Genomic DNA, 56,658 nt, shown 5'->3' on the forward strand with positions numbered 1-56,658 from the left:
AGTCCCGCGACCGGCTGTATGTCGCGTACTGGGATGTCGCGCTCAAGCGCGAGCCGGACTGGAACAAGTGGTTGCGCCCGATGGCGTACTGCTCGACGTGCGAGCAGTGGATCTCGGCAATTCAGGTGTTCAAGACCGAAGGTCAGGACATGGGCCGCTACCGCCAGCAGTACGTCTACCGCTGCCCGCGTGTGTCGTGCCGTAACTCGGTGGTGGAGCCGCCCGCGCTTCCGGCAGCCGCCGCGATCGACTGGACGCTGGAGGGGGAGCGGATCGGTGATCGGGCCCGACCGCTGGCGGAGAAGACGATGCAGCGGATCCGGGTCGGGTTGACCCGCTACGCGGCGTCGGTGCCGATGATGGTTCCCGCTGGCGGTACCTGGCGTGATCAGGCCGCGCCGGTCACGGTGCCGTTGTCGGCCCGCACCACCCGCGAGAACGACGGCCTTATGATCCCGCAGCCGTTCCTCGCGCTGCTGCGGTCGGACCGCCCACGCACGATCGGAGTTCACGAGCAGCTGGCGACGATCGTCGCCGACGGCTCGAACCACGCGCTGGTCGTGCCGATGGAGGGCCGCGAGGGCAAGGAGGCGCAACCGGCGACGGTGCCGCTGCGCACCCAGACCACCCGCGCGGAGACCGCCGTTGCGTTCCTGCCGTTTGTCGCCGAGCTGCGCGGCGGCGGCAGCGACGCCCGCCCGGTCAGCGACGCGCTGGCCACGGTCACCGCGAGCGGCAACCATCACGGCCTGGTCGTCCCGCACGGTGTGCCGCAGCAGGTCTGGGAGTCGATGCTGCTGCCCTACTACGGAAACGGCGCGGCGCGGCCGGTCGACCGGCCGATGGGCGCGCAGTCGACCCGTGACCGGTTCGCGCTGGTCGAGGCGATCCGTCAGCCCGCGATCGAGGATGTTCGGTTTCGCATGTTGCAGCCGCACGAGATCGGCCGCGCGATGGCCTTCACCACCGGCTACGCGGTGCTGGGCAACAAACGCGAGCAGGTACGCCAGTACGGCAACGCCGTCACCCCGCCGGTCGCCGAGATCCTGATTTCGGCACTGGTCGAGGCGATCACGGGAGAGGACATCGACCGCTGGACCGCGTGAGATGAGCTGAAGGGCGGCCGGTAAACCATGACCCATGGGTCACGGCCGGACATACCGGCCGCCCGAAGGCGCCCCACCCACGAAGGAAAGGGCACAGGCCAGAGTAACGCCGCCCCGGCCGGAGCAGGAAGGAGACACGGCTGCCATGAGCAGCTGGGTACGCTGCCGCGGCGCCGCAGGCTCGCACGGCGACAATGGGTACATGGGAACGTTGGTCACGCTCGCGGAATGGGCGGAGCGGCACGACTTGAGCCCGGTCAGCGTGCGCAATCACTGGGCCACTCGCGATGACTTCCCTGCACACAAGCAGTACCGACCACGCGTGGGTTCCGGCCGTCGTCACGAGGAGTACGACGCCGACGAGCTGGATGCCTGGCTGGATCAGTGGCAGACCGAGCACCGACCAGCCAAGTACGCCATGCCCACGGATCCCGACGAGTTCCGCACGCTAGGAGCGATAGCGCGCCTGCTCGGCGTGGACGGCAAGACCATCACCCAGTACCGGACGGTCCTGGATCAGCACGCCGATCATGAGGACCGCGGCAAACGCCGGATGTACCGAACACGCGATGTTGTGGACGTCTTGAACCGCCGGCGCGGCGTCGGCCGGGCGATGGACCCGAGCACAGATGGCCGGCGCCGTGCGGAGCCTTCAGCGACTGCGGGCCGAACCTTGCCAACGGGCGAGAGTTGATGCGTAAGCGTCGAATCCGGTAAAGCGCGAGCACCGACGCCCTGGTGCGGCGCTCGCACTTATGGATGCGCCGCTTGGTTGGCGCACCCCAAGTAGGTTGACGGCTTTAATTAGAGCCGGAATTCTACTGTTTGCCACCTAGGGCAGACACTGACGTGACTTTCGCATAGCCAAGAGCTGAGGCGCAGAGTTCGGCGAAGCCAAAGTACAGATGGCTCAATTGAGTCATGGAATGGAGGCAACATACCTTGTGAAACTTTTCTTTGGTGGGATCGTCTTCCAATTTCTCCAAAGCTTCGCGCCTATTTCCCCAATGCAGAGTCTCTCCGTAGTTATAGGTTTGTATTATATAGTCTGGATCTATTCCTTGGAGGCTGCGCGGAGTACTGTCCGGCGCGCCAGACATAAGGCGGTCACATATCAATGTCTCGATCATTTTTCCGGAAAGGGCTTCCCTTGCTTTCGACCACGCCTTGATCGTCGTGCGAGCCTTCTGCCTGGTTGCCTCAGTCTCAAGCCTGAGGATTGCATTCTTAATCGCTCGTCGGGCTGCGATGAAGCTGGCATTCTCTTTGTCATTATGGATTTGTCGAAAGGTCGCAGAGATCCCGGTGAACTCCTGGTGCGTAGGAAGCTCTGCTACTAGCGTCCATTCGCCATCTTTGCTGGTGATATTCATGCCGCCGGTGCTGTCATTTATCACAGTGTAACCTGCCAGATTCTGGCAGGTAGTAACGAAGCGAGCTACTACTCGCTTTTCAAGCTCGTCGAACGGAAGGGCGTCAAATTCTTCAGGATTCGGGAGCTTGAATGTGTACGTCAGCCTCTCCCAATGGTAGATAAATGCTGCCGGATTGGTTCCGAAACGCTGGAGTGGAGGCGGAAATGTGAGACTGACCGGCCTGATGGTATCCTCAAGTGGAGTGGACCTCACGTCTATCGTATTCGCGGTGAAGTTCTGCCGCACCTTCGTTATTTTGAACATGAATGTCATCGGCCCCCAGTCGATAGACTGGTATTTGTCCTCGGTCAAGATTCTCCATGGCCCATAGTTATCTGTATGTGCACGACTGAGCGTATTGGCCCTGCGGCGCTGGCTGCGACGTACTTTTTTCGACACGTATCACTCATCCCTCGATCGAGTGGAACCAAAGCTTGAATGATAGCTGGGACGGTGGTGTCCTCGTGGAGCATTGAAAAGTGTTAGTTGATACGGATGTCCCACTTACTGTCCACGAATAGCCACCCAGTGCGCGACGTTACCGAGGGTGTTCGCCGCGCTCAGAATCGCGACAACCTCAATGCTGGAACCTGCCGGTCTGGGGACCTGGGCAAGGGCATGCGCGACGGCCGGGAGGACCGCATGATCTCACCAACCCCACCACGACCCTCCGGCGCGTGGGTGTTCGCCTGTCAGGGGGTCCCAATCGAACGGGTCGAACGAGCATGATGCAGCCCCGCACGGCCGTGTTCGAAAGCGTCGGCCTGCTGTTGCGGTACTCCCATGGGTTGACCTGGAGGTGACTGGCCTTCGAAGTTGAGAGAGCGGCTGATCGGCTCCAGGCCGGGTCGGCAGCAAGCAACGTGTCAACGTATGGCTCAACGAACATTGCCCCAGGGGCGTGTCGTCGCGGACGAGTCCGGACGATAGAGGCCAACCTGGGGCATGTTCACTATAGCATCGCAGGTGTGTCAGCAACGTCTCCTTCACTCTTCAAGCCCGCGTGGGTCTCCTCTGAACGGTTTGCAGATTTTTTGGAAGCCGCAGATGAAGATATGGATGGAGCAAGAGCACTATACGAGTGGAATGCAAGTATATCGTCGGCGTTATTTGAAGTAATTCATCACGTAGAGGTTTTGATTCGAAATGCGATCATCGAAAGTCTTAACGCGGTACCGTTGAGTGATGTTGAAGTTCCCGGTACCCCCTGGGTTCAACAAGCGGCTTTAATTGAAGAGGTAAAGGGGCGTCTGAAGAAGTCCAGAAAAGAATTGTCCGTACATCGGATAGTGGCGGGCGTGACTTTCGGATTCTGGGCTACGATGTTCGACACCGAGTTCGAATCTCTTTGGCGTTCCTCATTAAGGATGGCGTTCAAGAATTCTCCCGGTGACAGGAAGTCCGTAGGCGGTGTCATGCAGAATGTGAACGTTTTAAGAAACTTGATTGCGCACCATGGAAGCCTATTGAAGCTTGATCCGGAAATCGAGTTTGAGAAATTGGCACAATTGGCAGGCTGGGTCGACCCGGAAGCTGAAATTTGGATCCGAGGATTAGAGCGCGTATCGGCCATCGCTAAGCGCCGACCACTGCCGCCCAAGCGTAATGTCGTGATTGTAGCGGCGGATAAAGCGTGGCCCCTCTATGAGAAGGTGAATGCATACATCTGCCCGCATGAACGCACCTTTCAATCTATTGAGTACCTAGGGTTCTATGCGGACTATGAGGTCAAACCGGTATTTGCGAAGGTTGTCCGACGCCTTCCTATCGTGACATTCAGTAAGGCAGAAAGTAAGATTCTCGCGCAGTCTTTACATGCTGACGACAAGGAGCTTGCAACCATAATCGGTACTTCGTTGAAAAGTGGTTGGTCGCCTGGCACATATCAGGTGTTTGTGCTGAGTTCGCAAAGAGATGGCGCTTCGAAAGTGCTGACCCAGCCGATTGTTCATCAAAAGAGGGGGAGAGGCAGCGCTTTCGTTCAGAACAAGCGATATTTCAGCCTGGGCTCTCTGCTAAGTGCCACGAATACGGACCATCTGTAGATCGCAAGGGCAGTTGTTGACGAGTCCGATCCGCCTGAGTCGAATCGCAGATTCTTCTCCCGGCACAAGAGTTCTCCCTAGTCCAGCGCAGCCCGGACGCTGTCCCATCGCGACTTCGCACGGTGGGCATACCGCATAGTGGTGGTGACCGAGGCGTGTCCAAGTAAGCGCGACACGTCTTCGATCGGGATGCCGCGTTCGAGTAGTCGACTGGCGTAGGTATGGCGGAGGTCGTGCAGCCGGACATGTCCGATCTGGTGACGGGTCCGCGCCTTGCCGACGTACGCGATCCGCACCGACGCCTCGAAGCGGTCGCGTAGGTTGCTCGAATCAAATGGCCGACCTTGCGTGTGCGCGAGGACGAGACCTGAATGCACCCGTGCATTCCGCGGGTACTTCACGGGAGCCGGAGCAGGGCTACCCATGCCGACACGATCGAGGCGAGACTTCAACAGCTTTGTTAGCTTGTCACCAATCGGGATAGTTCGACGTTCGTAGTCCTTCGGTGGATTCATCTCGTGCTCTACCGGGTCGTACGCCCACTCCACGACGATCTCGCGACGCTTGAGGTTAACGCTCTCCCAGTGAAGGCCCATCGCTTCACCTAGACGGACGCCGGTGCCGAGCAGTAGCTCGACCACAACGAGGTCGAACGGATCGAGGGAAGCCTCGATGGCTGCTATCTCGTCATCGTCGAGGTAGCGCTCGGGCATCGGTCCTGGCTTCGGGAGGGTGATGCCTTTGCACGGGTTCACGTCTATGCGGCGTGCAAGGTGAGCAGCCTTCATGGATGAACTCAGAAGGTAGTAGCACTTGGCGACCGTGGAGGGCGCCATGCCGCTGTTGGAGAGGTCGGTCACCCACTTCTGTACGTCGTCGGTCGTGATCGAGCGCAGCGGTTCCTTCTGCCACCGCGGGCGGACATGATCGCGCAGCCGGGCTACGTCGGAACGGTTTGTGCTCTTTCTCACAATCCGTGCGGCCATCCATGTCGGCTCCCACTCGCCCCATGTCATCTTGTCGGCTCCGTCGGGAGTGGGGGAGCGGCGCTCGGCGACTTCCTTGTTTCCGGCCTGCCGCTCGGCCTCCGCCTTCCGTGTGAAGGTGCCGGCGCTCCGCTTCTTCCCGTTTGCGTCCCTGTAGACGCCCCTGTACTTGCCGCTGGGGAGCTTCTCCGCCCACGCCATCGACTGGTCCACCCTTCAATCGGTTCGTGCCCCACAGCCGCTGTCAGCTATGCTGTCCAGCCGAGCCCCTTTAGCTCAGTTGGTAGAGCTGGTGACTTTTAATCACTAGGTCGTAGGTTCGAGTCCTACAGGGGGCACCATCACGACGGCGGGGCGTGGGGATCTGAGAGCCCCACGTTTGCCCCACGATTCTAGCGTTTCCGCTGGTAGAAGCGCCCCAACCTGCGGATTAAAAGTCCGTAGCTCTACCAACTGAGCTATAGGGGCGCGGAGCAACAGTGTAGTGCGGGCAGGGGCGTATGCCCCAATCGGGGGAGTTCGTGTCGGCGGGCGGGCTGGATGGGTGGGGCGGCGTGGCGGACCCGCTGGGGCGGGCGGACGCGGGGGGATGGGTAACGCGGCGTGCGCGGTGGGCGATGCAGGCGGTAAACACTTGGCACCCAGCTTTGTTCATCTTAGCTGGATCTGGATATCATTCAAACATGTTGGCTGGCAATCTCTTTGGATTTGCAGGGGTGAACGGCTGTGGCCGGGGAAGGCGTGGAGGACGGGTTGGCGGGCGAAACGTGGGCGGCGGCCGGTCGTCCGGGTTGTCGGTCGGCGCGCGTGAACAACCTTGAACCGCTGGCGAATTCGCGCACCACCCGGATGGGCGGTTCAGGTTGCCGAACATTTGCCGTAACAGAAAACCGAATCGGATGGCTACCTGACTCCTCGGTTTGCCGCGTGTCGGATCGGGATTCCGGGTACGGTGACGCCTTGGTGAATTCCGAAAGAATCGTCGACTCGGTCGGCGTCACGGAATTCGGATTGTCGTTGCTGTGTCCGAAGGTGCCGCGGTCGGCCCGGCCGGCCAGGGCTCGACGGAACTCGATGCCGCAGGAGGAGGCACGTTCGAAACGAAGAAATGCCCGGATGCGCACCCCCTGCGGCGCACCCGGGCAGGCAAACTATACCAGCTGGTGTGTTTCAGGTTTTTAGGGCGTTTTCGTACCGAAAGTCTGCAATCGGTCGAAAACCGGGTTCCACGTATTGATAAAACTCATGAATTCGCGCCGAGGGTCCGTTCCTTCGGGGGTGGCTGATTGGCGGCGAGTAAGGCTTCGGAGGCGTTTCGAGCATGGCACGGCAGCAAGAGCGGGCGCGCCGGACACGGGCGGCGATTATCAGGTCCGCCGCCGTTGAGTTCGGGAAGAGCGGCTATGCCGCTGCATCGCTCAACCGCATATTGGAAGGATCGCGTGCCACCAAGGGCGCCATGTACTTCCATTTCGATTCGAAGGAAGACCTGGCACGCGCGGTGCTGGAGACCGCGGTGGAACGCTACCGCGCCTCCGCCGAGCGCTGGCTGGCGCGAACCGATCTCAGCCCGCTGGACATCCTGCACGGGGTGGTCGACGAGATCGCGCTGCGACTCGAGCACGACATCATCGTGCAGGCCGAGTACCGCCTGATCATCGAACCGGACTTCTATCGGGACGTGCAGGCCGGTGGCGGCCGCATCCTGGGCCGCACCACCAGGGTGCTCACCGTCCGCGCCATCGACCACGGGCAGCTGCGCGCGGACGCCGATCCCGACCGGTTCACCCGCACGCTCGCCGCGGCGCTGGCCGGTCAGCGGTACATGGTGGATCTGCTCGGCGGGCAGGTCGATCTGCGGGCGCGGTTCGAGGAGGCGCTCGAGGTCGTGATGGAGGCGATGGCCACCCCGGAATGGCTGGAGAAGTTCCGCAGCGACGGGTGGCGTGCCCACGCGCGCTTGGAAGAGCTCGGTTTGAGCCTCTGACCAGCCGGTTTGGGATTCGAGTCCGGTCTGTCATAAGCTATCCCAGCTCCCAACGGACAGCCGTTGAAAGCCGGTCCGGAGAAATCCGGGACGAGCCCCCTTCGTCTAGCGGCCTAGGACGCCGCCCTTTCAAGGCGGTAGCGCGGGTTCGAATCCCGTAGGGGGTACGATCCATGGATCGTTGGTAGCAGAGCATGGCCCTGTGGCGCAGTTGGTTAGCGCGCCGCCCTGTCACGGCGGAGGTCGCGGGTTCGAGTCCCGTCAGGGTCGCAAGCAAGCGCCGGAGATATCCGGCGTTTCGCGTATGGCATTCACTTCGGGTGCCTGCGGCCAGGTAGCTCAGTTGGTACGAGCGTCCGCCTGAAAAGCGGAAGGTCGCCGGTTCGATCCCGGCCCTGGCCACCTTCACTTGTTGGCGAGCCCTGTTCACGGAGAGCGTGAGCCGGGCTCGTTTCGTTATGTGCTCAATTCCTGTTCTACGGGTCTGCGTCGCCCGACTTTCTCGCTTGGTGGTTTCCTTCGTCCGCGCGGGCGGACGGCTGATCGTCGTCCGGTGTGGCGTTGCTCTCTGCTCGCTGACGGCTCGATTAGATCTGGCGAATCGAGCGGTCGCGCATCGGGGTTCGGGACTACGCGGTTGCTTGTAGGGCGCGGGTAGGCTGGCGCGGCCATGTGGATCCTTCTCCTCGCGCTCGCTGGGTTCGCCTTCCTCGACTCGCTCGACCTGCTACTGATCGGCGTCACCGCGGCGGTGGTCTACGACAGCAGATTGAGCCGTCGCTCGCCGCTGGTGAGCGGTTTGAGCTTGCTGGCGGGCGTCTTCGCCGTCACCACCGCCTTCGGCATCTGCACGATCCTGGGGATCGGTTTTCTGACCGATCTGTTCGACTTCGAGATCACGCCGACGGTGCGGTATTGGGGAGAACTCCTCGCGGGGGTGGTGCTGATCGCTCTCGCGTGTATTCGAATGGCCGGTACGGCGACCCCGGAACGGGCGAGCGCGCTACGACGGCAACCGTGGGTGCTCGCCGGCCTCGGCGTGGCGATCGGCATCGCACAGGCGCCGACCGCGGTTCCCTATCTGGCCGGACTCGCGATGATCTCCGCACGGAATCCGCTCCCGACGTTGTGGCCGCTGATCGTGGTCGCGTATTGCGCGTTGGCATTGCTGCCGCCGCTGGTGATACTCGGCCTCGCGATGCGGCGTACGACCGGCGCGCGGCGGATGTATCGGAAAATCGTTCGCATTATCAGCTCGTACGGACCTGCTTCGGTGCGCGTACTCTTCGCGATCTTCGGTGTGGTCGTCCTGTGCCACGCGCTCATCCATTACAAAAGCCTCTGGCCGTGAATTGCCGAGTCCGGGCAACGGATGGCGAACGGAAAAGCGATTGAGCGGTGGTGTTCGGTGGGATGCTGGAGGTATGGCTGAGCGCTGGTATTACTGCTTGAAGCACAATCGGGCCGAGCAAGGGCGGCAGTGCTGGTTCCGCGACCGGATGGGGCCGTACCCGGACAAAGCGACGGCCGAGCGCGCGCTGGAGATCGCGCACGCGCGCAACGAGCGGGAAGATGCCCGGGATCGGGCCTGGCGGGACGGGGAGTGACGCGCCCAGGGTGTTCCCCCGGGCGGTGAAGTTGATCTTGGGCCGCAGGTCGAGGGCTCGGACCGCGTCACACCGGGTGCGGCCGCTCAGGTCGCGATCAGGTGTATCGAGTACGGTTCTCCAGAACTCGACGAATGCTCGGAGGTCCTGGCGTGGGCTGCGAGCGGAAACCAGGATCAGCAGGGAGGGCGACCCTTGAGGGTTACCGTTGTTGTGCCGACCTACAACGAGCGGGAAAATCTGCCGGTTGCGGTGGAGCGGCTGACCGCGCTGCCGGTGCCCGACCTGCACGTACTCGTGGTGGACGACAGCTCGCCGGACGGCACCGGCGAGGTGGCCGACAAGCTCGCCGCCGAACTGCCGAACGTGGTCGGTGTGCTGCACCGTACCGAGAAGGACGGACTCGGCCGGGCGTACGTCGCGGGCATCACTCGGGCGCTGGACGAGGGCGCGGACGTCGTGATCCAGATGGACGCCGACCTGTCGCACCCCGCCGAAGTCATCCCGGCCATGCTGGAGAAGCTCTCCGGCACGGACGCCGGCGTCGTGCTGGGTTCGCGTTACGTTCCCGGCGGCTCGACCGCCGCGGAATGGAAGTGGTACCGCAAGGCGCTCTCGGCCTGGGCCAATTTCTACGTGAACCTCATCCTGCGCTTGGGCGTCAAGGACGCCACCGCGGGCTTCAAGGCGTGGAAGGCCGACACCCTGCGCGCCATCGACGTGGCCTCCATCCGCAGCAACGGGTATTCGTTCCAGGTCGAGATGAATTACCGGACCATCAAGAAGGGGATCGCGATCGCCGAGGTCCCCATCCGATTCGAGGAGCGGACGCTCGGCGCGTCCAAGATGAGCCTGAAGGTGCAACTCGAGTCGGCGCTCATGCCGTGGAAGCTGCTGTTCGGCCGCGCGGTCTGAGTTACGGCCAACCGGTCCGGTTCGTCGGCGGCTCAGGCGGTCAACGGCTGACCGAGCGGCTGTGCATCGCCTCCAGCCCAGTCACGAGCACCGACCGCACGGTCGAGGGGAGACGCACAGACCAGGTCGAGGTCCGGCGTGATAGCCGCCGCAGGCTGCGTCGCACCGATCACCCGCGCCGCTCACAGCACGTCGGTCCGCAGCTAGGGACAGCATCGCGGCCGAAGCGGGGCGACAACACGACCGGCGGCCGTCGTGGCGCGACGCCGTGCCGATCAGTGCGGCCAATTCAGTAGCGTGTCTACGAACAGCTGGCGGACCCGGGCCACGTTGTCGTCCAAATCACCCGGCTCCCATGCGCTGACGTCGATGGGGTCGAGTATCGCCACGTCGACTGTTCCCGGCCGGGCGACCATCGCGTTGCGCCAGCAGATCTCGCCCGCGTTCCGGATGACGACCGGGATCACCGGCACGCCCGCCTGCATGGCGATGTGGAATGCGCCCTTCTTGAACGGCCCGACTTCGGGGGTGTAGGAACGGGTGCCTTCCGGAGCCACCGCGACCGACAAGCCACCGCGCAGGGTCTCCACCACCGGCCGCAGCGCCGCCTTGGCCTGAGCGGTATTCGCCCGGTCGATGAACGTCACGCCGACGAAGCGCATGAGCGGCCCGAAGACCGGATTCTTGGTCAGTTCCTTCTTGCCGATCGCGGTCACCCCGCCGCCGAGCACTTCGGGCACGATGATGATGTCGAACTGGCTCTGATGGTTGAACAGGAAGACCGCGGGCCGCGGCGATCTCGCGTGCTCGCGGCCGGTGACCCGCACGCGCACGCCCGCGATGCGCAGCGTGTTGCGCGCCGCGTGCGCCATCAGCGCGTCGGCCATCCGCTGCCGGTCCTGGGTGAGCGCTTTCGACGCGACGCCGAACAGCGCGCCCCCGAGCAGCCCGGCGAATCCCGCGGCGGTGCGTACGTAATCGCTCGCACGCGGCGCGCGGCGCGGCCGGAATGCCAACGTGGCCCAGTGCTGCCGGTCGGCGGCGCCGCTGAGCGCGTCGTCGGCGTTCACCGCCACCGGATGCCCTACCAGCGACAGCGTGGGCAGGTCGGCGATCGAGTCGGCGTAGGCGTAGCTGTGCTCGAGATCCACTCGGTGCGCGGCGGCGAAGGTAGCCACAGCCTCGGCTTTGCCGTTGTGCCACAGCGTCTTCCCATCGGGATAGCCGGTGAGCACACCGCCGCTGGTGGCCATCGGCGTGTACAGCACGTGCTCGATGCCCAATTGTGCCGCCGCCGGCGCCACCTGGAATCGGGTCAGTGAGCTGACCAGCACGATGGTGTGCCCGGCTGCTCGGTGGGTGCGGATCAGTTCCCAAGCTTCGGGATACAGGTACCCGTAGACGGTGCGCTGGAACAGGCGTCTGCCCAGGTCGTCCAGCTCCTGTTCGGAGCGTCCGGCCAGCGCCTCGGACAACTCGCGCAGGAACCGGCTGTATTCGCCGTCGGTCATGTGATCGCGGATGCCGCCGAGCAGCACATCGGCGGGCTTGCGGCGCAGCCGACGCGATTTCGGGGCGTCGATGACCGTACCGCCGAAATCGAAGATCGCGGCGACCGCGCTGCCTTGCGGACCGGAGCGGATGGCGGCGAGCGCGGCGTCGAGGTCGGCGCGCGCGTCGGTCACCGCGCCTCCCGATTGGATGGATCCAGCGTGGCGGCCTGCGCGATGCGGGCGCCGATGGTGCGCAGGCGCTCGGCGAATTCGTTCCTTCGCCCGACCAACTCGGCGCGGCGCTCCTCCGGCTCGTCGTCGGAGACCGTCTCCAGCAGGCCGTAGTTGTCGGCGAGCTTCAGCGCGCTGGTGAACAGCTCGGTCGAGACCGACTCCGGGCTGTGCAACCGCTGCTGCAGCATCATCTGCTTGCCGACCGCCACGCATTCGGTGATGAACTCCTTGCGGTCGATCTCGTCGCCCGCGTCCCGGGCGGCCAGCCGTTCGGCCACCACCAACTGCGCGTCGATGAACGAGCGCAGCACGCGGTGGGCCATGGTGAACCCGGAGGCGGTGAGCTTCGCCAGGATGTCCGAGCTGAGGGTGTCGCTGCGGGTGTGGCTGTACCAGTCCGGATCGACCAGCAGCATTTCCGCGACCATCTGATCGGCGAACTCGCCGCGGTCGGGGAAGAAGAATTCGAACTTCAAGAGGTCGCGCAGCCGGAATGCCTCGTCCCACCCTGTCTTCAGGGCGTCGGCGTCACCGTTGTCGACCCCGGCCAGGATGGACAGCTCGAGGATGGCGCGGTTGACGAACCAGTGCACGGCGCTGTTGCGGTAGAAGGCGGCCTCGAGATGCGCGCCGGGCTCGATCGAGTACACCGGCTCGACCCCGCCGCGATACACCGTGACCACCTTGGCCAGCGAAAGCTGTTCCAGCACGACGGCCAGGCCCTGTGCGTCGCGCAGCGCGTCGAGTTCGCCGCCCGGCAGCTCACGCTTGTCGATATAGCCGAGCACCGGATTGAGCACCGTGCGCACCTCGCCGAGGGTGAGGGCGCGCCCGTCCACGCCAAGCAGAGCCAGGGTGACCAGCGCGCTGACCGTGATCGGGGTGACCGCGTTGATGCCGACCGCGACTTCGAATGCCAACCGCTGCACGGCCTTTCGTTCCAGTTCGGCGATTTCCGGCGGCTCGCTGTCGACGACCCCGGCTTCCGTGCGCGGCGCCGGAATCGGCTCGGTATGGTGCAGGGGGATGGTCAGCGGCGGCGCGGTGAGCGGGTCGCCATGTGCGGCAAGACGATCGCGGGCCGACAGCGGCTCCCCGAAGCGGACGTACACGTGCCCGGCGGAGTGCTGCTGGCTGCGGATGTAGCGCGCCAGCCAGGTCAGGCCCTCCGGTTTCTTCTTGCCGCCCTCCTGCTCGGTGGCGATGGCGCCGAGCTCGTTGAGCCGCTCGTAGGTGATCGAGACCGGAACCAGCATGACGTCGTCGATGCGGTTGGAACGGACCGCCGCGGCGAGGTAGTTCAGCAAGCCGTAGCGCGGGGGCCGCAGCTTGCCGGTGCGGGTGCGGCCGCCCTCGAAGTACCACTCCAGGTTGAAGCGCTTGGCCAGCAGGTAGGCGAAGTACTCCTCGACGACGGCCTTGTAGACCTCGTCGTCGCCGAAACTGCGCCGGATGAACACCGTTCCGGTGCGCCGGGCGATCGGGCCCATCGGCCAGAAGCTGAGGTTCGCGCCGCCGATCACGTGGTTCGGTGGGAAGTCGTTGCGGGCCAGCACGTCTCCCAGTACGAACGCGTCGACGTACGAGCGGTGCGAAGGCAGGAACACCAGCGGAAAGCGGCGGTTCAGGTCGCGCAAGCCGGTCAGGCCGGACTCGTCGAAGTCCACATTCCAGGTCGAAGCGTGCACCGGGCGCATGGCCTGGGTGAACAGGTCGGAAACCAGCCTGCTCTGGGCGGCGACGAGTTCGTTGAGCGCTTTCTCCGCGCGCCGGTACACCTCGTGCGGGCTCGCCCCGATCTGGTCGGCGATGACTTCCAGCCTGCGCAGGAAGTCGGGTGAGTCGAGGATCTCCTCCGCGACCAGCTTGGGCACCTTGTACCGGTCGCCGATGATGGTGCGCTCGGCGCGTTCCAGCGCCACCACCGCCGCACGCACGATCGCGCGGGCGAACGGTTCGGCGGTGCCCTTGTCGTAGAGCGCCGAAGCCTCCGGATTGTTCACGCGCAACTCGCTGAGCCGGGCCGGCGCGCCGGTCAGCACGACGTGCCGGTCCGGTGACTTGGACACCAGCTTGCGCTGTGCCAGCCGATTGGGCTTGCGCGGGTTGGTCAGCAGGGCGAGATCGCCGAAGGTGACGCGGCGTACGCCGTCACGTTCCTGCGGCAGCCACAACACGCGGATCGGCACCACCAGCGGATCGTCGCGCCTGCCGACCAGCCGTGCGGCGACGGCGCCCGCGTCCAGGTCCAGCTGGGTGACCGGGGCGTCGGTACCGAACTCGGCGCTGATCCCGCCCTCGGCGAGCCACTTGCCGACGAGTTCGCGTTCCACCCCGGAGGCGGCGTCGATCAGGGCCACCACCGATCGCGGTGTGGTCCCGGGCCGGACTGTCGCGGGTGAATCGCCGCGGTGATCGATCATCGATGTTCTTCCCTCCGCAGGTGGCGCTTCCCACTATTCAATCTCGGCGGGTCTGTTCCGCGCAGGCAGTCGGCGCAGCGAGTTCGTGTGCGGGCGCCGACGACGTGAACGGCGCAAGCCCGGACAAAGACTCGGCAGGCGCGAACCATCCAGCTCGAAGCGATCTCTCGGCGTCCGCGTTGTGGCCGCGAGCACACCGGCACGATGAAGAGGTAATGCTAACCTTACCTCCACAAGTTAGGCCAGGGTTACCTTTGGAGGATCGTTGTCGACCACGGAACGCCTGCGGGTTGAGTATGTGACCGATCCGGCGGCAGCGATGTCCCGGCTGGCGGGGGCGGATCGGTTCGGCGAGTACGTGATGTACGAGCGTCCGGGGGAATGGGTGTTCGCCGCCGATCCGCTCGGCAGTGTCGAACTGGATGTGCGAGAGCTGCGCGTCACCTGGCAAGGGGCGGCCACGACCAGCCGGTGGGAAGGCAATCCGGCGGCGGTGATCGACCGCGCGCTCGGCGCGCTGCCCCTCGACGGGCGGAATGCCTACGGCTGGATCGGATTCGAGTTCTGCGCGTGGGCGCTCGACGCCACGGAGCACCTCGACCCGCGCACCGCATTGGCGCACCTGATGGTTCCCCGCATCGAGGTCAGGGTGGGCGAATTCGGCGTCCGGGTATCGGGTGCGACGCCGTCGGAGATCGCGGACATTCACGAGCTGATCGCGCGGTCGCAGAACACCGAACTGCCGCAGGCGCATCCGGCCGACATCCGCATCGACCCCACCGGCTACCGGAACCGGGTGGCCGAGGCGGTCGGCGAGATCCGGGCCGGGCGTTATCAGAAGGTCATCCTGTCCAGGAAAGTCGATCTGCCGTTCGCCGTGGATGTTCCGGCGACCTATCGGCTCGGGCGCGCGCACAACACTCCGGCACGGTCGTTCCTGCTGCGGCTCGGCGGCCTGGAAGCGGCGGGCTTCAGTCCGGAACTGGTCGCGTCGGTGGACGACGATCGGGTGGTGACCACCGAGCCGCTGGCGGGCACCCGCGCGTTCGGTCGCGGCGCCGCGGCCGATCTCGCCGCCAGGGCCGAACTGGTCACCGATCCGAAAGAGATCGTGGAACACGCCATTTCGGTGCAGACCTCGTTCGCGGAGATCACGGCGGTCGCCGATCCCGGCACCCCCGCGGTGTCGGACTTCATGGCCGTGCGTGAGCGTGGCAGCGTGCAGCATCTGGCGTCCACAGTGCGCGGGCGGCTGGCCGCGCACCGGTCCAGCTGGGACGCGCTCGAGGTGCTGTTCCCGTCGGTGACTGCCTCGGGAATCCCCAAGCGGGAGGGCGTCGACTCGGTGTTCCGGCTCGATCACGACCCGCGCGGGCTGTACTCCGGTGCGGTGGTGACCGTTGCGCCGACCGGTGCGCTGGAGGCGACCCTGGTGCTGCGCGCGGTGTACCAGAACGCGGAGGGAGCCTGGTTGCGCGCGGGCGCGGGCATCGTCGGTCAGTCCCGGCCGGAGCGTGAGTTCGAGGAGACCTGCGAGAAGCTGGGCAGTATCGCGCCTTACGTCGTCAAGGCGTAAGGCGGCACGGGCAGCGCGCCGGTGGTGCGCTGCCCGTCGAGCTAGGACTCGGCGCGCAACGCCTTCTTGTCGATCTTGCCGACCGCGGTGATCGGCAGCTTGTCGCTGCGGCGCAGCACGTCCGGCAGCTTGTAGGTGGCCAGCCCGCGCGCGGTGAGGAAGGACTTGATCTCGGCCAGCGTGGGCATCTCACCATCCACGACCAAGACGGCGCAGACCTTTTCGCCCAGCACCGCGTCGGGCAGCCCGACGGCGGCGGCATGCCGGACCGCGGGATGGGCGAGCAGATGTTCCTCGAGTTCGTCGCAGGACACGTTCTCGCCGCCGCGATTGATCACGTCCTTGATTCGGCCGGACACCACCAGATGCCCGCTGGGCAGGCGGCGGACCAGATCTCCGCTGCGATAGAAGCCGTCCGGTGTGAACGCGCGTGCGTTGTGCTCGGCCGCTCGGTAGTAGCCGCGGATCGTGTACGGCCCCCTGGTCAGCAACTCGCCCTCCGCGCCGGGCGCCACATCGTTGCCGTCGCCGTCCACCACGCGGATCTCGTCGGCGGGTGAGAGCGGACGACCCTGGGTGGTGTGCAGCAGTTCGGCCGGATCGTCCAGCCGGGTGTAGTTGATCAGGCCCTCGGCCATGCCGAACACCTGTTGCAGGGTCGCGCCGAGCGCCGGGGTCACTTCTTTGGCGTTGACCTCGGCCAGTCGTGCGCCCCCCACCTGGAGCAGGCGCAGCGAACTCAGGTCGGCCTCTTCCCATTCGGTGGCCGCGCACCAGAGTTGGGCCAGCGGCGGCACGACGGCGGTCACCGTGACCCGGTGCCGCTCGATCGCGGCGAACGCGCTTTCCGGACTGGGGTCGCCGACGAAGGCGACCGCGCCGCCCACCCCGACGGTGCCGAAGATGCCGGGGCAGGCCAGCGGAAAGTTGTGCGCGGCGGGCAGTGTCGCGAGATAGACGTCCTGCTCGGTCAACGCGCACACCTCGGCGCTCGTGGTGGCGTTGTAGACATAGTCGTCGTGCGTGCGTGCGATGAGCTTCGGCAGGCCGGTGGTTCCGCCGGAGACCAGCATCAGGGCGATATCGCCCGGATCGATCTCGGGCAGTTCGCCGCCGTCGCGCGGTACCGAGGTGAGGTCGGTGAACGGCCCCGGCTCGCCGAGCACCAGGACGTGGCGCAGTGACGGCACCGCGTCCCGCACGGTCGAGGCCAGTTCGCGATAGTCGAAATCGCCTGCCCGGTCGGCGACGATGTAGCCGACCGCGTCGGAAAGCCGCGCCAGATGCTCGATTTCGGCTCGACGATGCGCGGGCAGGCTCAAGACGGGGATGATTCCGGCGCGCAGCAGGCCGAACAACACGGTCATGAACTCGGGCACATTAGGTAGCTGGACGACCACGCGGTCGCCGGGAGCGATGCCGAGCGCGAGCAGCCCGTGGGCCATCCGGTCCGCGGCGGCGTCGATGTCGGCGTAACTGTGCGAGCCCTCCGCATCGAGGAGCGCGGGGCGCTGAGGATACCGGTGTGCGCTCGCGCGCAGCAGATCGCCGAGCGGGCGCCCGGCCCAGAAGCCCGCGGCTCGGTACTGCGCGGCCGCGTCGGCGGGGAAAGGTACGTAGCCGTCGCGATGCGCGGACCCGGTCGGTGTGGAAGTCACGTCTGCCTCACAAATCAAGCAAAGGTTCCCTTATATAGGTTAGGCAACCCTACTTCACGTGGGTTTGTGCCGTCCCGATCACCGACTCCGGCCGGTGGCGGCACCGTCGCCGTGACGCTTCCGGCGTCGGGTGAATGCGGTCGCCCGGGCGTGTTCGAACCTGCCGCCGGGTGCCGCCGCGCACTAGACTTTCCGGCATGACCAGGTGGGACACCTCGAACATCCCCAGCCAGAGCGGCCGGAAGTTCATCGTGACAGGGGCCAACAGTGGCCTGGGGGCCGAGACGGCGCGCGCGCTGGCCGCGGCGGGCGGCGAGGTGGTGCTCGCCTGCCGGAACGTGGCCAAAGGCGAGCGGGTGGCCGCCGGACTCGGCGACCGGACGCAGGTTCGCGAACTCGATCTGGCTGATCTCGATTCGGTCCGCGCGTTCGCCCAGAGCGTCGACGGGGTCGATGTGCTCATCAACAACGCGGGCGTGATGGCTGTGCCCGAAGGTCGCACCGCCGACGGATTCGAGAAACAGGTCGGCACAAACCATCTCGGTCACTTCGCGCTCACCGGCCTGCTGCTGGACAAGATCTCCGACCGGATCGTCACCGTCTCCAGCGGTGCGCACCAGGTCGGCAAGATCGACTTGGACGATCTCAACTGGGAGCGGCGCAAGTATCAGCGGTGGGCCGCCTACGGGCAGGCCAAGCTGGCCAACCTGATGTTCGCTCGCGAGCTGCAGCGCAGGTTGACGGCGGCGGGCTCCACGAAACTCTCGGTCGCCGCGCATCCCGGCTATGCCTCCACCGAATTGCAGTCGCACACCGAATCTTTCCTCGACCGGGTGATGTGGGTCGGCAACCGGTTGCTCGCGCAGAGCGCCGCGATGGGCGCGCTGCCGACGCTGTTCGCCGCGACCGCCGACGTCCAGCCGGGCGGCTACTACGGACCGACCGGCCTGGGTGGCATGCGCGGGTATCCGGGGCCGTCCGGGTCGTCGAAAGCGTCCAGGGACGAGAAGGTCGCCGCCGACTTGTGGGAGTTGTCCGAGAAACTGACCGGGGTCACCTACGACTTCACGAAATGACCGCAGCTCTTCCCGCGGACGCGGTGTGACCTACGTCTCATAAGCCGTTGTCACACTCCGTCTTTCCGCGTCGTCCTCCTTGTGAACCCACAGGGAACGACAAAGGACGGACATCATGGAACAGCGCTTCGAACTCTTCGCCAACCCGGTCGGCGCCAGCTTCATCAAGCGGCTCACCATGGCCTCCAAGGTGATCGACGATTCCACCCTGGACGCCGCGACCTACGAGTTGGTGAAGATTCGCGCCAGCCAGATCAACGGCTGCGGTTACTGCACCGACATGCACACCAAGGACGCCGCGCACGCGGGCGAAACCTCCGTGCGGCTCAACCTGATCGCCGCCTGGCACGAGGCCACCGTCTTCACCGAGGCCGAGCGCGCCGCGCTGGCGCTGACCGAGGAGGCCACCCGGATCGGCGACGGACGCGTGGTCAGCGACGCGGTGTGGCAGGAGGTGCGCAAGCACTACGACGACGACCAGATCGCCGCCCTCATCGCCGCCATCGCGATGATCAACGCCTGGAACCGGATGAACGTCATCGCCCGCACCCCGGCCGGTGATTACGTGCCCGGGCAGTGGGGATGAGCCGGATCGTCCGGCATCGCCCGCGCCGTTCGGGGCCCCTTGTCACGTGGGCCGCGAACGGCGCTTGTAGGTCCGCCTCCCCGTCGAAACACACCGTGGCAGATAACACAGTTCACCGATCGGATATGGGCTGGTACTGTGCCTGACGTGCAGCGCGTGTATTTCTGGTTTAGCAAGCCGGCCCTGGGTGGGCTGGTCTGCGGCAACCGCGTGCGCTGACGAACTTCCACCCTGAGCCGGACGATGGACCGGCTCGACGGGATTCTCATCCGTGGGTCGGCCCCGAGAAAAGGAACCCACGACATGACAACCGCAGCCGACGTCGACGCACGGCATTCGGATCTGGACGATCAACGCACCCTCAACGTGAGCCCGCTGCGCTCGCCCGCGGAGGTGCGTCGGGTGCACCCGATCACCGATGCCCTCGCCGACACCGTCCGTGCGGGACGCAAAGCCACCGTCGACGTGCTGAACAGCGCGGATGATCGCTTGATGGTGATCGTCGGCCCGTGCTCCGTGCACGACCCCGCCGCCGCACTGGATTACGCGCGCCGTCTGGCGGCCAAGGCCGCGGAGCTGGACGATCGACTGCACGTGGTGATGCGGGTCTACTTCGAGAAGCCGCGCACCAGCTTGGGCTGGAAGGGCCTGATCAACGACCCGCACTTGGACGGATCGTTCGACGTGAACACCGGTTTGGGCTTCGGCCGCAAGCTGCTGGTCGACATCACCGCTCTCGGTCTTCCGGTGGCCTGTGAGTTCCTGGACCCGATCACGCCGCAGTACATCGCGGATCTGGTGTCCTACGGCGCGATCGGCGCGCGCACCGCGGCCAGTCAGGTGCACCGCCAGCTCAGCAGCGCGCTGTCGATGCCGGTCGGCATCAAGAACGGCACCGACGGCGACGTCCAGGTGGCGGTGGACGGCGTGCGCGCCGCGGCGGCCAGCCATGTGTTCCCCGGTACCGACCTCGACGGCCGCTCCGCGCTCATCCGCACCACCGGCAATCCGGACTGCCATGTGATCCTGCGCGGCGGCAGCGCCGGGCCGAACTACGACGCGGCTTCGGTCGCCGAGGCGTGCCTGCGGCTGGAGAAGGCGTCGCTACCGCAGCGGATCGTGGTGGACGCCAGCCACGGCAACAGCAACAAGGACCACAACAAGCAGGCCGACGTGGTCACCGACATCGCACGGCGGCTGGCGGCGGGCGAGTCGAGCGTGGTGGGCGTGATGCTGGAGAGCTTCCTGATCGCGGGCCGCCAGGACCTCACTCTCGGCCACGCCGATGAGCTCACCTACGGCCAGTCGATCACCGACGCCTGCTTGGACTGGGAGACCACCGCCGTGCAGCTGGACCGCCTCGCGGACGCGGTGCGGCAGCGCCGCGAGCGCTGACCAGCGCGTTTTCGGCGCGGCTCGTGCCCGAGTGGACGAAGCGCGAGTTTCGTCCGCTCGCGCACGAGCCGGGAAGCCGCCTACGCGCAAGTCAGCTGGGCCGGCCCGAACGCCGGGCCCGCTTCGGCTACGGCACCCCCGGCCCTTGCGTGCTCGGCGTCCGGGCGGAGATGAACTGGGCGGGCCAGTCGTCCGACGGTCCGGGCGGATCGGTGCGCAGCCGGGCGGCGAGCCAGTGATCGCGGCGTCGTCCGCGTTGGATGCTGCCGAGCCTCGACATGCCTTCGTACCGGAACCCGGCGCGCCGGACCACCGCCGCCGAGGCGTAGTTGCCCACGAAGGCGCGCCAGGAGATCCGCTCCAGCGCCAGTCCGTCGGCGTGGAACCCGAATTCGCACACCAGCTCGACCGCCTGTGTCATCAGGCCGCGCGACCGTTGCGCCGGAGCGAGCCAGAAACCGATCTCGGCCGCGCTCTCGTCCTGTTCGCCCAAGCCGATCATGCCGACGACCGGTGCGCCCGCACGTGGCCGGATCGCCCAGGTCGGGCTGCGCGCCGCCCACCCTGGAACGACCATCTCCTCGAGGAAGGTCACGGCGCTGTCCCGGACGTACGGCACCGGGATGGTCACCCACTCCGCGATGGCCGGGTCCTGGCAGCACTCGGTGATGGCGTCGACATCGTCCGCCGTCGGAGCCGACAGCCAGATCGTTCCGTTCGACAGCACGCGGTGTTCCATCGCGCCATGCTGTCACGGAAGCGGCCGGTGGATCATCCGGTTTGTCCGGCGCAGGCCGCCGATGCCGGGATGATGCGAATCGGACCGTAGACTTCCCGTCGATGGTTGCCGCGCTGCTTTCCGACCTGTTCGAGTCACATCGAGCGCATCTGCTCTCGGTCGCCTATCGACTGACGGGCAGCGTCGGCGATGCCGAGGACGCGGTGCAGGAGAGCTGGTTGCGCTTGGCGGGCGCGCACCAGTCCGAGATCGAAGATCTGCGAGCTTGGCTGACCACCGTGGTGAGCCGGATCTGCCTGGATCGTCTGCGGAGCGCCGCGGCGCGGCGGGAGAGTTATGTGGGCCAGTGGCTGCCGGAACCCGTGGTCACCGCTCGCACACCGTCGAGCGCTCCCGACCCGTTGGAAGCCGTGGTGCGCAAGCAGGAGTGCCGGTTCGCCGCGCTGATCGTGCTGGACACCCTGACGCCGCCGCAGCGGGTGGCCTTCGTGCTGCACGACGGGTTGTCGGTGCCGTTCGACGAGATCGCCGACATCCTCGGCATCTCCGCCGACGCGGCGCGGCAGCTGGCGGTGCGCGCCCGCAAGGCGGTGGCGCAGACGCCGCAACCGGTGCCCGACGCCGAGCACGAGGCCGCCGTGCAGCGTTTCCTCGTCGCGCTGAGCACGGGTGACGTGGCCGCCGTCGCCGCGGCGCTGCATCCGGACGCGATGATGATCGGCGATGCCAACGGCACCACCGCCACCGCGATCAACGTCCTGCACGGCGCGGATCGCATCGCCCGTTTCTATCTGGGCCTGGTGCGCAAGTACGGGCTCGAGGACGCCTCGCAGGTGTACGCGTTCGTCTCGGTGAACGGGCAATTGGGTATCAGCGTCGCGGCGCGTCCGGAGACCGAGGGCAGGGGCGGTTATCCCGCGCGAGTCGTCGGCTTCACGGTTCGGAACGGATTGGTCTGGGGCGCCTACGACGTGGCGAATCCGGCCAAGCTGGGTGGCGTCCGACTGGGTTGAGCCCGGTTGTGCGGTGGACCGCTGGACTAGTCTCCGGATATGCCCTCGCGACATCCGACCGTTGCCCGTCTGCGCCCTTTCGCGTCCACCATCTTCGCCGAGATGACCGAACTCGCCGTTCGGCACGACGCGGTCAACCTGGGCCAGGGGTTCCCGGACACCGACGGGCCCGCGAGCATGCTGGAAGCGGCGCGCCGCGCCATCGCCGACGGACTCAACCAGTACCCGCCGGGACGCGGTATGCCGGTGCTGCGCCGAGCCGTCGCCGACGACCGGGCCCGGCGCTACGGAACCTCCTACGATCCCGATTCGCAAGTGCTGGTGACCGTGGGTGCGACCGAGGCGATCAGCGCGGCGGTGCTCGGCTTGGTCGAGCCGGGCGAGGAGGTAGTGCTGATCGAGCCGTACTACGACTCGTACGCCGCGGCCGTGGCACTGGCCGGCGCCCGACGGCGCACGGCGCGTCTCGTGGCCGACGGAGATCGGTTCGTCCTGGACTTGGACAGTCTGCGCGCGGCCATCACCCCGGCCACCCGGATGCTCATCGTCAACTCGCCCCATAATCCGACCGGCACGGTCCTCGGACGCGCGGACCTGCTCGCCATCGCCGAGATCGCCTGCGAGCATGACATTCTGGTGCTCACCGACGAGGTCTACGAGCACCTGGTCTACGACGGCGCCGAGCACATCAGCCTGGCCACCTTGCCTGGCATGGCCGAGCGGACGGTCGTGGTTTCCAGCGCGGCGAAGACCTTCAGCGTCACCGGGTGGAAGACCGGGTGGGCGTGTGGGCCCGCCGACCTGATCGATGGGGTGCTCGCCGCCAAACAGTTCCTGACCTTCGTGGCGGGCGGGCCGTTCCAACCCGCCGTCGCGCACGCGATCAACCACGAGTTGGAATGGGTCGGCAAGCTGCGGGACTCCTTGTCGGAGAAACGGCTTCGCCTCTCCGCGGCGCTCGCCGATACCGGTCTGCGGGTATACCCGAGCGCGGGCGGTTACTTTGTCGTCGCCGATATCACGCCGCTCGGCGCCGCCGACGGCCTGACCTTCTGCCGTGAGTTGCCCAAGCGGCTCGGCGTGGCGGCGGTGCCGGTCAGCGCGTTCGCCGACGACACGGCCGCCTGGAGTCATCTGGTCCGGTTCACCTTCTGCAAGCGCGACGAAACGCTCGACGAAGGGGTCCGCCGGTTGCGTCACGGTTGATCCCGAACCATGACGTGAACTGTCATGTTTCGCTGGCAACGTGCACGGCATGGCAACTCAGTACTACACGGCAACCAGTCTCGACGGATATCTCGCCGACACGGAGCACTCGCTCACCTGGCTTTTCGAGGTGGACGGAGCGGACGAGGCGCAAGCGGGCATGGCGGGCTTCCTCGCGCAGGTAGGCGCCATGTGTATGGGAGCGACCACCTACGAATGGGTCGTGGCGAACGAACCACCGGAGAACTGGAGTAAGTACTACGGCGACCTCCCGTGCTGGGTCTTCACCCACCGGGATCTTCCCGCGATACCGGACGCGAATCTGCGGTTCGTCGCAGGGCCGGTCGAGTCGGTGCACCGGGAGATGGCCGCGGCGGCCGGCGCCCGCAATATCTGGATCGTCGGAGGCGGGGACCTGGCCGGGCAATTCGCCGACGCCGGCCTGCTCGACGACGTCATGGTGAGCGTCGCTCCGGTGACGCTCGGCGCGGGCGCCCCGCTGCTGCCGCGGCGCATCCTTTCCAGCCGGATGCGGCTCACCGCGGTGCAGCAGGCCGGTCAGTTCGTGGAACTGCGCTACCGGTTGGCGAATCCGGCCGATCAGCGCTGAGTCGAGGCCGTTCGGCTCAGGCCGGGATGGGGCGGGCGCGGTCGGTGGCGAGCAAGGCGGCGATGGCGCCGAGCATGGTGCCGGTGAGGTATCGCTGGGTGCGCAGCCACAGGGGGCGGGCGGCGAGGAACGTCGCCAGACCGCCCGCCCCGAGGACGATCAAGCCGTTCACGGTGAGCGCCACCGCGATCTGCACCGTGCCCAGGCACAGGCTCTGCAACCACACTTTCCCGTGCTCCGGCGTGACGAACTGCGGGATCAGCGCCATGTACATGATCGCGATCTTCGGATTCAGCAGGTTGGTGACCAGCCCCATCGTGAACAACCGCCGGATGGGGTCCGCGGACAGCGCCGCGGGCGCGAAGACCGAGACGCCGCCCGGTCGCAGCGCCTGCCAGGCCAGCCAACCCAAGTACGCGGCTCCCGCCAGCTTCACCGCCAGGTACAGGCCGGGGACCACCGCGAACACCGCCGTGATCCCCGCCGTCGCGGCCGCCAGATACACCCCGAACCCAGCCGCTACCCCCGCCAACGACACCAACCCGGCCCGTCGCCCCTGCGACACCGTCCGCGACACCAGGTACATCATGTTCGGCCCCGGCGTGAGCACCATCCCCAACGCCGCCACCGCGACCCCGGCCACCGCCGCCATCTCGATCATGCCCCGATCCTCGCCCGCCCCACCGCTCCTTGTCGCGGTCCACTCGACACCTGCTGGACGTGAGGCGACGCGTACCGTGCTTCCGATCAGCCCTGCGTCAATTCCAGATACGGCTTCTGCAGCTGGGCCGGCGGCTGAACCGACTGGAAGCGGGACTCCGGTCCGAGTACCTCACCGCTACGCACGCCTCGGAAGAGCTCGGAGCCCTGTGCGGCCCGAATTACCTGTGTGGGAGTGGAGCCCGTGATGAAGACGTAGAAATTATCGATTGGCCGGTCGAACCCGGAGTCCGGGAGGTTGGACCAGCAGTATCCGGGAAGATTCGCTGCCGAGTTCAGCTTCTCTGCTGGAAGCCCGGAAGACGCTATGACGACGCGATCCCACTGATCATCCCACCCTGCGGCTTCGGTCAGCGCCCGCAGCGAATAGGTTCCCGGCTGCGCAGCCCGCTCTCTGATGGAGCGCCGCAATTCGGTCGCGGAACCCAGCGGCTCGGCGCGCGACTCCAGATCGAAGTTGGCCGAGCACTGCGAAGCGGTCGCACTGCGGTCCTCCGACGTGGAGCATGCCGCACTGGCCAGCAGGCACAGAATTACAGCCGTGATCCGGAGCAGATTACCCATGGATCACCGACCTGCCGGAAGCGGGATGTCAGCACGCGCCGGGTGCCCGTTCTTGCCCACTTCGACCTGGTTGCTCCATGCGACCTGGCCGCTCGGGTCGAGCACGATCGCGCCACCCTCCTTGATTCGTTGATATACCAATCGCTGTAGTTCCTCCGGTGCGGCATTCGGATTGTCGATGGCGATCTGCCTGCCGATCGCGTTGTTGTGTAGATCCATCGCTTCTCGCGTGGGAGGGTTCGCGCCGAGTCCTTCATGCGCGGCACCATAGTTTTCGCTCCACTCCGCGCCGTAGCGCTGTGTCATGAGCGCATTCCAGTACATGTGCCGGAATGCGTCGCCGTGGCCGTCGTTGAGCGCGTTCTGGTCCGGGTTGGTGTAGGTCTTCTCGGCAGCGTCCTCAGCCTGCGCTTTTATCTCGAAGAAATCCGTGATTTCACCTATTCCAGTGGTTCCCGGCCGGGCGACTCGTGATGACAGCAGCGCTATCTCTTCGGGCGTCATCAGGATGGGTTGGAAGTCCGGGCGGACGGCACGGATGCGATCGAGGACCAAACCGGAGGGCCACAGCGTGGCGGGAGCACTCGACGGTGCGGTCTGGAATTTGGTAAGGACCTCGACCAGGCTCGGGTCCTCGGGCATAGCGGTGACTCCGCGCCGGGTCTCCGGTGAGAGATCCTCTAGTAGTCGCTTGATTTTCTCCGCGCCCTCCAGGTCGGTTTGCTGGATCGCAGTCAGCGCTGCACGGATCTGTGTGGTCAGGAAGAATTCGAGCCCCTCCTTCTCCACGAGGCCCGATGCCCCGAATTTCATCAGGACCTCGGTATTGGACATCCTGGAGTCCACGCCACCGTCGTCTCTGACGAAGAAATCGAACTTGGCGGACTCGGCTTCGGCCTTCTTGTCTTTGATCACGTCGATGTAGCCGACGATCGCATCGATCTGAAGGTAGACCTGCTGCTGGATATCGATGAGAACCTGCTTCGTTCGCCGGGCATGGTCTCGGTCCTGAGCCGCTCTGTCGCGGGCGGAATCAGCGACCGATCCCTTGAAGTAGGTGTACGACATGTCGATCCGGGATGCCGCCTGGTGCGTCTGCTCCTCGATCCGCAGCGCGGCGTCTTTGAACGCGTTGGCAACGGTGACCGTGGCACGTGGATCCCAGGACAGCACTGTCGATACCGTAAGCGGCGTCGTGTAGCTTCCGCCGCTCATCGCTGGCCCGCCTCCCGGAGCGCGGTGGCCCAGGCCTGATCCCGACTGACGAACTCCACCACCGCAGCGTCCGTGACGTCCGCGAATCCGATCAATCGCTGCGCGTGGTAGCTCACCACTCGGTCGAGCGCCGTCGCGATCTGATCCACGGCGTCTGCTATCTGGGAGTCGCGCATGGTTTCGACAGCGACGACATCCCTCGCCAGGGGCACCGACTGCCGTATCGCGTCGGCGTGGCCACGTACTGCCCCCGCCATCTCTCGCGTCTGGACCGGATCAAGTTCGAGCTCGCTCACCGTGCCCCCTCGAGGTCGTATTCCGGACAAGCGTACCGGCCGCAGGAGGGCATCGTGGCAGCGCCGGGAGACCTGGTGTCGTGTTCATGTAGGCGTCGACAAATCGGACGATCGGATCGAAAAGTGTTGTCTTACCGCAAGCTCGGGATTGTGCCGGTGTGGCGTGCAATGAGTTGGATGGAATAGGCGCAGCGCGCGGACACCCCGGCCGAGGCGCATGCCCGGCGGCGAGTCGGCGGGACTTGTCCGGCCGGACCGATGACAATGCTGCGCATGGCGGCCACGGTCAGCGGGTTGGGAAATCGGCGGGCGGAGCTGATCGACGGAGTGTCGCCGGGGGCGGCATTTCGGGGGGACATCGAAGGAATGCGGGCGGTCGCGGTACTGGCCGTGGTGCTTTTTCATGCCGGTGTGCCGGGAATCGGTGGGGGATTTGCCGGTGTGGACGTATTTTTCGTGATTTCCGGTTTTCTCATCACGGGAATGCTGTATCGGGAATCGGCGGCCGACGGCACTGTCGGGCTCGTCCGTTTCTATGGCGCGCGAGCGCGCAGGCTGCTGCCTGCCGCAGGGGTCGTGCTGGTCGCCACGGCGATCGGCGCGGCCGTGCTGCTACCGCCGCTGCAGGGCCGCCAAGCGCTCGGCGACGGGATCGCGAGCGCGCTGTACGCCGGGAACTATCGCTTCGCCCTGCAGGGCACCGACTACCTCGCCGCGGACGCGCCGCCTTCACCGTTTCAGCACTTCTGGTCGCTCGGTGTGGAGGAGCAGTTCTACCTGATCTGGCCCGCGCTGGTGATCACGACGGCTCGGCTCGTGCGACGGCGCCGCAGTGGTTCGGCCACCGCGCTGCCGTACCTGATCGTTCTCGTCGTCGTCGCCGCGCTCTCTTTCGCGGTCGCGCTGACCTGGACGCGCACCATGCCACCGTGGGCGTTTTTCGCGCTGCCCACTCGGGCCTGGGAGTTGGCCGCGGGCGGCATGGTGGCGCTGTCGGCCGCGCTCTGGTCCCGGTTGCCGAAGTCGGTGGCCACCTGCGCGGGGTGGGCGGGAGCCGGTTCGATCGTCGTGGCCTGCGTTCGGCTCGACGAGAAGACCCCGTATCCGGGCGTCGCGGCGCTGCTGCCCGTGCTCGGCGCGGTCCTGGTCATCGGGAGCGGCTGTGTCGCACCGCGATTCGGCGTCGGTCGCGTCCTGGCGGTACCCGAGATGCAGGCCGTCGGCAGGCTGTCCTACTCCTGGTATCTCTGGCACTGGCCGGTGCTGGTGCTGGCCCCGCATGCGCTCGGCCGCCCGCTCGGGCTGGTCGGCGCACTCGGCGCGGTCGCCATGGCCGGTGGGCTCGCCGTGCTCACTCAGCGGTTGATCGAGAACCCGGTCCGCTTCGCGGCCCGCCTGCGTGGTTCGGGCCGGCTCAGCCTCGCCTGCGGTGGTGTGAGCACCGCGCTGGCCATCGGTGTGGCGGCCGCGCTACTCGTGCTCGTACCCCCTCCGGTCGGACACGGCACGGCGGCGCGGAGTCTCACACTGACGACACCGGCCGCACCGGCCACTCCCACCGCCGACCCCTACGATGCCGCGATCGAGCAGCTGACCGCGCAGACCCAAGCGGCGGTCGCCGCCTCGGCGGAGGTCCGCGACGTCCCGTCGAATCTCACGCCGGCACTGTCGAACGCGCGCGGCGACCGAGCGGAGGTGTTCGACAACGGTTGCTTCCGTTCCTGGACTGACGTGGGCCAAGGGGAGTGCGCCTCCGGCGATCCCGCCTCGTCCACCACGGTCGCGTTGGTCGGCGATTCCCACGCGGCGATGTGGCAACCGGCGTTCGAGAACATGTCGGTAGCGCACCATTGGCGGCTGGAGACCATGGCGAAGGTCACCTGCCCGCTGCTCGATCTGCCCATCACCAGCCCCTACCTGGGGCGGACGTATACCGAATGCGAACAGTGGCGCGGGCAGATCATGACCCGGTTGCGGCACGAACGGCCCCGGCTGATCGTGGTCGGCATGTCCCGCCGCTACGGCGGCGACTTCGGCTTCGTGACCTACGACCCGGCGTGGATCGACGGCGTGCGTCGCCTGGTCGCCCAGCTGCGCGAGTCGGGCGCGGCCGTCCTCGTGCTCGGCGGCATCCCCGATCCACACGCCACCGTGCCGGCGTGCGTGGCCGAGCACATCGACGACGCCTCCGCATGCGCCCCCGCCCGAGCGGTGGCGGTCGACGAGGCGGGCATCGCCGCCGAGCGCGCGGCCGCTACGGCGGGCGGCGGCCAGTACGCTGATCTGACCGCGCTGTTCTGCACCACCGCCCGCTGTCCCGTCATCGTCGGGAACACCCTCGTCTACCGTGACGACAATCACCTGACGAGCGGTTACGCCACGACGCTCGCCCCGGTCGTCGGCGCGCTCACCGAACGGGCGCTCGCGCGCGGCTGAGCCGTCCCGGTGCGGTCCGCGGGAAGACATCGCGCTCTTCCGGCGTTGCATCCGGTCGCTGCCGCACCCGCGCCCTGCGGGAAGGGCCGGTAACCTGCGGGTTGTCGGAGGGGTCGGGGAGAATGGCGGGGAATCTAGCTGAGGAGGGACTGTGAACGACGGTCCGCTGATCGTGCAGAGTGACAAAACGCTGCTGCTGGAGGTCGACCACGAGTTGGCCGATGCCGCGCGGCAGGCGATCGCGCCGTTCGCTGAGCTGGAGCGGGCGCCCGAGCACGTGCACACCTATCGGGTGACGCCGCTGGCGCTGTGGAACGCGCGCGCGGCCGGGCACGACGCCGAACAGGTGGTGGACGCGCTGGTCAGCTTCTCCCGGTACGCGGTGCCGCAGCCGTTGCTGGTCGACGTGGTGGACACCATGGCGCGCTACGGCAGGTTGCAGCTGGTGAAGCATCCAGCCCACGGGTTGACGCTGGTCAGCCTGGATCGCGCGGTGCTGGAGGAGGTGCTCAGGCACAAGAAGATCGCGCCCATGCTCGGCGCGCGCATCGATGACGACACGGTGGTGGTGCACCCGTCCGAGCGCGGCCGGATCAAGCAGACGCTGCTGAAGATCGGCTGGCCCGCCGAGGACCTCGCGGGTTACGTCGACGGCGAGGCGCACCCGATCGACCTCGACTACGCGACCGACGGCTGGCATCTGCGCGATTACCAGCAGATGGCCGCCGACTCGTTCTGGGCGGGCGGCTCCGGGGTGGTGGTGCTGCCCTGCGGCGCGGGCAAGACGATGGTCGGCGCTGCCGCGATGGCCAAGGCGAAGGCCACCACGCTGATCCTGGTCACCAACACGGTGGCGGGCAGGCAGTGGCGGCGTGAACTGCTCGCCCGCACCTCGCTCACCGAGGACGAGATCGGCGAGTACTCCGGGGAGCGCAAGGAGATCCGCCCGGTCACCATCGCCACGTACCAGGTGATCACTCGGCGCACCAAGGGCGAGTACAAGCACCTGGAACTGTTCGACAGCCGCGACTGGGGGCTGGTCATCTACGACGAGGTGCACCTGCTGCCCGCGCCGGTCTTCCGGATGACCGCGGATCTCCAGTCCCGCCGCAGGCTCGGCCTGACGGCCACCCTGGTGCGCGAGGACGGCCGCGAGGGCGACGTGTTCTCGCTGATCGGCCCGAAGCGTTACGACGCGCCGTGGAAGGACATCGAGGCCCAGGGCTGGATCGCTCCGGCCGACTGCATCGAGGTCAGGGTCACGCTGACCGACGCCGAGCGGATGGCCTACGCGACCGCCGAGCCGGAGGAGCGCTACAAGCTGTGCTCCACCGCACACACCAAGATCGCCGTGGTCGAGTCGATCCTGGCTCAGCACCAGGATGCGCCGAGCCTGGTCATCGGCGCGTACCTGGACCAACTGGACGAACTCGGGGTCGCGCTCGACGCACCCGTGATCCAGGGGTCGACGAAGACCAAGGAGCGGGAGGAACTCTTCGACGCGTTCCGGCGCGGCGAGATTCCGGTGCTCGTGGTGAGCAAAGTGGCGAACTTCTCCATCGATCTGCCGGAAGCGTCCGTGGCCGTCCAGGTTTCGGGTACCTTCGGCTCGCGACAGGAGGAAGCGCAACGTCTCGGGCGGCTCTTGCGTCCGAAACACGATGGCGGACAGGCGCATTTCTACTCGGTCGTCGCGCGCGACACCCTGGACGCCGAATACGCCGCGCATCGCCAGCGTTTTCTCGCCGAACAGGGGTACGCCTACCGCATCACGGATGCCGACGACTTGCTCGGACCCGCCATCGGATAAGCGGAGGCATCCCCTCCACAAACTGTGCTAGGAATAAGGGCGTGCGACACTTCGAATTCGCGGTGGACCGCAAGCACGCCCACGCGGTGAACGAATTCTTCGCCGACCTTCGCCGCCTGCGACTGCTGGCGATCGCCGCCACGGTGGTCGCGGCGGCGGGCACGGCGTTGCTGATCTGGCTGGACCATCCGTGGGCGTATCTGCTCGCGGTCGCCTTCGCGCTCGGCACGGTGACGGCGCTGTGGGTGGCCTTGTGGACACCGTGGCATTCCAGCATCGACAAGCTCTACGCGGACGGTGAGCTGGTACCCGCGGTGGTTTCGGAGGCGCGCCCGTCGGGTGTCGTGCTGCTCGCTTTGGTCGATGTGTCCGCGCCGGATACGCGCGATCCGCGCTACGCCTTGGTGACCAGGAAGGTCCGCGACCTGCCCGGTCACCAGGCCAGGGCCGGGGAGCGCGTGCCGTCGGTCGCGGTGCGGACCGACCGCGCGCCGCGCCAGGTGGGTCAGCGCTGGCAGTCGGTGAGCGCCATGCCGATCGCTTGGGGCACGACCGACGACTCGGTCATCGCCCGCGCCCGCGCCGCGATCAGCGAGACCGAGTGGCGGCTGCTCACCGACAATCTCGCGCTCGCGGAGAAGGTGCGGCGCACCACCACGAAACGCCTGCTGCTCGATCCGCACCAGCTACCGGGCGAACTCGGCTCCTGAATCCGGCTGTGTCCGCGGGGTTTATCGGTTGCGCTGTCGCCTAGACTCGAAGGATGGTTCCAGCGTCCAATCTGCTGGCATTCGTCGCCGCCGCGGTCGTCATCATCGTCGTGCCCGGTCCCGGCGTACTCTTCACGGTCGGTCGCGCGCTCACGCTCGGCCGGCGCGCGGCCCTGCTGTCGGTGCTCGGGCACGCCATGGGCGTCTACGCGGCACTGGTCCTGGTCGCGATCGGGCTCGGCGCTTTACTGACCGCGTCGGCGTTGGCGCTCACCGTGGTCAAGTTCGCGGGTGCGCTGTATCTGATGTATCTCGGAATCCAAGCGATCCGTCAGCGTTCGGCGTTGCGCGAGGCGCTGGGCGCCGCGGTCGAACCGGCCCCGAACACGCGGGTGCTGCGGCAGAGCGCCGTCGTCGGGCTCACCAATCCCAAGGCGATCGTCTTCTTCTCCGCGGTGCTGCCGCACTTCGCCGACCCGGCCTCCGGGTCGCTGTCGTGGCAGCTTCCTGCTGCTCGGCACGGTCTTCCTGGCCATCGCGCTGGTCTCCGACAGCGCGTGGGCACTGCTGGCCGCCTCGGCGAGGTCCTGGTTCGCCAAGTCGCCGCGCAGGCTGGAGGCGATCGGCGGCGCGGGCGGGGTGATGATCTTCGGTGTCGGCGCGTCGGTGGCGCTGACCGGAAGCGGTGACTGAAGCCGCTACCATCCAGCGAAGTCGGTGCGCCGGTACCGGCGGGAGGCGGGGTGGAAAGGGGTGGTTGTCCGTATGTGGTTGTCCGGCTGGATGTGCGCCGCGGTCGCGTGTGTGTTCGCCGCGGTGTCTCAGGTGCCCGCGCACGCGGAGCCGCCCCCGGACCCACTGGTCGGCGCGCCGGGTCTGGGCGATCCGTACTATCCGCTCGACGGCAACGGTGGCTACGACGTCCAGCACTACGACGTCGGCATCGACTACGACCCGCCCAGCCGGAAACTGGCAGGCACCACCACGATCACCGCGCACGCCACCCAGCCCCTGCGCGTGTTCAACCTCGATTACGCGGGGCCCGATGTGCGCGAGGTGGCGGTCAACGGGCTGCCCGCCGACTTCGACCGCAACGGCGAGCACGAGTTGACCGTCACGCCGACGTTGCCGCTGCTGCCAGGCCTGCCGTTCACCGTCACGGTGGACTACGCGGGCCCCGCGGTGAACGCCGAAGGGGAGGGGTGGACCTTCGCACCCAGCGGCGGCGCGTTCGTCGCCGGTGAGCCGCACTCGGCGACGACTTGGTACCCGCTCAACGACACCCCGCTGGACAAGGCCACGTTCAGCCTGAACGCCACCGTTCCCGCGGAGTGGGAGGTGATTTCCAACGGCGTACGCATCGAGGACGTGGTGCGCGGCGACAAGCGGACGGTCCGCTGGTTCAACGCCAAGCCGGTGGTCGGCTATCTGACCACGGTCGCGATCGACAAGTTCGACTACCTCGAGCAGCGCAGGGCCAACGGCATTCCGCTGATCAGTGCGTTCGCCCCGAATGTGGAGCAGGATCAGCGCGAGCTGGAGCAGCGTCTGCCGGAGATCCTCGACTTCGCCGAAAAGATTTACGGCCCTTACCCGTTCGAGGCCGCAGGCGGCATCCACGTGGACGCGGGCATCACGTTCTCGCTGGAGACCCAGACCCGCCCGCTCTACGCGCCGTCGATCGATCTGCAGACTGTCGTGCACGAGATCGCGCACCAGTGGTGGGGCGACTGGGTGTCGATACGCCGGTGGTCGGACATCTGCCTGAACGAATGCTTCGCCAGCTATACCGCCGACTACCTGTGGCCGGAGCGGATGGACGGCAAGAACGTCGACGACCAGTACCGCGAGACCATCCGCAAATACCGCGACAGTGAGAAGTACTGGAACATCCCGTTGGAGGACCCCGGCGTGGGAAAGGAGTTCACCTCCGTCTACTACCGTGGCCCGCTGTTCCTGCACGCGCTGCGCAAGCAGATCGGCGACGAGGTGTTCTTCGCGGCTGTTCGGGACTTCCTCGCCGCGCATGCCTACGGCAATGCCTCGATGCCGGAATTCCGCGCTTTCGTGCAGACCCGCTCACACATGGACCTGACCGGGTTCTTCCACGCGTGGCTGAACACCACCGCGCCGCCGCCGGAGGAGTACCTGTTTCCGGGCGTCCTGCGCAGCTGACCCGTCAGTCGTCCCCGGCGCGCTGCCTGGCCTTCGCCAGCCTGCGTTCGGCTCGCTCCACCTGACGGCGCGCCGCGTGCAACTCGTCCTTCGCCGACCGCTCGGCCGACTTGCGGAACTGCCGCTGCTGTTCGGCGTGCTCGAGCTCGTCGCGCAGCGCGGCGACGCGTTCCTCGGCCGAGGACAGTTCTCCGGTCGCTTCTTCGAACGCGGCTCCGGCCGAATCCTCCTCGGCACGGGCGGTTTCGAGCGCCTCCTCGGCCTCCCGCAGTTCTCGGCGCGCGCTGTCGTCGGGCGGCCGCACGGCCGCTCGTCCGGGCCGCATGGCCCGTTCGGGCACCGCGAGCAGACCCGGTCCACTCGGTCCGAAGCCTTCGTAGCTCGCGGCCGTAGCGAGTGTTCCGGCACGCAGCCGATCGGCTACGTCCCGATCGGCGAGTGCGGCGGTCAAGGTCTGGCCGATCTCCCGGACGACGTTCTCGCCGACCGGATGCCCGTGTTCGGCGGCGAGCGCCCCCGCCTTCTTGGCGAGGGCGTTGACCAGTTGCTGGCGCTGCGCGGTCAGCTCGCGCAGCTGTTCGGCCGAGAGTTTTCGCTGCGCGGCGGCCAGCGCGGCGGCCAGCCGCAGCAGGGCGGCCACGTCCTCGGGCGCCGCCCTGGACAGCAGGTTCGCCGCCCACGCGGTCAGGGTGGGTTTACGCAGCTTGCCGATGGCGGCCGCCAGTTGCTTGTCACCCGACTGCTTCGCGGCGGCCGCCCGGTCGGCGCGCGCCGCGACGAAATCCGCGGGCGCCAACCCGTACAGGTCGCGTGCGACGTCCTCGACCGTCATACTGCCCAAGCGTAACGACTCGGTCTCGGGCGACGACACACTCCGCATACCGGACAAGAGTCCAGTTGCATGGAATACGCGAAAGGCGTTGCTAGTGAATTACTCTGCGTTCTTCTTGCTCGGCCGTCTGCTCCCCAGCATCCTCGGTTACGCGCTCATGGGGCTGTACGGCACGCACAGCATCTAGGCCGCCCCCGTGCCAGGTCGCCCGCGGGCTGATGCGGCCGCTCAGGTCGTGCGGGTATCCTCACCGCGTTCACGAGCACGTGAACGTTTCGGTGAGAGAGGTTTTCAGGTGAAGTTTCCAGGAGCGAGGTTGCTGGCACGGATCGTGCTCGCCCTCGTCGCGGTGGCCGCGGTGGTGGTCACGGTGGCCGGCTGTTCGTTGATCGAGGACGCGGGTAAGTCGGACACCGCCAAGGCCAAGGCCGGCGACTGCATCAACGTCATCGAGGGCTCGGCGGTCGACTCCAAGACCGAACCGGTCGACTGCTCGTCGGACAAAGCCGTGTACAAGGTCGCGCAGTCCTACGACAAGAAGACCGACTGCGCCGCCGACTACACCTCCTACGAGGAGACCCTGGCCGGCGGTACCACCGCCTTCCTGTGCCTGGCCCCGAACTTCAAGGAAGGCAGCTGCTACAACGAGAGCAGCACGACCGGATACAAGCACGTCGACTGCGCTGCCTCGGACGCCACCTTCAAGGTGCTGAAGCGGATCGACGGCAAGGCCGACGAATTGCTGTGCGACCAGGACGCCGACGGCTTCCGCCTCATCGAAACGGACCCGAAGGTCACCTTCTGCACCGCCAAGCCCAAGGGCTGATCATTCCAGCAGGGCAACCGACGCGATCCGGTGCAGCGTGAAGTGCCGGACCGCGCCGGTGACCGGGTCCAGCGCGTCCAGCTGCCCGTTGCCCACCTTCAACGGCTCCACCACCCGTTGAGAAGCGACGCCTTGGGCGTCGACGTAGCCGATGTTCACCGACCGTCGCACCCGCGCCGCGAGCTGCAACAGGGCGAGGGTGGCGGCGGTATTGGTCCGCGTGCCGTCCGTGCGTACCGCTTGACCGGACCGGGCACTGGCGGCGCGTTCGCCCGCGCGTAATTCCGTGACGAGCAGTTCGAGTTGTTCGGTGCTGGGCGGTGTCGGCCGATACGGCTGCCGTGCGACGGGCCGCACCGAGATCCGCGCGCCCCGCGGCCGCAGATCGACGATCGCGCCGCTCGAGTCCTCACCCGCGGGCGCGAAACCGGCAGCGCGCAGCTGCTCGAGCAGTTCGCCGAGCGGCGCTTGGGCGATGGCGACGGTCGGGGCGATGGATCGCAGCGCCAGCGCGCTCGCCACCGGCGCGGACAGCACTTGGGCCAGTAGCGCCGGGTCGTCACTGCGGATGAACGACTGGGCCATACCCGCGCGCAACTGGCCGTGACGCCGGGCCACGTCATCGATCAGATAGGTCAGTGCCTGCGGGATCGGCGTCCGGGAATGCGCGGCGAACAGCGCGTGCAGCTCCGCCGCCGTCAGCCCGGCGTCCAGCGCGCGCCGCACCGAGGACTCTCCGATCCGGTATACCGTTGCGGCGCCTGCGGATTCGACGTCGGCGACGAGGGCGACGCGACGCTGGAGATCGGTGGTCAACGGGCCGGGTGCGATCACCGTGAGATCGGCTTGCACCAGCACGTGGTCCACCGGCTCCGGCAGCGCCGCCTCCATCTCCGCCTCGGCGTCGGCCACGCTGGTCGGCGCCGCGTGCAGCAGCGCCCGCGCCGCCGAGCCGAGCGCGCCGCGGCCGATCAACCCGAGCGCCGCCGCCTCGGCCAGCGTCTGTTCGACCACCTCCGGCCGGAAATTCCTGCGCCTGCGCGGCTGCCGCCAGGCCAGTACCCGGCCGATTTCCGTTGGGGCCAGCGCGGTGCCGGACGGATATTCCGCCAGCAGGGCGAGGATCGCGTGCCGGTCGCGCGGCGCGGTCGGGGTGCGCAGTTCCAGCGACAGCGCGGCCAGCGGTTTGTCGTTGGCGTCGCGCATGCCGATCATCCACGGCATCCGATCCAATTCGAGCCAGGTCAGTCCGAGGGCGGCCCAGCGCCGGGCGGGCGGCGCTTCCAGCCAGGCGTCCACCAGTGGCGTCGGCGCCCAGAAGTCGTCGGTCGTCTCGAAGTCCGGTGGCGGATCCGGCAAACCCTTCTCGATCAATTTCGCGGCCGCCAGCAGCTCGACCAGCAAACCCGCCCTCGGCTCGTCGACACCGACCTGCTTGGCGATGCGGCGCAGCTCGCGCACGCCCAGGCCGCCCGCGCGCAACGCGGGAGCCGGGGCATGGCCGAGCACCTCGAGCACGGCCGCGCAGTGCCGCAGCAGCTCGCCGACCTCGCCCGCCGCGACCGCGTTCACATCGGCGGGCGGGTATTTCGCCGGCTCCGGTCGCGGCGGCGTCAGGGCATGCGGGTGGGTGACCGGTTCCCCTCGCAGCACCTGGCCGACGGTGACCGGGAGTTCGACGGTCTCGTCATCGATCCGGTGCAGCAGCCTGCGCGCCAGCAGCCGCTGGATCGGCCGCTCGGCCGGAGTGCCCGGTGCGGCGTCCTTGGTGCGGCCACGAGGCCCTGTCGCGGCCAACTTGTCCAGCAGGGACCGTTCGGCGGGCGGCAGCTCGGGCAGCGCCGCGACCACCTCGGGTTCGGTGAGCGCGTCGGGGATCTCGGTCGCGGTGCCGATCGGCCACGGCAACGCCTCGGCGGCCGCCGGAATCAGGTGCAGTCCCTGCTCGGCGTCGATCCAGACCAGCGCGCGAGCGGTCAGCCGCTCCAGCGCCTCATCGATCGCGGCGGCCGGCACCCGTTCGCTCAATTGCACATGCAACTCGGCGCGGCGCAGCGTGCCGCCGTCGGTGCGCGTCACCCCGTGCATCGCAAGGGTTTCCACGATGGCGAATTCGAGGGTGTTCAAGTCCTCCGTGGCGCGCAGCACCGACGCGCGCTGTTCGACGCGGGCGGCGAGCACGGCCATGGCGGAGGGCAGCGGGACGGCCAGGTCGGGCCGAAGCTGCAGCAGCGTCACGAGCTGGGCATCACTGCGGGCACCGAGCCATCCGGCAAGGGAGTCGGTCACGGTCATCCGATCCAGCCTACGATGCTGGGCGATCGCCCGCCGACGTCCGGAGCTACGGGCTGCGGCGCATCCTGGTTGAGCGGCCGGGCTAGCATGGGGCCGTGGTGAACAAATCGAAGAAATCCTACGTCGACAACGGCTGGCCGAAGGTCGCCGACGGTGACCCCGCGGTCACCGAGCTCTCTTCGGCCCGATCCGGTGGTCTCTCGCCCTACGGCGAGGACACCGAGTTCCCGGTCCCGGCTGAGCAGTTGCCTTACATGCACCCGAACACGGTGATCAACCGCTGAGCGCGCGACCGGAACGTTCTCGGCTACGGAGAAGGGCCCCGCATCCACGTTGATGCGGGGCCCTTCTTGCGGAAGCCTTCGGGTCAGGAGGGGAGCAGACCCTTGTTCGCCTCGTAGAAGTTCACGATCGCGGGGTCGAGGGTGACTCCGCTGGACTTGGCGGCGTTGAAGAAGTCGAGAGCTTCCTTGGGCACCTGGACGCCCTGGCTCTGCACGACCTCGAGAGCGCGGTCGACGGCCGAGAAGATCTGCTGCGTGTCGGCAGGCGCGGCAGGCGCTGACTGAGCGAGCTGCGGCGCGGGGTTCCAGCGCGGGGTCTCTGCGGTGGCGGGCGCGGAGCGCGGGCTCGGCGCGCTGCTCAGGCCCAGCTTCGAGGAGCAGGAGGGCCAAGCGCCCCAACCCTGCGAGGCGAGCACCTTCTCGGCGACCGCGATCTGCTGTTCACGGCTGGCCTGGTTGGCGCTGGCGGCGTATTCCTGACCGCCGTGGGCGCGCCACGTGCTGGGCGAGAACTGCAGCCCGCCTTGGAAACCGTTGCCAGTGTTGATGCCCCAGTTGCCGCCGGCCTCGCACTGAGCGAGTCGATCCCAGTCGGAGTCGGGTGCCGCGCTGGCGTTGCCTGCGAAGGCCACACCGGCGGTGCCGATGATGGCTCCGGTGACGGCAACCTTGGCTACCGTGCGTCCGGTCGAGCTTGGCTTGCGATGGCGTCCACTCATATCGGGTTCGTCTTCCTCTCGACGCACCTGCGACATCTTCGGTTCTGGTTCGGACTGAGAGGTCGTCCGTTCCGCCCTCGCCCCTACGTTTCCGTCGGGGGATCCGGTACCCGCGGGGCGAGGCTCGGTGCGGCGGGCCGGTGGTCGCCGGGGGTGCCCCGGCTGGATAAGACCGTACGACGAACCGCGGGAAAAATCACTATTTGGTAACCGGCGTGTACCAACGGGTCTCGACGCGATATCGGAGCGGGGAGGAGGCTTCATGCAGCTAGAGGCGCCGCGGTCGCACCGGCGACCGGTCGTCACCGCTTCGTGATCTACTCGTAATGTGATGAGGATCACACACTGGAGTGGGTAACGATCGCATCGGGTAACCGGTTCGGTGTCGGATCGGAGATGATCACTCCGCTTCAGCGCGACCGGCGGCCCGAGCGCAGCGCGAAGGCGAGCGCGAGCACGAACCCCAGCGGCGCGAGCATCGCCCCGAAGTAGAGCCACAGCCCCGGCTCGCCGTCGGTCAGCAAGGGGATCGCGAAAATCGCGACGATAGCCAGCAATCCCAGCGCGAACACGGAGAGCGCGAGTTGCAGCAACCAGTCGCCGCGCCGCCGTGGGGCGCCGCCGGGCGGGGTCGGAGCGGAAGGGTTCGTCACGGTTCGACGGTAAAACTGATGTGCTTGCGTTATTCGCACCGGGGTAGACTCGATAGCAATCGCGTCCTGCAATCCTGCTGGGCGCGTTCTTTTCGCACAGGAAACGGGCCGGTCGCGCGACCGGCCCGGTAGACGGATGTGCTCGGGCCGTAGGGGTCCGAGTTTTCGATGATGAACGGGTGAGCGCAGTGCCGACCGGCAGGGTGAAGTGGTACGACGTCGAAAAGGGCTTCGGCTTCCTTTCCCAGGACGAGGGTGAGGACGTCTACGTGCGCTCGTCCGCGCTGCCCCAGGGCGTCGAGGGCCTCAAGCCCGGCCAGCGCGTCGAATTCGGCATGGCCGCAGGCCGTCGCGGCCCCCAGGCGCTGAGCCTCAAGCTGCTCGAGGCGCCGCCGTCGGTCCGGCAGGGCCAGGAACGCAACGCGCGCAAGGAGCCTGCCGCGCGCAGACACACGCCGGACGAGCTGCACGGCATGGTCGAGGACATGATCACCTTGCTCGAGGCGAAGGTGCAGCCGGACCTGCGTAAGGGCAAGTACCCGGATCGCAAGACGGCGCAGCGCATCTCGGAGGTCGTCCGCGCGGTGGCGCGCGAACTGGACCACTGATTCCGCTCGATCTCGCTTCATCCGGGCGGCCGTCGGGCCGAATTCACTCGAGGTAGGCGTTTGGGGCCGCGGAGGTCAAGGGAAGCCCGGTTGCCGGACTTCTGACGCCGATCGTTCGTGGCCGTCCATCGGTGGATTCATCCGACCCGCAGCGGGTTTCGGGTGAGTCCTGCCCGGCCACCGTGCAGGCGCCGTGCGCTCGGAACGCGCACCGGCGTCTGCGGAGTCGGCGAAAGACGTTGCGTCCGAGACTCGCTACGCCGTGCTGATCGACCAGGTGGCGTGCGGCACGTAGAACTCCCGGCCCGTTTCGTCGCGGGCGAGGATCGGCAGCTGGAACTCCACGCCGATGAGGCGCAGGTCCGGCTCCGGTTTGGAATCGATGGTGAGGGCGAAGGCCCGGTCCGGGTAGTCGTTGCGGCTGATCACCTGGTCGACTTTCTCGCCGTTCGGCAAAAGGTAGACCAATTGTGCGAGCCAAGGCGCGTCGGCGACCTTCTTCGGAAGCGACAGCTGCAGTGGGTAACCGGCGGGCACTTCCAGGTCGACGGTGCGGCCACGGTGGCAATCCGGCGTGTCGGGCCCGCAATTCAGCGTCGTGAACACGGTGCCGGGGACATTGTCCTCGGGCAGGATGCTGCAGTCCTGCATGGTCACCGAGCAGTAGCTGAACGGCCGCACGGTGACCGTCTTGCCGTGTGCGTAGGCGGTGAGGGTGACGTCGGGCTTCTCGGCGTCGTGGACCAGCACCGCCAGCACGCCCACGAAGGCGACGGTGAGCACGAGCAGTGCGACCGCGGCCAGCGCGGCGATCGTGCGTGCGTTGAGCTTGCTCACCAGATCGGGTCTCCTTGCCCTCGTCGAAAGCGTTCGGCGTCACCGTCGCGCGGCGCCGGGTCCTCCGCCCGAGGCGCGCTCGCCGGATATCCGTGCGGCCGGGTCGTCGGCACCTCTTGCTCCGCGTGCTGGGGACGGTTGCCGCCGAGGCCGGGCAGTAGCGAGTGGCCTCGGAAGCTGAGGAAAGTCTGCACCAAGCCGAGGACGAGTATCACGGTGACCACCGCGAAGCCCTTCCAGTAGTCGGTCGGCAGCAGCACACCGGCCGCACCGCCGACGACCCAGCTCAGTTGCAGCACGGTCTCCGACCGCCCGAAGCCGGAGGCGATCGACTCCGGCGGCAGGTCGTCCTGGATCGAGGCGTCCAGCGACACCTTGGCCAGCGCGCTCGTCCCCGCCGCCACCAGGGCCGCGGTCGCCGCGCCGAGGAGGTTGTCGGCGAACGTCGCGAACAGCGCCACCAGCGCGCACGCCGCCGTGCAGCCGAGCACGACCAGCGAGGGCTTGCCGAGTTTCAGCCGGGCGCCCGTCGCATTGCCCGCGAAATTGCCGATGGCCGCGGCCGCGCCGACCGCACCGAGCATGAGGGCCTGCTGCGCGGGCCGGTGTTCTGTCGCCTTGGCGACGAACGCGACGTAGAAGGTGAGGAACCCGGTCAGGACACGAATGGCGCTGTTGCCCCAGAGCCCGGTCACCACGGCGCGGCCGAGCGGTTGCCTGCGCTTGCGCGGCGGGATCGACGACTCCGCGCCGGACGAGAGCACCTCGGTGCGCGCGTCGGCGCCGTGATAGCTCAACGTCGCGGGCACCTCGCCCTCGGTCACCTCCACCCAGGAGGGGATGCGCAGACTCAGATACGTCCCCCCGCAAGCGATCAGCGCCGCGAAGACCAGTGCGCCGTTGGAGCCCGCGATCGCCGCGGCCGACCCGGCCAGCGCTCCGGCGCCCATGGTGCCGCCGACCAGCCCGAACACCGTGAGGCGGGAGTTGGTGCGGACCAGATCTATGTCCGGCGGCAGCACCCGGGGCGTGACCGCGCTCTTGAGCACGGAGAACGATTTGCTGCCGATCATCATGCACAGCGCGAGCGGATACAGCGCCCAGGTGTCGAACTGGAAGACCAGCACCACCGCGACCACCGCGCGCACCGCGAACGACGTCGCCAGCGCGAGGCGGCGACCGCGCTGCAGGCGATCGAGCAGCGGTCCGATCAGCGGGGCGATCACCGCGAACGGCGCGATCGTGATCAGCAGGTACAAAGCGACTTTCGTCTTGCTCTCCGCGGTGGCGCTGGCGAAGAACAAGGTGTTGGCCAGTGCCACCGCGATGGCGGCGTCCAGGGCGAAGTTCGCCATGGTGGCGTAGGTGAGCGCCGTGAGGCCGGACTTGTCCGCGCCGTCGGCCTTGGCCGCGCGCTGGAAGGTCGCGATGCCTTTCTCGGTGAGTTCCCTGCCGCGCATGGCGGCCACGCGGGTGACCGTGAGTTTGCGTGGCATCCGCCGCGCGCCGGCGGCATCGGGGCTCTCGGGTTGCCGGCCCTGATCCTGCGCGGCGGTCTCGGGATGGCCGCCTTCGGCGGGGGCCGGTGTCTCGCTGTACCGGGGCGGCTCCGGACGGTGCGGGAAGACGTGCCGAGCCGCGCGGCCGGAGGCCTTCGGCTGCTCGGCGTCGGGCCCGACCGGGAGCGGCTTGGTGGGCGGAGGCTGCGCGGGCCGTGGCGGGTCGCGTCGCGGGCTCGGCGGCGGTCCCGGCTGGTCATGACGCTCGGCGGCGCGTCCGGATCCCGGTCCGAGCGGTGGTAGCGGCCTGCGGCGCCGCGGCCCGTTGGGTGGCGGATATCGGTCGAAACCGGGATGCCGATCGAACGGCGGGACCTCCTCGCCTTCCCGCCGATCACGGTCGGGACCGGAAGGTTCGCGGGGAGTAGTCACGACTCCAATTCTGGCGCACTCTCGGGCCGGGTGTTCACGCGCGCTCCGAGGTGGCGGCGGAAAGTGATCGTCGTCGCGACCCGCGATCACGCTCAGGCGGGGGCGAAGCGGACCTCGAACATGGTCGGCCAGTTCTTGCCCGTGATCAGAAACCGGTCGGTGCCGGGCAGTTGGGCGATGCCGTTGAGGGCGTCGGCGCCTGCCCGTGCGGTCGCGGGGAGCAGACCGGCGGCGTCGGCGGTCGCCAGCACGGCGCCGGAGTCCGGGTCGATGCGCAGGATCGTGTCGGTGGGCCAGTCGTTGGCGTAGACCGACCCGTCCGCCGCGCATTCGAGCTCGTTGAGGCGTGCGCCGTGGTGACTGTCGAGCTCGATCGAGCCGGTAGGGGCGAAGGTGACCGGATCACGGAAGGTGAGGCGGTCGGTGCCGTCGCTCATCACCAGCCGTCCGTTTCCGGCACACAGACCCCAGCCCTCGCCGTCGTAGCTCACCCGGCCGCGTTCGGCGAGCGTCGCAGGGTCACGGGCGATGGCCACGCCGTCGTGCCAGGTCAGCTGCCAGAGCGTGGCGCCGGCGAGGGTGATGCCCTCGCCGAAGTACGGGGCGGGCAACTCGGTTCTGGCCAACTCCTCCCCGGTCGTGAGCCGGGACGCGCGCACGCCGGACGCGCCGACCAGCCCGGTGCCCTCGTAGAGCACGTCGCCGTCGACCTCCAGGCCTTGGGTGAACGCCTTCGTATCGTGCGGCCGGGTGGCGATCACCTCGATGTTCATGCTGGGTGCCTGGTCCGCTACGCCGCCGCATCCACCCACGATGAGCAGACCGACCAGCACACTGATGGCCAACGCACGCCGATTGCGTTCCATACGGCAAAATGTAGGCCGTGAGCGCAGTTTCTGTTTCGGAGTCCGGCGTGCGGCCGATTCTGGCCGATGCCGTCGATTTGGCCCGCCGTGCGCTCCTGGAGTTGGAACCGTCGGCCGTCGGCGCGCACCTCGGCGTGATCGCCGAGGACGAGAGTGCGGCGACCCACCGATTCGAGGCCACGCTCCCCGGTTACCGCGGATGGCAGTGGGCGGTCGTCGTGGCCGCCCCGCCCGACGCCGACCACGCGACGGTCAGCGAGTCCGCGTTGCTGCCCGGGCCCGATGCCTTGGTCGCGCCCGAGTTCGTGCCCTGGGAGCAGCGCGTCCGCCCCGGGGATCTCGCGCCAGGGGACCTGCTCGCCCCGCCCGCCGACGACCCGCGCCTGGTGCCGGGCTACGTCGCGACCGGCGATCCGGTGGTGGACGAGGTGGCCTACGAGGTCGGTCTCGGCCGTACCAAGGTGATGAGCAGGGAAGGCCGCGAAGCGGCCGCCGAGCGGTGGTACACCGAACACGGACCCGACTCGGAGATGGCCAAGGCCGCGCCCGCCACCTGCGGGACCTGCGGCTTCTATCTGCCACTCGCCGGGTCGCTGCGCGCCGCGTTCGGTGTCTGCGGCAACGCCATGGGCGCGGACGGGCGCGTTGTCCACGTCGCCTACGGCTGCGGCGCGCACTCGGATACCGAGGTTCCAGCCGGTAACGGGTCGCCGCTGTTCGAGGCGTACGACGACGCGGCCATAGAGGTGATCTCGCTCGAAACCGCCGACTCTCGCGTGGCCCCGCAGGGCGCGGACGAAGCGCCGACAACCGAGGACATCGATCCGCACGGTGCGGCCGCCGAGAATGTCGCGGTGGCCGCCGACCCGGGAGTCGCCGAAGGCGCAGCCGTGGCCGGGGATGCCGCCGTGGCCGCTGCGCCTGCTGAAGACGTCTCGACCGGCGAGGGTGCCGCGGTCGTCGAGAAGGCTGTGGACGTGCGGGCTCCTGCGGTTTCCGGGGAAGCTGCCATCGCGCCGGAGGACCGGTCCGAGACCACCGCCACGACCGGCGATCCCGCGTTCCGCCAGGATGCCGCACTCGGTGAGCGCGCCGCGGTGATCGAGGAAACCGCGGCGATCGGGCACGAAGAGGTCGCCGAGAACGCTGCGGTGACCGAGAACCCAGTCGTCGCTCGAGATGCGGTCTTCGCCCAAGACGACGCCGCCGCGATCGCCGCCGGCGGCGAGCATTCCGGCATCGCGGAAGCACTCGCGGCTGTCGAAGGTGACGAGACGACGGAGGACACCGCCGCCTCGGAGGAAAGCACCACCGTCGAGGGCTCGGGCGCGACCGCCCAGCCCGCGGGCAGCACGGCGGCTACGCACCGCGATGTGGTCGAGTTCGTCGAGGTCAGCGCCGCCGAGGTCGGCGAAATCGACGCCGCCGCCGCGTTCACCGAATCGAGCATCCCGCCCGCCGTGCGTGCGACGCCGAGCGTGGACGATGCCGCCGAAGCACCGACCGGCCACGAGCCCGCCTCTGCCGACACGGTTGCCGGGACGGTCGCGGATGAGCCGAGCGTGGCGACGGACGACGCAGCCACCGGTCCGGCTCTCGGAACGGACGAAGCGGCGGACGCCGATGAAAGCGGTTCGCATGTCACGCGGGCCGATACGGAAAACGCCGATGCCGCCACGCGTCCCGCGGTGGCGACCGATCGCGAGGCCGGTGCGGCGGAGTCCGAGTCGGGCACGACGGGATCACGTGCACCCGGGGTAACGAGCGGTGATGTGTCGCCGGGTTCTGACGATCGATATGCCGTCGACGCGCGCGCGACCGAACCGGACGCTGTCGAGTCGAGCGAAGCAGCCGGATCGAGTGACGCGACGACGGAGGCCGTCGAGTCGACCCCGGTGCAATCCGTCGCAGCCGATCCGGATGTGGCCGAGGCTTCCGACGCCGTGTCGCAGGCGCACGAGCCCGCATCGTCGTCCCAGGCGGACACGCCTGGCGCACCGGAACCCACCGCTACGCCGGTCGCCGATGACGCCGACGCGCGATCCGAGTCGGGTATCGCTGACGCTCCGGGTTCCGAGGCACGGCCGGAGTTCTGGTCATCGCCGCGGAACTGAGCGACGCCGCCGACCCGTTCGGCACTTCGGCGCTGCGAGCGGCGGTGCTCGCCGCATGGCGTGATTCGCCGACGCGGTTGCGTGAGGACGCCGCTACCGAGAACGACCTGGTGCGCGCGGGCTATCGGGACCGCTTGCTGACCGAGTTGGCGCAGAATGCCGCCGACGCCGCGCGCAAGGCGGGCGTGGACGGCGCCGTCGTGGTCTGGCTGGACGGTCGTGACCTGCACGTCGGGAATACCGGTGCGCCGCTGGACGTCTCCGGTGTGCACGCGCTCACCGCATTGCGCGCGTCGGGGAAGTCCGACGGCGGGACCGTCGGTCGATTCGGTGTCGGTTTCACCGCGGTGCTCGCGGTGAGCGACGACATCGAGCTGCGGTCGGCCTCCGGGTCGCTGTGGTTCTCGCGTGCCGAGACCCGGAACGCTCTGCACCGCAACGAGATCCGTTTACCTGCGGTCGATGCGGGCGAATTCGCCGCACCGGTGTTGCGGTTGGCCTGGCCGATCGAGGCGCGACCGGCGGACGGTCTCGACACCGAGGTGGTGCTGCGGCTGCGCGCGGACGTGGACGCCGACGCACTGCTGGCCGCGATGCGCGCCGAAGCCGTCGATCTGCTGCTGGAACTGCCCGCCCTGCACCGCATCCGGATCGGCACGGACGAATTCGTCAGCAGTGCCGAGGACATGGGCGACGGTATGCACGAGGTCTATGTCGACGGCCCCGGCAGCGAACAGCGCACCTGGTGGCAGTACCGCGCGCCGCGCGCCCGCTGGTTGCTGCCGGTGCGTGACGGCAGGCCGGTGGCCGCCGCCCCCGATGTGCTGCGCGCGCCGACCAGATCGGACGAGGAACTGTCCCTGCCCGCCTTGCTCATCGCCGACATCCCGATGCAGCCGGATCGGCGCAGATTGCTGCCCGGCGCGCGGCTCGGCGAACTGGCCCGCGGCTACGCGGATTTCGCTCGTGCTCTTCCGCCACGCGACCGGCTCGTGCTGGTACCAACGCCCGGGTTCGCTCGCAGCGAGGCCGATGGCCTGCTGCGCGAAGCGCTGCTGCGCGAATTGCAGACGCGTTCTTGGCTGCCGGTAGTCGCCACCCGCCGGCACGCCTACCCGGAAGGCCTAGGCGATCCCGAGCCCTTGACCGCGGACCACCTCGGGTCGGGCACTCCCGCCTTTCCCGGTGCGGACGACGAACTGCGGGGCCGAGAATCGGGTGCCGTCGCCGACGTCGAAGCGGGGAACATCGCCGTCCCCACCCGCGCGTACGTCTTGGCCGGTCTGACCGCGGAATTGGCCGACCTGCTCGATGAAGTGGTCGGTCCCCTGGTGATCCCGGACCTCTCCGGACGGGCGCACACCGAGGCCATGGGCGCGCTGGACGTGCACCGGCTCGGCTTGGCTCGGCTGGCGGAGTTGTCCGGGGGCTTGGAGCGGCCGCCGAGTTGGTGGCGATCGTTCTACGCGGCGCTCGAACCGTTCGTGGTGGATCCGCTCGCGGCGGAGGAGTTGGGCGCGCTGGCGGTGCCGTTGGCCGACGGCAGACTCGTCACGGGGCCGCGCACCGTGGTGCTGGACGATCAGCTCGAGGTCGCGATCCCGCTGCACTGGGCCAGGCTGGCGCATCCGGAGGCCGCGCATCCCCTGCTGGCTCGGCTCGGCGCGCGGTCGGCCACCGCCGAGGATCTCCTGACCGACCCGGGCTTGCGTGCCGATCTGGAGGACCATCCGGGCGACCCGGACACCGCTGATGCCATCCTGCGTCTAGCCGCGCATGCCGACCGGGAGGCCCTGTCTTCCTGGCTGGGGCTGCTCGAATTGCCCGACACCGAAGGTGACTCGCGGCCCGCCGACGAACTGCTGCTGCCCGGCGCGCCGCTGCGCGAGCTGCTGGTGCCCGATGCGCCGTTCGGCACCGTCGACCCAGAACTGGTCGAACGCTACGGCGCGGACGCGCTGCGCGCCGTCGGCGTCGGCTGGGATTTCGGTGTGATCGTCGAAGCCGATCCGACCGGTCCGGACCACGATCTGGACGACGAGGAGCACTGGTGGTCCACGCTTCCGGACGATCCGCCCGAGCTGGTCGCCGTCCGTGACCTGGACCTGATCGATGACGCCGCCTGGCCGGAAGCGTTGCGGCAGTTGGCCGGGTCGCCGCGCACCCGCCGCCTGCTCACCGACGCCGACGGTTACACCGCGTGGTGGTTGCGCCGATACGCGCGGGTCGACGGCACTCCGCTGGGACTTCTGCGCCATCCCGCCGACACCGACTTCGACGGTCTGTTACCGGCGTTCGCCGTCGCCGGCGTCGACCCGGACGCTTGTCGCGCGGTTCTCGCCGACCCCGCGACGATCACCGACGAGTTGGCCGCCGCTTTGTTGGAGGCGCTCGCCGACACGTCGAGAACTCCCTCGCCGGAGGTCGTTTCCCGCACTCATGCCCGCTTGGCCGCCGCTGTCGCCGCCGGCCTGCTCGACCTCGCCGACCTGCGGCCACCCGATCGCGTGCGCGCGCTCACCGGCGCCGTGGTCGATCCGGAAGACGCGTTCGTCCTCGATCGACCGTGGTTCGGCCTGGCGGTGCCGCCGGATAGATTGGTGGTCGGCGACGCCGGAACGGCCTCGTCTCTGGCCGCTCTGCTCGATCTGCGGCTGGTGTCGGAGGCCGTCACCGGCGAGGTGGTGAGCGTCGGCCGTCGCACGACCTGGGCAGCGGAGCCGCTGGGAGTCGTGCTGCGGCAGCTGTTCGCTTTGCCGCCGCAAGCGGGCGAGCTGGTCGTACACCACGACCTGACGGTGCGGTTGAGCGGCGCGATCGAGGCCACGGTCGCGGTGCCCTGGTGGCAGACCGGCTCGGCCGTGCACGTCCGCGCGCCGCGGCCGGGTGGCTGAGCTCGGCTACTGCGCAGCGTACCCCGTGAGCATCTCGCTCAGCAGATCGAGCTGTCCGCGCACGCTCTCGCTGTCGTTGTCCACCAACCAGCGCAGCACCACACCGTCGATGACGTTGAGCGTGAACCGGCTCAGTGTCTGCACCGGGACCGACCAGGTGTTGCCGGTCGCGTCGCGCGCGTGCTCCAGGATGTCGGCGACCGTGGAGTCGTTGAAGTTGTACTGCTCGCGCGCGATCGCGAGTTTCGCCGGGGTTTGTTCGCCCTCGCGCAACGCGTAAGTGGTCGTTTCGTAAGTGAGCAGCTGTCGTTCCGGAGTGGCTTCAATGTTCAGCCACATCAGTTCCAGACCCGCGCGGATCAATTTTTGAAGGGCTTCTTTTCCACTTCCGACGTCCTGCCAAACCGTTTCGTTCGCGTCGACGGAATCGCGCAATTCCATCGACAACGCTTTGACCAGCTCGGTCATCAGCGCGTCCTTGTTTTCGAAACAGTAATGCACCACACCGAGCGAGACGCCGGCCGCCTGAGCGACATCACGCGTGGTCACGCCCGCAACACCCTTTTTCTCGGCAAGGCCGATCGCGGCCTCGATAAGGTGGGCCCGTCGTTCTTCGACGCTCAATCGGGAGGACACCCAAGGGAGTTAAGCGCCCACGGCTCGTGCAGTCAATTCAAGGGTGGAAAAAATCTGGACTGGACGAGTGACCAGTTGTGTGGTTCGCTGCATCGGGACAGAAGGAGACGGGTATGCCGGTGTCACGCCGAACTGTTCTGACTCGGACGGCGATCGGGTCCGCCACGCTCGCGGCCGCGACGGTGCCCGGGATGAGCGACGCACTCGGCGTTCCGGCGGCCGCCGCACCGGATCCCGGCGGTTACGAGATCGGTGTCGGACTCTCCGACATCACCGGCCCGGCCGCCGAATGCGGGATGATGGGCTACTCCCAGCTCGAGCAGCAGACCGCGGGCATCCACCTGCGCCCGCGGGCGCGGGCGTTCATCATCGGCGGCGCGGGGCGGCGGATCGTCTTCGTGGTCGCCGAGAACGGAATGATCTTCCAGTCCGTCCACCGCGGCGTGCTGACCGAACTGACCCGGCGTTTCGGCGACCTGTACACCGAGCAGAACGTCCTGCTCACATCGACCCATTCGCACGCGACCTGCGGCGGCTCCAGCAACGACTACGCCTACAACCTGTCCATCCTCGGTTTCCAGCAGCAGGTGTACGACGCCGAGGTGAACGGGATCGTCGAGGCGATCGCCGCCGCGCACGCCGATCTCGGCCCCGGCTCGCTGTCCCTCGGCCGCGCCGAGCTGCACAACGCGAGTGTGAATCGGTCGCGCGTGGCTTGGGAGCTCAATCCGCCTGCGGACAAACAGCATTTCCCGGATGCCATAGACCCCGCGGTGACCACTCTCGTCTTGCGCAAGGGCGGGCGAACGGCGGGGACCATCACCTGGTTCGCCACGCACAACACGTCCATGACCAACACGAACCGATTGATCAGCTCGGACAACAAGGGCTACGCCGCGTTCTCCGCCGAGCACATCGAGCACGGCGTGCGTTACCTGGACGGCAAGCCCGCGTTCGTCGCCGCCTTCGCGCAGACCAACGCCGGTGACATGTCCCCGAACCTGAACCTGCGCCAAGGCTCCGGTCCCACCGAGGACGAGTTCGAGAACACCCGCATCCTCGGCGAGCGGCAGTACGCGGCGTCGAAAGAAGCGGTGGCCCAGGCCCGGTCGATCTCCGGCCCGGTCGACGGGACGCTCTGCTACATCGACCTGGCGGACATCGCGGTAGACGGCCGTTTCACGCCGGACGGCCTGCCGCGACGCACCGCACCGGCCGCGGCGGGAGTCTCGCTCATCGCGGGAAGCGTCGAGGACGGCCCGGGACTGCCCGGCGGCCCGATCCCGGAGGGCGTGCGCAACCCGTTTATCGAGTCGCTCGGCGATCCGGCCCAGCCCGCGCCGGTTTGGCTGGCGGACGCGCAGGCGCCGAAAGCGATCGCGGTGCCGTTGGGCCTGCTGCCTCCGGTGCCATGGGTGCCGAATGTGGTGCCGATTCAGCTCGTTCGCATCGGCGAGCTCTATTTGGCCGCCGCGGGCGGCGAGTTCACCATCACGTCGGGCCTGCGCATTCGCAAGGCTGTCGCCGCGGCGCTGAGCGTCCCGCTGGAGCAGGTGCTCATGCAGGGATACGCGAACGCCTACCACGAATACGTCACCACGCCAGAGGAATACGACTCCCAGCAGTACGAGGGCGCTTCGACGCTGTTCGGCCGCTACACGCTGTGCGCCTATCAGCAGGAGTTCACCCGTCTGGCTACGGCATTCGCCGCCCGTGGACCGGTGCCGCGCGGCCCGGCCCCGCGCGATGTGTCCCAGCTGCAACCGAACTTCCAGCCGGGCGCGGGTCCGGACGCGGCCGCGCCGGGTCGCGACTTCGGTGACGTGCTCGTGCAACCGCACCCGTCCTACGGTCCCGGAGACCAAGTGCTGGCCGAATTCGTCTCGGCCCACCCGAAACACGACAATCGGCGTAACGGGACGTTCCTGGAAGTGCAGCGCAGGAATGCTTCCGGCGAATGGGTGCGGGTGGCCAACGAGGGCGAGTGGGCGGTGAAATACCACTGGAGCAAGCGCGGGCTCGCCGAGTCGGTGGCCCGGTTCACCTGGGACATCCCTCTCGACGCCGAGCCGGGACGCTATCGCTTCCAGCACTACGCCACCCGTCTGGATCCCGGCGGCGCGCTCTACCCGCTCACCGGCACGACCGACGAATTCGAGCTCGTCCGAAGTTAACCAGGTCGGCTACAAGCCCGTCTGCGCGCCCTTGTCCCCGCGCCGCGCGCCGCGGCGCTGAACCAGATAGATGACCAGTCCGATCAGCCCCACCACCAGGCCCATCAGGCAGACCGGACGTGCCGACGCCCACCGGTCGCCGCCCGCCCACACCACCACGGTGGCGATCAGCCACAGCGCGCTGCCGACCGCGAGCACGGGGCGCGGGTCGGTCAGGCGCGGCGGAAGCTGCGGGACGTTCTGTGTCACGGGTCAAGCCTAATCGGCCCGGCTCGGAGGAGTCCGCCGCCCGCGCGAAGACGAGGTGGCCGCACCATGGCGGGAAGCCGCGACCGGCCGCCCTCGGTCCCGTATCGTTTGCCACTGTGACAACGCCATCGGATGTCAGAGCCCTTGCTGGTGAGCTCTCGCTGGCGGTCGTTCGACTGACGCGACACCTGCGCGGCCGTCGTGCCGACTCGCAGATTTCGCTGACTCAACTCTCCGCGCTCGCCACGCTGGCGCGCGAGGGCGCGATGACCCCGGGGGCACTCGCCGCCAAGGAACGCGTCCAGCCTCCGTCGATGACCCGCGTCATCGCCTCGCTCACCGACCTGGATCTGGTAGAGCGCAATCCGCATCCGACCGATGGCCGTCAGATCATCGTCTCGCTGTCCCCGGCGGGGCGCGCGCTCATCGCCGACGAAGCCAGCGCCCGCGAGGCATGGATGACCGAGCAGCTGTCGACGCTCACCGAGGACCAACTCGTCGTGCTCACCCGTGCCGTGGCGATCATGAAGCAGATCGTCGCGGAATCCGAGTAGCGCCACGGCCGCAACGGAGTTCGTCGCATACGCCGCCGAAGGCTCGGATCAACGCTTGGCCCGGGTAATTCCGGCGCCCCACCACAGCAGGCCGCCCGCGATGGCCAGGCACAGGACGAAGGCCGGATAGACCAGAACTCCGTAGTCGTCGGCCCATCGGGGCAGGTGTGTGAGCTGGGTGGCCGCGCCGATCAGCAGCAGCACTCCCAAAGTCACCGCGATCGGCGCGAGTGGCGCGGTGTCCGAGTCGGCCCGGCGGGCGGTTCGGTCGGTCATGGTGGAGCCCTCCGTGCGGTCGGCTCGGCGCCCGCTCGGGACGCTGTGGGCACTGGAAATAAATCAGTTACCTTCTAGCTAACCTTCGCACGGAGGTGTGATTTCGTTAACACACTGTGATGCGGATCACAGTGTCGTCGCGAGATGGCGCAGCTCTTCTTCCACGGCGTCGAGCGATGGAAACCCTGGTGGACCTGGTGCTATTGCGCGCCGAACGGCCGATCACTGTCCACGATCTCCCGCCCCAGGGGGAACAGCGAGATCGGTATGAACTTCAGGTTCGCCCAGCCGAACGGAATGCCGATGATCGACAGGAACAGCGGAATGCTGGTGAGCAGATGCCCGAGCGCGAGCCACCACCCCGCGACGATGAACCAGATGATGTTGCCGATCAGCGAGCCCGCGCCCGCGCCGGGCTTCTCCACGGTGGTCCGGCCGAACGGCCACAGCACGTAGGCGGCGATCCGGAACGACGCGATGCCGAAGGGAATCGTGATGATCAGGATGAAGCAGATGATCCCCGCCGCGATGTAGCCGAGCGCCAGCCAGAATCCAGCGAAGACGAGCCACAGGATGTTGAGGATCAGCTGAATCGGCTTCATGAGACCAGCATGCCAGCCCGCGGCCCGCCGCGCGTCGTCAGAAGAACCAACCGAGCATCGCGTCCCGCTCCGCGCGGAAGGCGTCGTCGAAGGTACGCAGCTGCGCGGCGTCTTTCGCCCGCAACCGGTTCGCCGCGGCGAACACGCGCGCGGGATACGCGCCGAGATACATGCTGCCGAGCACGTCGATGCCCAGCTCGATATCGGCCGCGCGATCGGTCGGCTCGCATTCGGCCTCTCCGTTCCGCACGCGCAGTGCGAACGTGCCGCCCGCGTTCCGGAAGGGATCGGTCACCTCTAGCGTCACGTCCGAGTCGCTCGCGTAAGCGCGTGCTGTCAGTGCCGCCGGGACGTCCATCAGTCGCAGCCACAGCCCGTCGTAGCGGGCGGTGGTGCGCACCAGGCGGGGATCGGTCAGCAGATAGGGCAGCGGGTCGTGGTCGGTGAGCACGGCATCCACCCGTCGCACCAGGTCGAGTCCGAGCAAGGCCCGCCACAGGGCCGCGTGTGCCTCGGTCGTGACCGTCCGCATCTCGGCGACTTCCACCGTCCGTGCCCTGCCGTCCGCGTGGTACCGATACAGCGCGTAGCCGTCGGCGTGCAGGAGTCCGAACAGGGTGGTGCCGCCCTCCCGGTAGCGTTGCGGATCATCGAACACGATGTCCCAGGCCGCCGCAGGACGTACCTGCGCGCCGGGCACCAGCCTGCGCCATCGGTCGTAGATCGCCTCCGCCGCCGCGCGCAGCTCGCTCGGCGGGCGCAGCGTCACACCGCCGGGATCGGGTGCCGAGGGGAGGAATTCGGCGAAGCGCCGTTCGATGGCCACCGCGTTCTCCCGTGTCGCGGGACCGTAACCGAATCGGCCGTAGATGCCGCCCTCGCTCGCGGTGAACATGGTCAGAGGCAAGCCGTCGGCCTCGACGCGCCGATGCTGTTCGGTGTACATGGCGCGGAGGATGCCGCGCCGCCGGTGCGTCGGTGCGACGCCGACGCCCGCGATGCCGCACACCCGCACGGTCCGCTCGCCGGGCACGGTCACCGTCATGGTGGTGGACTGCGTGTGCCCGACGACCTCTCCACCCTCGACCGCGACGATCGAGTTCTCCGGTGGGAACAGCAGTGGATTCGGGTCCACCTCGGCCGGGTCGTAGCGGGTGCCGAACGAGGTCTCCACCAGCGTCGTGATCGCGGCCGCGTCGTCCGCGGTGGCCGACCGAATGGTGATTCCCGGCAGGGTCATGCCTCGACCATCCCGCGCCCGCGTACCTGCCCGCACCGCATTTTCGCCGTCCGCGACCGCGCGGCGAACACCGATTCGGACCCGGCCGCGGCGGCCCGGCAGGATGGAGCGGTGGCCGAAGTGATCGACATCGATGACCCCGCCGACCCACGGGTCGACGACTTCCGCGATCTCAAGTCGGCCGATCGCAGGCCCGATCTACCCGGGCGCAAAGGGCTGGTGATCGCCGAGGGCGTCGTGGTGGTCCAGCGCATGCTCGATTCGCGTTTCGCGCCGACCGCCCTGCTCGGAGTGGAGCGCAGGCGCGCCGAACTCGCCGACGACCTGGTGACCGTCGACGTGCCGTACTACCGCGCCACGGCCGAGGTGATGGCCGAGGTGGTCGGATTCCACCTCAATCGCGGCGTGCTTGCCGTCGCCCGCCGCCCCACCGATCTCGGCCTGGACGAGGTGATCGAGAACGCGCGCACGGTCGCGGTCCTCGAAGGCGTCAACGACCACGAGAATCTCGGCGCCATGTTCCGCAACGCCGCCGGGCTCGGCGCCGACGCGATCCTGTTCGGCGACCGCTGCGCCGACCCGCTGTACCGCCGCGCCGTCCGGGTGTCGATGGGACATGTGCTGCGCGTGCCGTTCGCATCCGTGCCGGATTGGCCGGATGGTCTGGATATACTGCGGCGCAAGGGATTCCAGATCATCGCCCTTACGCCCGACCCGGCGGCGGCGAATCTGGCCGCGGCGATGACGGGGGAGCGGGTGGCGTTGTTGCTCGGAGCCGAGGGACCGGGACTGACCGAGGAGGCCATGCGGGCCACCGACGTCCGCGCGCGCATCCCCATGACGCCGGGCACCGATTCACTGAATGTGGCTACCGCGGCCGCGATGGCGTTCTACGAGCGGGTGAGGACGGCGTGACCGGACCGTACCGGCCGTATCCGTCCTACCAGGACCCGACACCGTGGGGCGCGGGCCTCACCGTGGCGTTCCTGGTGGCGCTGCTGTCGGCGGTCGCTGTCTATGCCTTCGGGGCCGCGCTGGCCGAAGTGCATCCGTTACTCGCGGTGGCGGTGAATCTGGTCGCGGCCGGCGGCGCCGCGCCCACCGCATGGCGTTGGCGTTTCGCACCGGTGACACGGTGGGTGATCGGAGGCGGCGCGGCGGGCGTGCTGCTCGGGTGGGTCATATTGCTGCTGGGCGGACTATTCGGTTGACACGGCCGGGGCCGCGGGGCGACGCGGCTAACCGACGGGGTCGTGTCCGCGCAGCCAGCCGAACAGGCCGCGCTTGCGCGAGGTCGTGTGCGCCCCGCCGTCGGCTGAGCCGCGCAGCCCTGAGGTGGGCAGCTTGCCCTTCGGGTGCAGTGCGAACTTGCAGATAGGTATGTCCCCCGGGCCGAGCGCGCCGGATGCGGCGGCCCCGCGGTAGTGGAAACCCAGCCATTCGTTGTTGGCCGCGTCGGCGAAGTCGGGCGGATCGAACGGCAGCGACTGAGGGTCGGGCAGTTCGCCCGCGCGCCAGCGCACCGGATGCTCGCCGGCCCAGTAGGACCGTTCCCATACCAGCGGAAGTCCCTCGTCCTCCAGGATGTACACCCGGGTCGAGCTGAACGACCTGCGGAACTCGCCGCGCTCCCAGTGCGCGAACGCGCCCCAGCCGTGCTCGACGTCGAACGACACCAGGTAGGTGTGCTCCGAGGCCAGCGGACGTACCAGCAACTCCGGGATCTCGGTCGGGTGGATGCGCGCGGCCTGGGCCGAGCACAGCACCGTCACGCCCGGAAAGCAGCCGATGCAGACCTCGTCGATCGCCGGGCCCGCGCAACCAGCCAGCGTGCCTGCCAGGATCGGCTGCACGTCGCGGTCCTGGTGCAGTTGCTTGGCCAGTGCCAGTGCGGCTTGGGGGTCCGGGTTGTGGTTCGCGCGCAGTACCGCCAGGGGGTCCGGTGCGTCGACGTACCAGAGCGACCAAGCCTTGGACAGCATTCCGGCACCTCCCGATAGTCGCACGAATCGAACTCAGCGAACTTCGAGCAACGCACGAAGGCATAGGCCGCGGCATCGCTGCGGTCACCG

51 protein-coding genes, 4 tRNA genes and 1 pseudogene (1 of these 56 only partly in view) are annotated in these 56,658 nt (G+C 67.8%); 32 read left to right on the top strand and 24 right to left on the bottom strand.

The features are described from left to right. On the top strand, positions 1–1,106 hold the 3' portion of the coding sequence (locus tag ACL03I_RS05275) for a DNA cytosine methyltransferase (protein ID WP_412805242.1). Its footprint begins 535 nt before the window's first position; 1,106 of the gene's 1,641 nt are visible here — the last part of the coding sequence; the start codon falls outside the window, past its left edge; the stop codon is at positions 1,104–1,106. Positions 1,107–1,251: 145 nt separating this feature from the next. Next, the gene (locus ACL03I_RS05280) at positions 1,252–1,800 is read left to right on the top strand and encodes a hypothetical protein (RefSeq protein ID WP_412805243.1); all 549 of its coding nucleotides are present in this window, start codon (positions 1,252–1,254) and stop codon (positions 1,798–1,800) included. A 124-nt stretch (positions 1,801–1,924) separates the two neighbouring features. On the opposite strand, the gene ACL03I_RS05285 is transcribed toward ACL03I_RS05280, so the two are convergent. Then, the gene (locus ACL03I_RS05285; RefSeq protein ID WP_412805244.1) at positions 1,925–2,833 is read right to left on the bottom strand and encodes a hypothetical protein; all 909 of its coding nucleotides are present in this window, start codon (positions 2,831–2,833) and stop codon (positions 1,925–1,927) included. Positions 2,834–3,489: 656 nt separating this feature from the next. Here ACL03I_RS05285 and ACL03I_RS05290 point away from each other — a divergent pair. Next, the gene (locus ACL03I_RS05290) at positions 3,490–4,566 is read left to right on the top strand and encodes an Abi family protein (protein WP_355077036.1); all 1,077 of its coding nucleotides are present in this window, start codon (positions 3,490–3,492) and stop codon (positions 4,564–4,566) included. A 77-nt stretch (positions 4,567–4,643) separates the two neighbouring features. Here ACL03I_RS05290 and ACL03I_RS05295 read toward each other — a convergent pair whose 3' ends face one another. After that, positions 4,644–5,765 (bottom strand): tyrosine-type recombinase/integrase, encoded by a 1,122-nt coding sequence (locus ACL03I_RS05295; RefSeq protein WP_412805245.1) that lies wholly within the window; start codon positions 5,763–5,765, stop codon positions 4,644–4,646. Positions 5,766–5,817: 52 nt separating this feature from the next. Between ACL03I_RS05295 and ACL03I_RS05300 the strand changes: the two genes are divergently transcribed. Further along, a tRNA-Lys gene (locus ACL03I_RS05300) sits at positions 5,818–5,893 on the top strand. A gap of 336 nt (positions 5,894–6,229) precedes the next feature. Here ACL03I_RS05300 and ACL03I_RS05305 read toward each other — a convergent pair. Further along, the gene (locus ACL03I_RS05305) at positions 6,230–6,676 is read right to left on the bottom strand and encodes a hypothetical protein (RefSeq protein ID WP_412805246.1); all 447 of its coding nucleotides are present in this window, start codon (positions 6,674–6,676) and stop codon (positions 6,230–6,232) included. A gap of 197 nt (positions 6,677–6,873) precedes the next feature. Between ACL03I_RS05305 and ACL03I_RS05310 the strand changes: the two genes are divergently transcribed. The 7 genes from ACL03I_RS05310 to ACL03I_RS05340 all read left to right on the top strand — a co-directional run bounded on the left by ACL03I_RS05310 (position 6,874) and on the right by ACL03I_RS05340 (position 10,061). After that, positions 6,874–7,539, top strand: coding sequence for a TetR family transcriptional regulator (locus ACL03I_RS05310; RefSeq protein ID WP_355077042.1), 666 nt, complete (start codon positions 6,874–6,876; stop codon positions 7,537–7,539). A 94-nt stretch (positions 7,540–7,633) separates the two neighbouring features. After that, positions 7,634–7,706: transfer RNA gene (locus tag ACL03I_RS05315), tRNA-Glu, on the top strand. A gap of 29 nt (positions 7,707–7,735) precedes the next feature. Beyond that, positions 7,736–7,809: transfer RNA gene (locus tag ACL03I_RS05320), tRNA-Asp, on the top strand. Between the two features lie 58 nt (positions 7,810–7,867). Further along, a tRNA-Phe gene (locus tag ACL03I_RS05325) sits at positions 7,868–7,941 on the top strand. Between the two features lie 268 nt (positions 7,942–8,209). After that, positions 8,210–8,890 (top strand): GAP family protein, encoded by a 681-nt coding sequence (locus tag ACL03I_RS05330; protein ID WP_412805247.1) that lies wholly within the window; start codon positions 8,210–8,212, stop codon positions 8,888–8,890. A gap of 73 nt (positions 8,891–8,963) precedes the next feature. Continuing rightward, a complete protein-coding gene (locus ACL03I_RS05335; protein WP_355075016.1) occupies positions 8,964–9,146 on the top strand; it encodes a hypothetical protein in 183 nt (60 codons plus the stop codon). A 195-nt stretch (positions 9,147–9,341) separates the two neighbouring features. Further along, positions 9,342–10,061 (top strand): polyprenol monophosphomannose synthase, encoded by a 720-nt coding sequence (locus tag ACL03I_RS05340; RefSeq protein WP_228827674.1) that lies wholly within the window; start codon positions 9,342–9,344, stop codon positions 10,059–10,061. 275 nt (positions 10,062–10,336) lie between these two features. On the opposite strand, the gene ACL03I_RS05345 is transcribed toward ACL03I_RS05340, so the two are convergent. Next, positions 10,337–11,746 (bottom strand): HAD-IB family hydrolase, encoded by a 1,410-nt coding sequence (locus ACL03I_RS05345; protein ID WP_412805248.1) that lies wholly within the window; start codon positions 11,744–11,746, stop codon positions 10,337–10,339. Next, a complete protein-coding gene (locus tag ACL03I_RS05350) occupies positions 11,743–14,211 on the bottom strand; it encodes a glycerol-3-phosphate 1-O-acyltransferase (RefSeq protein WP_412805249.1) in 2,469 nt (822 codons plus the stop codon). The genes ACL03I_RS05345 and ACL03I_RS05350 overlap by 4 nt, the downstream gene beginning before the upstream one ends. Positions 14,212–14,476: 265 nt before the next feature. On the opposite strand from ACL03I_RS05350, the gene nbtS reads away from it, so the two are divergent. After that, positions 14,477–15,787 (top strand): nocobactin biosynthesis salicylate synthase NbtS, encoded by a 1,311-nt coding sequence (gene nbtS, locus ACL03I_RS05355; protein WP_412805250.1) that lies wholly within the window; start codon positions 14,477–14,479, stop codon positions 15,785–15,787. Positions 15,788–15,828: 41 nt separating this feature from the next. Here the strand turns inward: nbtS and ACL03I_RS05360 are convergent, their stop codons facing one another. Then, the gene (locus ACL03I_RS05360; protein ID WP_412805251.1) at positions 15,829–17,445 is read right to left on the bottom strand and encodes a (2,3-dihydroxybenzoyl)adenylate synthase; all 1,617 of its coding nucleotides are present in this window, start codon (positions 17,443–17,445) and stop codon (positions 15,829–15,831) included. Between the two features lie 197 nt (positions 17,446–17,642). Between ACL03I_RS05360 and ACL03I_RS05365 the strand changes: the two genes are divergently transcribed. The 3 genes from ACL03I_RS05365 to ACL03I_RS05375 all read left to right on the top strand — a co-directional run bounded on the left by ACL03I_RS05365 (position 17,643) and on the right by ACL03I_RS05375 (position 20,502). Then, positions 17,643–18,521 carry an oxidoreductase gene (locus ACL03I_RS05365; protein WP_412805252.1) on the top strand — a complete coding sequence of 293 codons (879 nt, stop codon included), beginning with the start codon at positions 17,643–17,645 and terminating at the stop codon, positions 18,519–18,521. Between the two features lie 115 nt (positions 18,522–18,636). Continuing rightward, a complete protein-coding gene (locus ACL03I_RS05370; RefSeq protein WP_355075004.1) occupies positions 18,637–19,107 on the top strand; it encodes a carboxymuconolactone decarboxylase family protein in 471 nt (156 codons plus the stop codon). A 303-nt stretch (positions 19,108–19,410) separates the two neighbouring features. After that, positions 19,411–20,502, top strand: a complete 1,092-nt coding sequence (locus ACL03I_RS05375; RefSeq protein WP_356963687.1) for a 3-deoxy-7-phosphoheptulonate synthase — start codon at positions 19,411–19,413, stop codon at positions 20,500–20,502. 127 nt (positions 20,503–20,629) lie between these two features. Here ACL03I_RS05375 and ACL03I_RS05380 read toward each other — a convergent pair whose 3' ends face one another. Then, positions 20,630–21,241, bottom strand: coding sequence for a GNAT family N-acetyltransferase (locus tag ACL03I_RS05380; RefSeq protein WP_364425016.1), 612 nt, complete (start codon positions 21,239–21,241; stop codon positions 20,630–20,632). Positions 21,242–21,342: 101 nt separating this feature from the next. Here ACL03I_RS05380 and ACL03I_RS05385 point away from each other — a divergent pair, with 101 nt between their 5' ends. From ACL03I_RS05385 to ACL03I_RS05395, 3 genes are read left to right on the top strand one after another with little or no spacing between them, the layout of a single operon-like run. Beyond that, entirely contained in the window at positions 21,343–22,254 is a 912-nt protein-coding gene (locus ACL03I_RS05385; RefSeq protein WP_412805253.1) for a sigma-70 family RNA polymerase sigma factor, read from the top strand. Positions 22,255–22,293: 39 nt separating this feature from the next. After that, positions 22,294–23,460, top strand: a complete 1,167-nt coding sequence (locus tag ACL03I_RS05390) for a pyridoxal phosphate-dependent aminotransferase (protein WP_355074996.1) — start codon at positions 22,294–22,296, stop codon at positions 23,458–23,460. 49 nt (positions 23,461–23,509) lie between these two features. After that, positions 23,510–24,070: a dihydrofolate reductase family protein gene (locus ACL03I_RS05395; protein ID WP_412805254.1), complete on the top strand. Its 561-nt coding sequence runs from the start codon at positions 23,510–23,512 to the stop codon at positions 24,068–24,070. A gap of 16 nt (positions 24,071–24,086) precedes the next feature. Here the strand turns inward: ACL03I_RS05395 and ACL03I_RS05400 are convergent, their stop codons facing one another. The 4 genes from ACL03I_RS05400 to ACL03I_RS05415 form a co-directional block, all read right to left on the bottom strand. Further along, the gene (locus ACL03I_RS05400; protein WP_356963691.1) at positions 24,087–24,731 is read right to left on the bottom strand and encodes a LysE family translocator; all 645 of its coding nucleotides are present in this window, start codon (positions 24,729–24,731) and stop codon (positions 24,087–24,089) included. Positions 24,732–24,817: 86 nt separating this feature from the next. Further along, positions 24,818–25,354, bottom strand: coding sequence for a hypothetical protein (locus ACL03I_RS05405; RefSeq protein ID WP_412805255.1), 537 nt, complete (start codon positions 25,352–25,354; stop codon positions 24,818–24,820). A gap of 3 nt (positions 25,355–25,357) precedes the next feature. Then, positions 25,358–26,569, bottom strand: coding sequence for a DUF6973 domain-containing protein (locus ACL03I_RS05410; RefSeq protein ID WP_412805256.1), 1,212 nt, complete (start codon positions 26,567–26,569; stop codon positions 25,358–25,360). Then, complete coding sequence (locus ACL03I_RS05415) at positions 26,566–26,865, bottom strand: hypothetical protein (protein ID WP_412805257.1); 300 nt, start codon at positions 26,863–26,865, stop codon at positions 26,566–26,568. The genes ACL03I_RS05410 and ACL03I_RS05415 overlap by 4 nt, the downstream gene beginning before the upstream one ends. A 273-nt stretch (positions 26,866–27,138) precedes the next feature. Between ACL03I_RS05415 and ACL03I_RS05420 the strand changes: the two genes are divergently transcribed. The 5 genes and pseudogenes from ACL03I_RS05420 to ACL03I_RS05440 all read left to right on the top strand — a co-directional run bounded on the left by ACL03I_RS05420 (position 27,139) and on the right by ACL03I_RS05440 (position 33,996). Beyond that, positions 27,139–29,301, top strand: a complete 2,163-nt coding sequence (locus ACL03I_RS05420) for an acyltransferase family protein (RefSeq protein ID WP_412805258.1) — start codon at positions 27,139–27,141, stop codon at positions 29,299–29,301. Between the two features lie 151 nt (positions 29,302–29,452). Next, on the top strand, positions 29,453–31,111 hold the full coding sequence (locus ACL03I_RS05425; RefSeq protein WP_355074985.1) for a DNA repair helicase XPB: 1,659 nt from the start codon (positions 29,453–29,455) through the stop codon (positions 31,109–31,111). A gap of 41 nt (positions 31,112–31,152) precedes the next feature. Next, positions 31,153–31,821, top strand: a complete 669-nt coding sequence (locus tag ACL03I_RS05430; RefSeq protein ID WP_412805259.1) for a DUF3239 domain-containing protein — start codon at positions 31,153–31,155, stop codon at positions 31,819–31,821. Positions 31,822–31,874: 53 nt separating this feature from the next. Next, a pseudogene (locus ACL03I_RS05435) lies at positions 31,875–32,514 on the top strand (LysE family translocator). A 60-nt stretch (positions 32,515–32,574) separates the two neighbouring features. Beyond that, the gene (locus ACL03I_RS05440) at positions 32,575–33,996 is read left to right on the top strand and encodes a M1 family metallopeptidase (protein ID WP_412805260.1); all 1,422 of its coding nucleotides are present in this window, start codon (positions 32,575–32,577) and stop codon (positions 33,994–33,996) included. 4 nt (positions 33,997–34,000) lie between these two features. On the opposite strand, the gene ACL03I_RS05445 is transcribed toward ACL03I_RS05440, so the two are convergent. Beyond that, positions 34,001–34,828 (bottom strand): hypothetical protein, encoded by an 828-nt coding sequence (locus tag ACL03I_RS05445; RefSeq protein WP_412805261.1) that lies wholly within the window; start codon positions 34,826–34,828, stop codon positions 34,001–34,003. 295 nt (positions 34,829–35,123) lie between these two features. Here ACL03I_RS05445 and ACL03I_RS05450 point away from each other — a divergent pair, with 295 nt between their 5' ends. After that, entirely contained in the window at positions 35,124–35,654 is a 531-nt protein-coding gene (locus ACL03I_RS05450) for an LppU/SCO3897 family protein (protein WP_355074975.1), read from the top strand. Here ACL03I_RS05450 and ACL03I_RS05455 read toward each other — a convergent pair whose 3' ends face one another. Continuing rightward, entirely contained in the window at positions 35,655–37,949 is a 2,295-nt protein-coding gene (locus ACL03I_RS05455) for a helicase-associated domain-containing protein (RefSeq protein WP_355074973.1), read from the bottom strand. Positions 37,950–38,044: 95 nt separating this feature from the next. Here ACL03I_RS05455 and ACL03I_RS05460 point away from each other — a divergent pair, with 95 nt between their 5' ends. After that, the gene (locus ACL03I_RS05460; RefSeq protein WP_040864798.1) at positions 38,045–38,233 is read left to right on the top strand and encodes a hypothetical protein; all 189 of its coding nucleotides are present in this window, start codon (positions 38,045–38,047) and stop codon (positions 38,231–38,233) included. A gap of 83 nt (positions 38,234–38,316) precedes the next feature. Here the strand turns inward: ACL03I_RS05460 and ACL03I_RS05465 are convergent, their stop codons facing one another. Further along, a complete protein-coding gene (locus tag ACL03I_RS05465; protein ID WP_355074971.1) occupies positions 38,317–38,952 on the bottom strand; it encodes a resuscitation-promoting factor Rpf1 domain-containing protein in 636 nt (211 codons plus the stop codon). Between the two features lie 410 nt (positions 38,953–39,362). Beyond that, complete coding sequence (locus ACL03I_RS05470; protein WP_397275060.1) at positions 39,363–39,605, bottom strand: hypothetical protein; 243 nt, start codon at positions 39,603–39,605, stop codon at positions 39,363–39,365. A 188-nt stretch (positions 39,606–39,793) separates the two neighbouring features. On the opposite strand from ACL03I_RS05470, the gene ACL03I_RS05475 reads away from it, so the two are divergent. After that, positions 39,794–40,213, top strand: coding sequence for a cold-shock protein (locus tag ACL03I_RS05475; protein ID WP_039795090.1), 420 nt, complete (start codon positions 39,794–39,796; stop codon positions 40,211–40,213). 255 nt (positions 40,214–40,468) lie between these two features. On the opposite strand, the gene ACL03I_RS05480 is transcribed toward ACL03I_RS05475, so the two are convergent. From ACL03I_RS05480 to ACL03I_RS05490, 3 genes are all read right to left on the bottom strand, one after another. Beyond that, positions 40,469–41,050, bottom strand: a complete 582-nt coding sequence (locus ACL03I_RS05480; RefSeq protein WP_355074967.1) for a DUF2771 domain-containing protein — start codon at positions 41,048–41,050, stop codon at positions 40,469–40,471. Continuing rightward, positions 41,047–42,981, bottom strand: coding sequence for an MFS transporter (locus tag ACL03I_RS05485; protein ID WP_412805262.1), 1,935 nt, complete (start codon positions 42,979–42,981; stop codon positions 41,047–41,049). Before ACL03I_RS05485 ends, ACL03I_RS05480 begins: the two co-directional genes overlap by 4 nt. A gap of 92 nt (positions 42,982–43,073) precedes the next feature. Continuing rightward, positions 43,074–43,847 carry a glutaminyl-peptide cyclotransferase gene (locus ACL03I_RS05490; RefSeq protein ID WP_412805263.1) on the bottom strand — a complete coding sequence of 258 codons (774 nt, stop codon included), beginning with the start codon at positions 43,845–43,847 and terminating at the stop codon, positions 43,074–43,076. Positions 43,848–43,864: 17 nt separating this feature from the next. On the opposite strand from ACL03I_RS05490, the gene ACL03I_RS05495 reads away from it, so the two are divergent. Both ACL03I_RS05495 and ACL03I_RS05500 read left to right on the top strand, forming a co-directional pair. Then, positions 43,865–45,961, top strand: a complete 2,097-nt coding sequence (locus ACL03I_RS05495) for a DUF3027 domain-containing protein (protein ID WP_412805264.1) — start codon at positions 43,865–43,867, stop codon at positions 45,959–45,961. Between the two features lie 44 nt (positions 45,962–46,005). Then, positions 46,006–48,855 carry a sacsin N-terminal ATP-binding-like domain-containing protein gene (locus ACL03I_RS05500; protein WP_412805265.1) on the top strand — a complete coding sequence of 950 codons (2,850 nt, stop codon included), beginning with the start codon at positions 46,006–46,008 and terminating at the stop codon, positions 48,853–48,855. Between the two features lie 6 nt (positions 48,856–48,861). Here the strand turns inward: ACL03I_RS05500 and ACL03I_RS05505 are convergent, their stop codons facing one another. Further along, positions 48,862–49,479, bottom strand: a complete 618-nt coding sequence (locus tag ACL03I_RS05505) for a TetR/AcrR family transcriptional regulator (RefSeq protein WP_228829715.1) — start codon at positions 49,477–49,479, stop codon at positions 48,862–48,864. Positions 49,480–49,604: 125 nt separating this feature from the next. Between ACL03I_RS05505 and ACL03I_RS05510 the strand changes: the two genes are divergently transcribed. Then, positions 49,605–51,665, top strand: a complete 2,061-nt coding sequence (locus ACL03I_RS05510) for a neutral/alkaline ceramidase (protein ID WP_412805266.1) — start codon at positions 49,605–49,607, stop codon at positions 51,663–51,665. Between the two features lie 9 nt (positions 51,666–51,674). Here ACL03I_RS05510 and ACL03I_RS05515 read toward each other — a convergent pair whose 3' ends face one another. Further along, a complete protein-coding gene (locus tag ACL03I_RS05515) occupies positions 51,675–51,914 on the bottom strand; it encodes a DUF2530 domain-containing protein (protein ID WP_355074957.1) in 240 nt (79 codons plus the stop codon). Between the two features lie 116 nt (positions 51,915–52,030). Here ACL03I_RS05515 and ACL03I_RS05520 point away from each other — a divergent pair, with 116 nt between their 5' ends. Then, on the top strand, positions 52,031–52,468 hold the full coding sequence (locus ACL03I_RS05520; protein WP_355074955.1) for a MarR family winged helix-turn-helix transcriptional regulator: 438 nt from the start codon (positions 52,031–52,033) through the stop codon (positions 52,466–52,468). A 48-nt stretch (positions 52,469–52,516) separates the two neighbouring features. On the opposite strand, the gene ACL03I_RS05525 is transcribed toward ACL03I_RS05520, so the two are convergent. From ACL03I_RS05525 to ACL03I_RS05535, 3 genes are all read right to left on the bottom strand, one after another. Further along, positions 52,517–52,744, bottom strand: coding sequence for a hypothetical protein (locus ACL03I_RS05525; protein WP_412805267.1), 228 nt, complete (start codon positions 52,742–52,744; stop codon positions 52,517–52,519). A gap of 200 nt (positions 52,745–52,944) precedes the next feature. Next, complete coding sequence (locus ACL03I_RS05530; protein ID WP_355074951.1) at positions 52,945–53,346, bottom strand: YccF domain-containing protein; 402 nt, start codon at positions 53,344–53,346, stop codon at positions 52,945–52,947. 37 nt (positions 53,347–53,383) lie between these two features. Next, positions 53,384–54,586, bottom strand: a complete 1,203-nt coding sequence (locus tag ACL03I_RS05535) for a GNAT family N-acetyltransferase (protein ID WP_412805268.1) — start codon at positions 54,584–54,586, stop codon at positions 53,384–53,386. 111 nt (positions 54,587–54,697) lie between these two features. Here ACL03I_RS05535 and ACL03I_RS05540 point away from each other — a divergent pair, with 111 nt between their 5' ends. After that, positions 54,698–55,501 (top strand): TrmH family RNA methyltransferase, encoded by an 804-nt coding sequence (locus ACL03I_RS05540; RefSeq protein WP_412805269.1) that lies wholly within the window; start codon positions 54,698–54,700, stop codon positions 55,499–55,501. Beyond that, positions 55,498–55,797, top strand: a complete 300-nt coding sequence (locus tag ACL03I_RS05545) for a DUF2537 domain-containing protein (RefSeq protein WP_355074945.1) — start codon at positions 55,498–55,500, stop codon at positions 55,795–55,797. Before ACL03I_RS05540 ends, ACL03I_RS05545 begins: the two co-directional genes overlap by 4 nt. A 27-nt stretch (positions 55,798–55,824) precedes the next feature. Here the strand turns inward: ACL03I_RS05545 and ACL03I_RS05550 are convergent, their stop codons facing one another. Further along, positions 55,825–56,568: a DUF6928 family protein gene (locus ACL03I_RS05550; protein WP_355074943.1), complete on the bottom strand. Its 744-nt coding sequence runs from the start codon at positions 56,566–56,568 to the stop codon at positions 55,825–55,827. Between the last annotated feature and the right edge of the window lie 90 nt (positions 56,569–56,658).

This window comes from Nocardia sichangensis (genome assembly GCF_047200615.1).
Taxonomy (GTDB): domain Bacteria; phylum Actinomycetota; class Actinomycetes; order Mycobacteriales; family Mycobacteriaceae; genus Nocardia; species Nocardia sichangensis.

Coding starts and splice junctions, on each gene's coding strand:
- ACL03I_RS05550 (WP_355074943.1), bottom strand. CDS start 56,568: ATGCTGTCCAAGGCTTGGTCGCTCTGGTACGTCGACGCACCGGACCCC.
- ACL03I_RS05350 (WP_412805249.1), bottom strand. CDS start 14,211: ATGATCGATCACCGCGGCGATTCACCCGCGACAGTCCGGCCCGGGACC.
- ACL03I_RS05510 (WP_412805266.1), top strand. CDS start 49,605: ATGCCGGTGTCACGCCGAACTGTTCTGACTCGGACGGCGATCGGGTCC.
- ACL03I_RS05335 (WP_355075016.1), top strand. CDS start 8,964: ATGGCTGAGCGCTGGTATTACTGCTTGAAGCACAATCGGGCCGAGCAA.
- ACL03I_RS05365 (WP_412805252.1), top strand. CDS start 17,643: ATGACCAGGTGGGACACCTCGAACATCCCCAGCCAGAGCGGCCGGAAG.
- ACL03I_RS05525 (WP_412805267.1), bottom strand. CDS start 52,744: ATGACCGACCGAACCGCCCGCCGGGCCGACTCGGACACCGCGCCACTC.
- ACL03I_RS05385 (WP_412805253.1), top strand. CDS start 21,343: ATGGTTGCCGCGCTGCTTTCCGACCTGTTCGAGTCACATCGAGCGCAT.
- ACL03I_RS05405 (WP_412805255.1), bottom strand. CDS start 25,354: ATGGGTAATCTGCTCCGGATCACGGCTGTAATTCTGTGCCTGCTGGCC.
- ACL03I_RS05370 (WP_355075004.1), top strand. CDS start 18,637: ATGGAACAGCGCTTCGAACTCTTCGCCAACCCGGTCGGCGCCAGCTTC.
- ACL03I_RS05420 (WP_412805258.1), top strand. CDS start 27,139: ATGGCGGCCACGGTCAGCGGGTTGGGAAATCGGCGGGCGGAGCTGATC.
- ACL03I_RS05330 (WP_412805247.1), top strand. CDS start 8,210: ATGTGGATCCTTCTCCTCGCGCTCGCTGGGTTCGCCTTCCTCGACTCG.
- ACL03I_RS05445 (WP_412805261.1), bottom strand. CDS start 34,828: ATGACGGTCGAGGACGTCGCACGCGACCTGTACGGGTTGGCGCCCGCG.
- ACL03I_RS05310 (WP_355077042.1), top strand. CDS start 6,874: ATGGCACGGCAGCAAGAGCGGGCGCGCCGGACACGGGCGGCGATTATC.
- ACL03I_RS05530 (WP_355074951.1), bottom strand. CDS start 53,346: ATGAAGCCGATTCAGCTGATCCTCAACATCCTGTGGCTCGTCTTCGCT.
- ACL03I_RS05380 (WP_364425016.1), bottom strand. CDS start 21,241: ATGGAACACCGCGTGCTGTCGAACGGAACGATCTGGCTGTCGGCTCCG.
- ACL03I_RS05455 (WP_355074973.1), bottom strand. CDS start 37,949: ATGACCGTGACCGACTCCCTTGCCGGATGGCTCGGTGCCCGCAGTGAT.
- ACL03I_RS05280 (WP_412805243.1), top strand. CDS start 1,252: ATGAGCAGCTGGGTACGCTGCCGCGGCGCCGCAGGCTCGCACGGCGAC.
- ACL03I_RS05465 (WP_355074971.1), bottom strand. CDS start 38,952: ATGAGTGGACGCCATCGCAAGCCAAGCTCGACCGGACGCACGGTAGCC.
- ACL03I_RS05490 (WP_412805263.1), bottom strand. CDS start 43,847: ATGGAACGCAATCGGCGTGCGTTGGCCATCAGTGTGCTGGTCGGTCTG.
- ACL03I_RS05375 (WP_356963687.1), top strand. CDS start 19,411: ATGACAACCGCAGCCGACGTCGACGCACGGCATTCGGATCTGGACGAT.
- ACL03I_RS05410 (WP_412805256.1), bottom strand. CDS start 26,569: ATGAGCGGCGGAAGCTACACGACGCCGCTTACGGTATCGACAGTGCTG.
- ACL03I_RS05390 (WP_355074996.1), top strand. CDS start 22,294: ATGCCCTCGCGACATCCGACCGTTGCCCGTCTGCGCCCTTTCGCGTCC.
- ACL03I_RS05400 (WP_356963691.1), bottom strand. CDS start 24,731: ATGATCGAGATGGCGGCGGTGGCCGGGGTCGCGGTGGCGGCGTTGGGG.
- ACL03I_RS05395 (WP_412805254.1), top strand. CDS start 23,510: ATGGCAACTCAGTACTACACGGCAACCAGTCTCGACGGATATCTCGCC.
- ACL03I_RS05535 (WP_412805268.1), bottom strand. CDS start 54,586: ATGACCCTGCCGGGAATCACCATTCGGTCGGCCACCGCGGACGACGCG.